This window comes from Sediminicola luteus (genome assembly GCF_002514735.1).
GTDB lineage: Bacteria > Bacteroidota > Bacteroidia > Flavobacteriales > Flavobacteriaceae > HQA918.
Window position 1 is genome coordinate 1 of record NZ_NBWU01000005.1, and the last position, 57,671, is coordinate 57,671.

Consider the following 57,671-nt stretch of genomic DNA (forward strand, 5'->3'; position numbering starts at 1 on the left):
ATGTAGAGCAGGAAGCCTGTCCGATGAACTCCGGTCTAGCGGTATTACCGCGAGATCAAGAGGTAGGTTACCAACCAGGTACGGAAATAGAGGCCTGTATTGGCGACGACTTCCATATTTGGATGTATATGCAGTTGGAGGCCTTGGGCGATCCAAGTGCGGAGGACTACTCACAATGGATGTTTACCTTCACCTTACCGAACGGACAAGAGGTGGTACAGGCTGATCCCGAGAATGTACAGAACAACCTCTACTGTAAGGAGAATATAGACCAGACCGATTTTGGAACCTATAAGATCAGTTGGAAGACCCCTGAGGGTTGTACCGGGGAGAGTTCGGTTACCTTAACCCTTTCTGGCGACTGCGAATCGGGCAAGAACGCCAGTGCCACCGGAGCTACGAGTCTGTATCCGAACCCAGCCAGATCTAACAGTGTGGTGACCTTGAGTTTGAATACCCCATCGAAGGGTAGCCAAACCGGAAAAGGGTTGACATCTGGAGGTGAAAAGGTATGGTTGAGTATCTATAGTATCGAAGGCCGTATGGTAAGTCCGGCCCGATCCTATCAAGTGTACCAAGGCGAGAGCGATGTACAGTTCAACACCCGAAACCTAGCTCCGGGCAAATATATTGTCAGGGTCATAGGCAACGGCTGGATTGACAGTAAGCATTTGATCGTCCGATAAGGGACTATTAGGTTAACACCTAAATAATATTTAGCCGCTCGGAAAGCCATTCCGGGCGGCTTTTTTTATAATTCATTCCTTCTTGATGATTTGTTGTAAAAGTTTTAGGCTTTTTGAAAAGACTATAGATAAGGTAAATATTATGGGCAATGGAAGCTTCATATAAAAGCCATCCTGTATATAAAAAAGAATAAATAAAAGGATGGACGAACTCCCGAATAGGATGTTTCCTAAAAACAAGTAAGCTACTAATAGGTTTTTATAAAGACTTAGTTAAGTATTGACCCCTAAAGTTGTTGCAGTAATGAATTATTCCTTTACTACTACCATATTGGCAATGGCTCCTTCTGAAAGGTTCCACTTATTGGAATAGATAAGTTGCCCTTTATCGTCGTACACATCTATTTGTGCCGTGTTGGGCGAAGAGCTTCCTTCGTTAAGGGCCTCAAAGGTAATATGGTTAAAGCCAGGGTTTAATTCAATATTGACCCCTTTAAAAGCAGCGGTCAACATCATGTTATGGTCAACTACGTGGCCGTTGGCCGAAATTTTCACCCGATCGCCATCTACATACTCGTGATCCCTACAAACTACACCCACGAATTTGCCGCTACTTTTTACTTCTCCTAAATAAGAGTCGCCAAAATATCGGGCTTGCCCCTTAAACTTTTCTTCTACACCCAATCGCGGGTTTATCTTCATATCTTTCCCTGGGTTTACCAATTCTCTTTCAGGTAACATCTTAATGGGATTCTTAAGCATGTCTTCTAAATTAAAGGGAGAATCTACGTTACTATCTTCTGTAGAAAGGGAAAGATTAGTTGAACCTAATGAGGTATTCGGATTATTATCCGGCAAACTTTTATTGGCTTCGATTTTTAAGGGTACCAAGCCACCATCGGTTTGGGCATGGACTCCCATTACCGTGGCCAAAGTTGTAAGACCGAACCAAAATGCCTTCATAATTCGAATGGTTTACGCGATAAAATTAACCAAAAATGATGCCGAGTATTGTCCCTAGGCTGTTAAATTGATGGTAAATATAGATGGGTGTTTGCGGTAAGTGGCAATTTTTCAAAGGGTTAGGAGTGCCGTTTGCTGGTCGAAAGCATGACTTTTGTCATGGTTTTCATGGAGTGTGATCTGTACTTTAATGGTCGGAAATAAAGATAAAAAGCAAACTATTTATTGTCGGTTTACCGGCAAAGCCTTCCGCCTCGCGGAGACCTATAACAAACTATAAATTAAGAGTCATGAAACCTAAAAAGAATCCCAATGTAGATTTGAACAGAAATAGTGGCCTCTATTTCGTAATCGGTTTAACCCTCGTTTTGTTTTTGACTTGGAGGGCCCTAGAACTTAAGACTTATGACAAAGAAATCGTAGTAGAAAATGTACTCGATGCCGAAGATGTCACGATTGAAGAAGTGCCTATTACACAGACCATTAAGACCCCGCCGCCACCGCCGCCGGTCGCTGCCCCTCAAGTCATTGAAATCGTTGAAGATTTAGAGGATATAGAGGAGACGGTCATTGAAAGTACCGAAGCTGATCAAGACGCTGTAGTAAGCGATGTAGTGGTAGATGTAGATGATGTAGAGGTGGGTGAGTCTTTTGAAGAAATAAGCGTGCCTTTTTCCATAATTGAAGATGTTCCCATTTTTCCAGGGTGTGAAAAAGGGGATAACGAAGCCAAAAGAGCTTGTTTCAAAAAGAAAATTCAAGAACATATTGCCAAGAACTTTGAATATCCTGGCATGGCTAAGGAATTAGGGATACAGGGTAGGGTATTCGTACTCTTCACCATAAACTCACAAGGCCATGTTAGTGGTGTTAAAAGTAGAGGGCCAGATAAATTACTGACCAAAGAAGCTGAACGAATTATTGGATTGTTACCTAAAATGAAGCCTGGTAAACAACGTGGAAGACCGGTAAAAGTACCTTATTCCATTCCAATTACCTTTAAACTGAAAAAGGGCAGAATTTAAGCCAACTAAACTAGCCCAGACGGTAATCCTGCAAAGGTTGCGGACCTTCTAAAATGGTTCGAGACACTTGCAGGGTTCCGTCTTTTTTTGTGGTTACATGCCATTTGATCAAAGTTATTTCTCCCGATTCGATTTCAATACCCGTAATACTTCTGGGGTGTACACAACTTCCGTCATTAAAAAACGGAATCTCGCCCGGTTCCGGAAAACGTGGCCTGTGGGTGTGGCCAACAACCGTTAACAACATATTATTGGCCAAGATCCATTTTTTCAATCTTTTCTCTACTTTAATCAATTCCCGGTAGTTTTTAGCCGGAGAAGTGGGGTCTGCAATTCCTACGATTTGCAGGGGTTTCCAAAGTATGCGTACCAAAAAACGTCCCCAGCGCCAAAACTCATAGTTCCACCAATCGGCTTGGTGCCCATGCAAAAGAAAAACTTCTTGTCCATGATCTTCATGTTTCAGCACTAAGGCTTCATGGTAGGTCAAACGTTCCATAAGGGGTTTGTCTTTCCCATCAATGGGTTCAAAAAAGGAAGACAAGTGTTTTTCTACAATCTTGGGGTTTTTATATACCATGTCGTGATTGCCCCAAATCATGTGTAAACGCCCGTTTTGGTGAAACTTACGCAAGAGCATGAACACATTCTTGTGGGCCTCGAAAATGGCCTTGAAATTTAGGTTCTCCCAGAGTTCGTTGCCATCGCCTAATTCGAAATAGGTAAATCCTTGGTCGTAATAATGGCTAAGGGCATGGAAATAAATATTTCTGTTATTCGCAAAATCGTCGGCGAAACTGTTGTCCCCCCTGTGGCAATCGCTAAAGAGAACGATTTTACTCGAATCGTTGAATGCAATACGTTGGGCATGGGTATAGGCATTTGTCAGGCGCTTCCGAGACGACATATTGTTTTTGCCTTAAAGCTACAAAACCCATGCTAATGGAGGGGCAAATGGTCGGATCTTTTCGCCTACTGTAGCCTAAGTCACCTAAACCCTTGGCTTTTTTTGTAATTTTGTCCTTTCGGTTAAGACTATTGATATATGCATAAACTATCGGCACACGAGAGTCCCATGATATGTTCCATAAGTTTTCACAAACTTTTGGAGCAATACGATGTTATGGCCCAAAGCGAGACCCCTGGTTTGGCCGAAAGAGCGAAACGGATTTTAAAGTCCCAAGAACCATATCCCTTTTTTAGGGATGGGTTTACCGATGTTTCCCTTTTGGAAAAACATGAAGATGTTGTAAAATTGATGTTGCAGGATTGTTTTTCCGAAGTCTTGACACATAACGAAATTAAAGCGGCGTCAATTCCGTTCAACGATTTTGTTTTTAACCGTTCAAAACGGTTTGAAAAAATATTGGAGCATGCAGGTTCAGATTTTGAATTGAAGATCAGAAACATGCCCGACCATATGCACTATCTGATAGCGGCCACCGTTATCTTGAAGGCGCATTATGGGGCCAAGGCCGATTTTAAACGACCCTTGTTTTTCGATATACCCGATGCCAATGGGGTTATGCGGCACTATCGGATCATGTACAATGCCGATTTTATGGAGATGATCCCCACCGATAAGGCCAAAGATCTTTCCGAAATCGATATTCAGGAACTGTTGGAGAATTACGACGATCTGGCCTTATGGCAAGAAAAAATTCCGCCCAATAGTTTTATAGCAAAAGGTTTCGTAATCTGTAATATGTTCGATGTTACTGCAGATCATGCCATTTCCGAGATCAAATCAAAATTGATTTCGAATTCAGAAAAGAACAGCAGCGATGATCATGTAGAGGATATGAACCGTGTGTTCCGCTCTTTTTTCGAGTTGCCCGACCTACAAGTGGGTTATATTCTGTATAACTACGAAGAACAGGCGTTCGAAAAAGTGGGCATGGGAAAAAAGAAAAGCATGCAGAGCTTTTTAATGGCTACCGATGAACGCATGGATTGCCAAGATTCCTTTTGCCAACATTCCCGCAAGAAACTTCTTGAGAATGGAGAGTATTTCGTTATCAGTAACTTAGATTTGGTGCCGGACCCCAATCCGTTTCCGATTTATGATAATTTACGGTCTAAAGGGGTAAAAAGTGCCATAATGGCCCCCATAAGCGGTGAAGACGGGCAACTGTTAGGTCTTATGGAATTGGTGTCCAAAGAACCCAATGCCTTAAATTCGGTAAATGCCCAGAAATTGAACGATATTATGCCGTTTATCATCTCAACGGTACAACGTTCTATAATCGAAGAAGAAAATTTAATCGATGCCGTAATCCAACACGAATGTACCTCGGTACACCCCTCAGTGCATTGGAAGTTTAAAAAGGAGGCCAAAAGGTTTATCATGAGCCAACTCGATGGCGATGAACCCCAGTTTTCCGAAATGGTTTTTGAAAATGTTTATCCGCTTTACGGTCAGATAGACATTAAGGATTCATCCAAATTACGAAATGCAGGGATCCAAAAAGATTTGATCATTCAACTTACCGAAATAGGTTCGGTACTCAGAAAGGTGTGGGACGAAACCCAATTGCCTGTGTACGAAGAATTGTTGTATCGGGTCTTTAACCATATCGAAGAAATTAAGGAAGTGCTGTATACCAGTAGTGAACAGACCATTTTCGACTTTATTACCGATGAGGTGAATCCGGTACTTGACTATCTAAAGAAAGATAATTCTAATTTCAGGGATCTAATTGTTGACTATGAGTCGCATATTGATACCACTACAGGTATGTACTATGATCATAGACGTAATTACGACGAAAGTGTAACTATGATCAACATGAAAATGGCCGGCATCATGGACAAACGCCAGGTGGCTGCCCAAGAAATGTTCCCACATTATTTTGAACGCTATAAAACCGATGGGGTAGAACACAATATGTTCATTGGGGCTTCAATTTCGCAATCAAAAGCCTTTAATCCGTTGTTTTTGAACAACCTACGATTATGGCAACTACAGGTAATGTGCGAAATGGAAAATGCCCACTACAACCTGAAGAACCAGTTGGCCGTACCACTAGATGTAGCTTCGTTGATATTGGTCTATAGTACCCCGCTTTCCATTCGATTCCGTATGGATGAAAAACAATTCGATGTAGATGGCACCTATAATGCACGCTACGAGGTAATAAAAAAGCGCATCGATAAATCGTATATAAAGGGTACGAACGAACGCCTGACCCAAAAAGGTAAGCTTTCCATAGTATATTCCCAAAAGAAAGACGAAACCGAATACTTGCGCTACATCCGATTTTTAATGGCCAAAGGCTATTTTACCAACCAGGTAGAGATATTGGAATTAGACGGCTTACAAGGGGTATCGGGTCTTAAGGCCATTCGGGTAGAGATTTTGTACAAGACCGACAAGGATTCTGAAAAAACCTATACATACGAAGACCTTATGAAGGCCTTGGAAGAATAGCGAAGTTTCAATTGGAAATATCCTTTTTTGTCTCTGTCAATATCCTAATCTTGAAATATTGTGTAAACCAATCCATTACCCTACCCGCCAAGGTGGGTTTTTCCTGTTTACGCCCCCATAGAAGAGAATGAGTTTATTGCCGTCGGGATCACGTAATCGTGCTTCGCGCCAAAGCCAACGCCTATCTTCGGGTGCTTCGTCAAAAACGATACCTTTTGCCTTTAATTCGGCCACCATTTCATCTAGACGATCACTTTCAAAATAGACCGAAATGCCCTCCCCTTGGGGTAATTCATCTACCAAATGAATGGAAAAAGTAGCATCGCCCTCGGGCAGTTCAAAGCGGGCGTAATGGGGTGGGGCATCTACGATTAATTTCAGTCCCAGCTGCTTATAAAAAGGCACCGAAACCTTTAGGTCTTTGGAGGGTACCGTAATCTGATTGAGGTTCATAGAAAGTTCTTTGATATGATGGTAAATGCAGGTTTACGGCTGTACAATGGGATTGGCCTCGGGCCCTGCCAGCTGAAAAGCCACGACAAAACTGACCAAGGACAGAATAATGCCGATCATAAAAATGGTATAGGTAACGCGTAGGATCTTGTATTTCCGATCCAAGACCTTGCCCAGAAAATATAGATCCATGGTAAGGGACGAATACACATATTCCTTGTCTTGGGCCAATTCGTTCATGGCCCACTGGTAATCGTCTAAAGGCATTTTATGAAAATTACCGAAAAACAAAAGGTTCACTTTTTTATCGGCTACATCTTTTTTGGTGAACTTACCTTGGGTTACATTGGGCCGGGTGGCAATTATGGAGAGTACCATGGAGACCAAGGCGAACGAAATATAGATTATGGTCGGGGTAATCAAATAAGCGTTGCTGGGGTTGTCCAGTTTCGGCAACATATTGGCCAATACCAAAGAAATGATCAAGGCGTTTACCGAGAGTAGAATATTGGCTTTTGAGTCGGCAATATCACTTAATTTCAAATGGTTGCGCATGGTAACCCGGTACATGGTCTGTACCCCACGATCTGGGCTATCGCTCTTATATTTGGCTTTTAGGGCTTCCTTTTTGGCGATTTCCTTTTCGGCCCTTTGGGCCTTTTCGGTTTTTTCGTGCTCCATGATTCTTATATTGGCCTCCTTTTGGGGTTGCCATACTTGCTGGGCGTAATCTGTATAGAAGGTGTGCTCCTTTAGGGTTTTAATATTGAGGTTGCGCCATTTCTTTTTACTGTAATCGGCCTGACCCAAAACGGCCAATTCCTTCCGCAGTATTTCAGAGGTTTCAAAGAAATTATCCTTGCCAAAATGCGAGGTATCGGCATCTTTGATCAATTCCTCATCAAAATCAACTGGGCTATGGTCCATACGGGTGGCCAAAATCAATTTTTTAACCCTAGCTATAGCGTCAACATCCAAACCTTCAGCGGTTAAATAGGCTTCGGCTATTTCGCAACCTAAGGCTTCATGGTTCTCCTTGCTTTTTAAATAGCCGGTGTCATGGAACCAAGCTGCCAATAAAAATGGGGTTTCCTTATCCTGTAGACCATAGTGGTCAATCAAATCTTTAGTATTTTTAACAACCCTTTGGGTATGGCGGAGGTTGTGATACAGAAAATCGGGATCGAGTTCTTGGGTCAATAATTCCGTAACATGTTGTTTAGCTTTTTCTATAAGTTCCGACATAAGGATAGGTTTAGCCTTGTTATTGACAAAATTATGGTTTATAAATATATAAAATCGGTTAGGAATGTTTTTGGTCTGTTTTCCTGCCTTTTACTTACGGCCTGTGCTACCTATGCCCCGCAATTCGCAGGTGATAATGGGTTGCCCGTGCCCGAAGCGGAAAAAACCGTTTCCCATACCTTTTATCTTATAGGTGATGCCGGTAAATCGCCCATGGGGCAAATGAATCCGGTTTTGAAAGCCTTTAAGCAGCAGTTAAGCGAAGCCGATCCTAAAAAAAGTACGGCCCTTTTTTTGGGCGATAACATCTATCCGGCCGGTTTACCCGGAAAAAGCAAGGAAGGTTATGCCCAGGCCAAACATAATCTCGATGCCCAATTACGGGCCACCGATGGGTATAAGGGCCAAGTGGTTTTTATTCCCGGTAACCACGATTGGTATGCCAAAGGGTTAAAAGGCTTGGAACGGCAACAGAAATATATAGAAGACCATTACGATAGTAAAGATGTTTTTCAACCCCGTAAAGGTTGTCCCATTGAAAAAATCAATATTTCCGACGATGTGGTGGTAATTGCCATAGATACGGAATGGTTCGTTACCGATTGGAACCAACACCCCACCATTAACGACGATTGCGAGATACGTAGTAGGGCCGCTTTTTTTGATGAGATTAAAAGTTTGTTGAAGAAAAATGCTGCCAAAACCACTATTTTGGCCATGCACCACCCCATGAGTTCCTATGGGCCGCATGGCGGACAATTTTCGGCCCGACAGCATTTGTACCCTACAGGGGGCAGCGTACCCTTACCCATTATCGGTTCTTTGATCAATGTGCTGCGCCGTACCACCGGTGCCGCCAGCGTAGATGTAAACCATCCGCGTTATCGGGAGTTGCGCAAACGTATTTATACTTTGGCCCAACAGTCGGAAAAGGTGATTTTGGTTTCGGGCCACGAGCACAGTCTACAATATATCGTTGAGGCGAACATTCCTCAGATCATTAGTGGGGCCGGTGCCAAAAAAAGCGCTACCAAAAAATTGAACGGGGCCCAGTTTACCTATGGCAACCATGGGTATGCCGTATTACAGGTTTTTTCCGATGGATCTAGCCGCGTCGATTTCCATGCGTTGGATAGTGCCGATAAAGATCAACTGGTATATAGCACCGAAGTATACCCACCCAATAAAAAGAACGATGCCGCGGTACATGAGAACTTTCCAGATTATTATATGGCCTCGATCTATAGGCAAGATGAAATCGAAAAATCGGGCACGCATTCCTTTTTATGGGGTGATAGATACCGCGATGTTTATGGTATAAAAGTAAATGCACCTACTGTTCGTTTGGATACCTTATTCGGCGGGTTGACCCCGGTGCGTAAAGGGGGCGGAAACCAATCTAAATCGCTGCGCCTCGAAAACCCAGAAGGGAAACAGTACGTAATGCGTGCGCTTCGAAAGGGGGCCGAGCAATATATACAGGCGGTGGCCTTTAAAGACCAGTATGTGGTGGGCGATTTTCAGGGTACGACTACCGAAGATCTATTGGAAGATTTTTATACAGGATCCCATCCTTACGCGCCGTTTGTAATTGGTCCTTTGGCCGATGCGATTGGGGTATACCACACCAATCCGGTCTTATATTTTATTCCAAAACAGGCCGTTTTGGGGCGTTTCAATCACGATTTTGGCGATGAATTGTATATGATCGAAGAACATGCCGGAGATGACCACGATGACCAAGCCAGTTTTGGGCATTCCAAAAAATTGATCAGTACCGACGATCTTATCGAAGAGCTTCGTAAAGACGACGATATATTGCTCGATAACAAAGCGTATATCCGCGCCCGTTTGTTCGATATGGTGTTGGGCGATTGGGACCGGCATAAAGACCAATGGCGTTGGGCCCGGATAAAGGATAAAAAAGCTGGAAAGGTAATTTATAGGCCGGTACCCCGTGATCGGGACCAAGCCTTTTCGGTCATGGGCGATGGTTTGTTGATGCAGGTCGCTACCCGAATTACCCCGGCCTTAAAATCGATGGAGGGTTTTCAGGAAGAGATACGCAACGTAAAAGGCTTCAATACCGCTGCCTATGCCATGGATATGGTCTTGCTTTCCGAAACCACCGAAGCCCAATGGCAGGCCGAGGCCGAATATATTAAATCGCATTTGACCGTAGCCGCCATAAATGAGGCCTTCGAAAGTTTCCCGGAAGAAGTGCGGGGTGAAACTATTCATCAAATCAAGCGAAAGTTAAGGGCCCGAACCGAATACCTGCCTCAAACGGCTGCAGCCTATTACCATATTTTAAACAAGTATTCGGTAGTGGCAGGAACCGATAAAGACGATTGGTTCGAGATTGAACGTTTGGTAGACGGACATACCAAGGTACAAGTGCACCGTATTAAAAATGGGAAAAAAGGAGAAACCTTCTTTAGTAAGACCTATAACCCGAAACTGACCAAGGAGCTTTGGGTATACGGTCTTGACGATGATGATTATTTTGAGACCAAAGGAGAAAAAACGGGGCGTACCCGAATTCGACTTATCGGTGGGCTCAATAATGATGTTTATGATATCAATGGCCAAAACCGGGTAATCGTTTATGACCATATCAGTAAGGTGAATACCTTTAAGAATATGGATGGCGGCCGTATGCGGCTCACCAACGATTACAATACCAATACCTACCAGCCCCAAAAGTTTAAGAACAGTACTAATTTAGTGGTTCCGGTAATGGGTTTTAATCCCGATGATGGTTTTCTATTAGGCGCCTCTTGGACCAATACCTTTAATGGGTTTCGAAGGAACCCTTTTACCGAACGCCATAAATTTTCGGCGGCCTATGCCTTTGCCACCAATGGTTTTAACTTGGGCTATGAGGGTGAGTTTGCCCATATAATGGAGCGTTGGAACCTGGGCTTCGAGGCCAAGTTTACCAGTCCGTTTTATACCCAGAATTTTTTCGGCTTCGGAAATGAGACAGAGAACCGTGAAGACGATCTTGGGGTTGATTATTACCGTACCCGATTGGAGTCTTTCCGAATGAGTCCTTCCTTGATATACCGTGGGCAATTGGGTTCTAAATTCGCTTTGGGTCTGGCTTATGAAACCATAGAGGTTGAGTTTAACGAGGATCGTATTATCCCGCTCTTTATAAATCCTGCCGACGATATGCGTCGGTCTTTTTTGGGTTTGGAAACCGAATACAATTATAAAAATAAAGACAATCGGGTATTCCCGACCATGGGCATGGAGGCCGAGTTAAAGGCAGGGTACAAAACCAGTGTAGACGATATCGCTGGAAGTTTTGGTTATATAGTGCCGTCTTTGGCCTTCGATTATAGGATCGTTCCCAGTGGTCAATGGGTACTGGCCACCAAGTTCAAGGGCCATTTTAATATCGGTGATGGCTATGAGTTTTACCAAGCTGCTTCCATTGGGGCCAACGATGGGCCTCGTGGCTTTAGAAACCAACGGTTTACCGGGAGGTCTTCTTTCTATCAAAAAACCGATTTGCGCTGGAACCTAAAAAAGGTGCAGACCACCCTGATACCGATTTCCGTGGGCTTTTTCGGCGGATTCGACTATGGAAGGGTATGGCAACCTGGGGAAGACTCCAATAGTTGGCATCAAAGTTATGGCGGCGGGTTCTTTATCAATGGTTCTGAACTGATCGGTGCTCGATTTTCGGTATTCGGCGGGGAAGAAGGCACTAGGGTAGCCTTTGGCCTTGGGTTTAATTTTTAGGGATAGTAGGTTAGTGAGATAGTGGGGCTTGATGAATAGTCTTGGATTTATTGATTAATGGAGGTTATTTCTTGTACCCAATTTTGGTGCGTGGCTTTTTTGGTCTTTCCAGTTTAGAGTTTAATTCGTCGAGATATTCGAAAACGAGTTCTATGTTTTTACTCTGATTACTTAGCTTCTTTTTAATCTGTTCGATCTCAAGCTTTAGGTTGAGGTTATCTGTTAGGACTTTCCTGATTTTAGTGAATACCCTAATGATTTGGATATTTACACGTATCGCTGTCGGACTATTAAGGACACTCGATAGCATAGCAACTCCTTGTTCGGTAAAGACCATTGGAGCGTAGCGAAGCCCCATTTTGTCCGATGCATTGGAGGTGCCAAATTGGCTCCTCCAATTTTCGAGTTCCATTTTATTTAGTTCAAACATAAAATCTGCAGGAAACCTTTCGATATTTCTTCGGACTTGTCTTTTAAGTTGTTTCGTTTCTACTTGATAAAGCTCGGCTAAATCTCTGTCCATCATTACCTTTTGGCCTCTGATAACATATATTTTACCCGTGATGACTTCTTCTGAAATAATAATACCCTTGCCCATATGATTTAAGTAGAGTACTAAATTTAGAGTAAAAAAAAGGAAGTTACAATAATGGTATTCAACTTATAACTAGTGCTTTGTCAATTCTGACTTTCCCTCTCTACCTTTCTAAAGAAAATTTCATCGAAACAGGCTATTCAAGACTATAGGTATACAACTTACGTCCGGTTTTGTGATTTTCCTCATCGGCAATCAATACGGTATTTTCATCTATAAAGACCACAGCTTCGGTCTGGGTAGGGGCCTGTAAGTATTGGATCTTTAGTTGGCCTTGGGTGAAATCGTCCCCATTAAAATCTGAAAAGAGCCAAAGGGTACCCGAACCTAACAAGGCCACTTGCTTGCCCGAAGGTGAAATGTCGGCTCCGGTAATACGACAGCTATGTTGGTCCATACAGGTGATAAAGGAACCGACCAATTGGGCCTTATGATGCCCAGCTTGGGCCGGTACTTTGTATATTAATGCCTTACCCGTAAACGGATCGGCCCGGTTTTTAGTGATGATAAAAAAATGTCCGTCGCGGTAAAAGAAGGCTTCGGCATCGAAGAGGAGGTCTTCTTTTTTCGGTGGGAATTTTCGTTGTTGTGGGTACTCAAAAGTGATTTTTTGAGCTTTCAGTTTATCCTTCTTCCCGTTTGGGGCCGTCAATTTGTAAATGGTGAGGTCTTTCCTTTCGTTATCGTTGTTGCCAAAGTCACCAATGTATAGATTACCCGCTTCGTCCTGGGCCAAGTCTTCCCAATCGTGGTTTTGAGCATGACTAAGTTTATAATCGCTAATCAATTTCCCTTCTCGATCCAATTCGTACAATTTATCGGGATTTCCTTGATCTTGGATTATCCATACCCGTTTTCCATCGGGGGATAAGGCTAATCCTGAGCTCTCTTTTAAGGTCTTGGGCAGCTTGTGTTCCGCTAGGGGTTTTTGGGCATACGGACTGCAATTAAGCAATACAAGGGGAAAGAATAACAGGATACTTTTTAACCAGACCGACATACACTTGAGTTTTGACAAAAATACGTCAAATACCACGGGTTACATACCCGAGAATGCGAAAACGTTTTCGTGTAGACCAACACCCAACCAGGGCTTTTATATGACATAAATTCCCCTATATTTACCTAGTTAACCAATTCGTAAACCTTATGTTCTCCGTATTCTCATTTGTTGGATTTACCCTTTTAGTGGCCGTAATCGCCTATTTGGCCACGCGTAAAACGAATGAAAAAACTTCGGATGGTTACTTTTTGGGCGGGCGAAGCCTTACCGCCGGTGTTATCGCTGGCTCGCTTTTATTGACCAACCTCTCAACGGAGCAGATCGTAGGTCTTAACGGTAGTGCCTACAAAGATGGGTTGTCGGTTATGGCCTGGGAAACCCTAGCGGCCATCGCCATGGTGGTCACGGCTATTTTCTTATTGCCCCGTTACCTTAAAGGCGGATTGACCACCGTGCCCCAATTTTTGGCCGATCGCTTTGATGTGAGTACCAAGACTATTACCTCGGGTCTGTTTTTAACGGGCTATGTGGTGGTATTACTTCCGGTAATTTTATATTCGGGATCAGTGGCCATTAGCGGCATGTTCGATGTGCCTAGTTTGCTTGGGGTTTCTGATAAGACCGCCTTGGTAATCTGTATTTGGGGTATCGGGATCATTGGGTCGATTTATGCTGTTTTTGGCGGACTGAAAGCAGTTGCCGTTTCCGATAGTATAAATGCTATAGGCCTAATGATAGGCGGGGTATTGATTCCCGTATTCGGACTTATGGCCATTGGCGATGGAAGTGTGTTCGGCGGATTGGAGACATTGATGAACGCCCAGCCAGAACGTTTCGATTCAACCGGTAATCACGGACAAGAAGTACCGTTTACTACCATTTTTACAGGGATGATGTTGGTGCAGCTGTTCTATTGGGGTACCAACCAACAGATTATACAACGGGCCTTGGGGGCCAAGAATTTGGCGGAAGGGCAAAAGGGTCTGTTATTGGCTTCATTCTTAAAGATTTTAGGCCCTGTGATTTTGGTATTGCCGGGCATGATCGCCTATTACTATTTTGAAGGCGGCTTGGCCAGTAGCGATTTGGCCTACCCGGAATTGGTAAAGGAGGTACTTCCGCCGGCTTTGGTTGGCTTCTTCGCGGCCGTATTGTTCGGGGCGATATTGAGTTCTTTTAATAGTGTTTTAAACAGTTCGGTTACCCTTTTCGGTATCGATATCTATAAACAACATATAAATCCGGAAGCCTCGGAACCAACTGTGGTTAAGTACGGAAAGGTGTTTGGGGTTTGTCTAGCCTTGGGCGCCATGTTTATTGCTCCAATGATAGCCAATGCCGGAAGTTTGTTCAATTACCTTCAAGAGATTAATGGGATTTATAATATACCCATTTTAACCATTATCGTTGTGGGATATCTTACCAAAAGGGTGCCTGCCATTGCCGCTAAGGTGGCCATTTTCTTGGGTTCGGGCCTTTATATTTTGAGTCAGTTTATCATTAAACCCAATTTAGTGAATAGTGCCTTGGAGGAAGCCAAAGCTGCAGGAATCACGGACGAGGCCGCCCTAAAATTGGTAGAGGCCGATGCCTATCCGCACTTTTTACATGTAATGGCCTTGTTGTTTTTGCTTAATGCAGGAATCATGCTGTTAATCGGAGCCCTAAAACCCCGAGAGACCGATTATGTACAGGCCTATACCGAGCAAGTAGATATTCAACCTTACAAACATGTTAAGGCCGTTGGTATTGCCATTTGCTTGGTGGTGATCGCTATTTATGTGGCTTTTGCGAAGTAGGCCCATACTCTAGATTTTATTAAGCTTGCTGTAAAATTTGTACCTTTAAGTAAGAAATTTTACTGTTATGGACTTGCAGGCTGAGTTGAAATGGATACATGAAGAAATAGACAAAGTAAATGACCCTACCTTAGTTAGGGCTATAAAGGCTATTTTGATGCAGCGTCATAAGGTTCCTGGAAATGATGTACTTCGGGAAACATTGGAAACCTATAATAAGGAAATTGACCGGGCCAATGCCGAAATTGATAAAGGCGAATATCTAACCCATGAACAAGTAAAGAACTTGACCAAAGAATGGTAGGGTATGCGGATTGTTTGGTCTAAACAAGCCGTTCTTCAACTAGAAAAAGCTTATCAAGACATAGCCTTGGATTCCATACAAGCGGCCGCTAAAGTAAAGGATGATTTACAAGAAAAAATTGCCGGTCTTTTAGATTTCCCCGAAAGATATCCTTTGGATAAGTTTCGAAAGAACAACTCCGGTAAGGTCAGGGCTTTTGAAAAACATCGTTATCGAGTGGCTTATCAGGTAGAGAAAGATCACATTCGAATATTACGAATAAGACATACTAGCATGTTACCCCTGGATTATTAACTGTTTGAGTATTTCAGTACGTGTTTAAAAGTATGCCGTTGATAGCTCTAGTAAATCTGGAATATACGGACTAGAGCCCCTCACCCCCAGCCCCTCTCCCAGAGGTAGAGGGGAGTAAAAACGGAGTTGATTAATAAAAAGTAAGCCCGTTATTAGAGCGATACCCTATTAAAATATCCAATATTCAATCGTCAATAATCAATTAAATAGTCACAGGCTTTTTAATTGCACTTCGTGGAATTTATCTGCTTGGGCCTTGAGTAGGGCTTCTGTTTGTTGTTTTTTGTGGCGGTATACAGCTTCCTCTTCCCGTATTTCAGCGTGTATTTTTTGGCTTAAGGCCTGATCGGTGGCCAATACGGCTTGGCGCTCCCCCACACGTTGTTCGGCCCAGACCTTAATGGCACTTTCCTGTTCTTCCAACTTGTAATCATAGGGCCCCTTGGACGATAAGAGCTTGGCGATTATGGGAGCGGTTTCAATAGCCAAAAACAATAAAAAGATGAATAGAGAGGGAAGTAGGGGTAATTTGTTCAAGGCATTGATACGGGCCATTAAACCGTCTACCCCGTCAATGACGGGTTGGGTTTCGGTAACTTTTTGATCGTAGTTTTGGTTAAGATCCGCGATTTTGGCCTCCAGATCGGCAATCTTGGCTGTATTGGTTTCCCGTAGTTCGGCCAAAGCGGCCAATTCGGCATCGTGTTTTTCCCGTTTTTCCTTATACACCGGGCCTTTACCTACGATTTCGGTACCCTTTCTTCCTTCGGCCTCGGCAATATAAGTCTCGTATAGGGCATTGACTTCCGCGGCTTTGGTGGCCGTTTCATTTTTTAAACCTGTGATCTGTTGTTCTAACTGGGTAATGGTAGGGCTAAATTGCTGGGCCAGTTGGGCTTGGTTATCCAAGGTCATTTGGTTCTTTTCTTCCAAAAGCACCTGGTCTATTTCCTTTTCGAAAATTTTCAACTCCAAAGGTTTCGAAATGACTACGGCTATAATGATGGCCAAGATTATTCGTGGGGTGGCCTGGAGCATCTCACTCTTAAAAGAATCTCTTTTTTTGATAGTCGATACAATGAAGCGGTCGAGGTTAAAGATCAATAGGCCCCATACCAAACCGAAGAAAATGGCCGTATAGACATTGTCAAAAACCGTATAGAGGGCATAGGCACTGGCAATAAAGGCCATAACGGCGGTAAAGAATACCGTGGCACCTATACCGGCATATTTGTTGCGTTCGCCGGCCGGACAGTCTTGTAATAGCTCGAGGTCTGCACCAGAGCAGATCAGAAAAAATTTTTGGATCATAATGTTCTTGATTGATGATGATGAATGCGACCCCAAATGCATGGGGTTCCTTATCAAGAACGGCAAATTTTTGCGGAATCGTGCCTGGGTCGACGGAAAAGTAGGGTTTTTAGGGGCATTTTAACATTTTTATGCCGAGGGTTAGTAACTGGGCCATCTATGAGAGCGGTTGAAGGAACAAATGATGTCCTATTTCTTTTTAAACATATACAAGGAATTTAAAACCTACACGGTTATTTATGGTGTTGTTCTTCAATTCATCGGATTTTAGAGGGCTCCGTTTGGACCGATTTAGTACATTCGAATATGGTTAGCACAGAGACGATTTACAATACCCTAACCCATCATTTTGGCTATGATAGGTTCCGGGAGGGACAAGAAGCTATCATTACCCATTTCCTTGCCGGGAAAGATGGTTTGGTGATTATGCCCACAGGGGGTGGTAAATCGATGTGCTATCAGTTGCCGGCTTTATTACAAAAGGGAACGACACTGGTGGTATCGCCACTGATCGCCTTGATGAAAGATCAGGTAGATGCCCTAAAGACCCATGGTATTGCGGCTGCTTTTTTTAATAGTAGCCAGACCGAGATGGAGCAAGCACAAATTTTGGAAGCTGTAAAGGCCCACGAGTTAAAATTGCTTTATGTGGCACCGGAAAGTTTGGCTTGGCTGGAAAGCGTTATGCAACCCGATTATATTTCGGCCATTGCCATAGACGAGGCCCATTGTATTTCGGCCTGGGGTCACGATTTTAGGCCTTCTTACCAGCAATTGGGGTATTTAAAGCAACGCTTGCCCCAAGTACCCATTTTGGCCTTGACCGCTACGGCCGATAAGGCTACCCGTCAAGATATTCTGGACCAATTGGGTATAGGCCAGGCAAAACAATTCGTTTCTTCCTTCGATCGGCCCAATCTGTTTCTGGAGGTCCGGCCCGCCGACAAACGCCTTCAACAGATAACGACTTTTATTCGAAAACAACCCGATAGTAGTGGTATTATCTATTGCCTAAGTAGAAAAACCACCGAGACCTTGGCCGATAAGTTGGTGGGGCAAGGTTTTGATGCGGCCGCCTACCATGCCGGCTTGGAATTTGCCGAAAGGGCCCAAGTACAGGAGGATTTTGTGCATGACCGTACCAAGATTGTTTGTGCCACCATCGCTTTTGGCATGGGTATAGACAAGAGTAATGTACGTTGGGTCATCCACTACAATATGCCCAAGAATATAGAGGGGTATTACCAAGAAATCGGTAGGGCCGGGCGCGACGGACTACCTTCGGAGGCCTTATTATTCCATTCCTATGCCGATGTGATCCAACTACGCAAGTTTATGGAAGGGGCTACCAACGAAGAAGTGCAAGAGGCCAAATTGGACCGAATGAAGCAATTTTCGGAAGCTACCAGTTGCCGGAGGAAAATATTGCTCACCTATTTTGGCGAGGCTCGGGAAGAAGATTGTGGCCATTGCGATGTTTGTTTAGATCCACCCAATTTTTTCGATGCTACCGTTTTGGCACAAAAGGCCCTTTCGGTAGTGGTGCGCACTGGCGAAAAGGAGGCCATGGGTACGGTAATTGATGTGTTGCGGGGTGCGCGTAATGCGAATGTATTGGACAAAGGCTATGATAAGGTGCGTTCGTATGGGGTAGGCAAGGACGTATCATGGCGTGATTGGCAGCATTATTTGATCATGATGATCAACCAAGGTGCCATGGAAGTCGCCTATAACGAACATGGGGCCCTAAAATGTACTGAATTCTCCAAAAGGATTCTTTTTAAGGGCGACCCCATTCAAATAACCCGCCCACAAGAAGGCGTGGAAAGAAAACGATTGGCCTTGGCCAAGAATAGCGTACCGGAATTGGATGCCGTAGGGGCTGGGCTTTTTGAACGCTTAAAGGAATTGAGGGGGCAACTGGCCACAGCCGAAGGGGTACCGGCCTATGTGGTATTTAGTGATGCCAGCCTAAAGGATATGGCCTTACGCAAACCCGGTAACGATGCTGCTTTTTTAGAAGTATCGGGGGTTGGTCAACATAAATTGACGCGTTTTGGGGCCGATTTTTTACAATTGATTCGAGATTTTGCCGAAGCCGAGGGGGTGTCCTTACATCTGGGTGTACCCAAAACGACCAAAACCAAAAAGGCTAGAAAGTCGAACAAACGCCCCACGCATTTGATGAGTTATGATCTTTTCCAAGCAGGGAAATCCGTTGATGAAGTAGCAGAGAACCGGGGTTTTGTGAAGGGGACCATCGTGCAGCATATCATAAAAGCCCAAGCCGAAGGTCTGCCTTTGGATCGAGATCGGTTGGTAGCTAAAGAAACCCTGGACCGGTTACGCGAGGCCAATTCTGAATTGGGTAACCCAATGACCTTAAAAGCCTACTACGATTATTTTGAGCAGCAGATAAGCTATGATGATATCCGTTTGGGTTTATTGGTGTTGGAAACAGAATAAACTATTCTCCTAGGGTAATTTGAATGGGTCTGTAATCAAATTCCGTTTGATCCGATTTGAAGTCAAAGAGCAAAATTTTTGCCCCAGTTGGCGTCCCGTCAATGGCTTTTTGAGCTGCATTCGTCAACTGGTTCCCTGAAATAGTAAAGGTGGATAGTCCCGGTATCTTTAATTTGAAGGACGTAGTTCGACCGGATTCCATTTCCAGTTTTAGGTTCTTGATTTCTTTTTTATTCAGTACTAATGTCTTTTCATTCGATCCATTCAGCCATAACTTTTTTTTAGATGCCCAATCGATTTGCTCCTGGTTGTGGCTAGGTGGTGGGGGTAACAATGTATAGGTCTCAAATTCCCCACCAACATCAAATGAGAGTTTGTCTTGATCCGATAAGGCCTTGTAACGTTTTAAGGTTTTTTCGTATTGTTTTGAAAAGGCACGTTGTTGTACTTGGGATAGCTCTGTATATGAAATAGGATAGGTGTCGTAAAAAGTACCCAATAACTCGATTAAGGAATGACGTGCTTTAAAGTAGGCATTCAGTTTTCTGTTTTTTGGGCTGATGAGAACTACTTCATTAGCCGGTGGCATGGCCATTGGTTCTTTATGGGCATAGTGGGTAATGTTATAGCCTTTTAGGTGATGCGCACTATGGTCATAATCAATGTCAGTAATATCTACCATACGCTGTTGGTGGAAATGGATATCTAGGGTAGTTTGTTTTTTTTTATCTTCCGGAATTTGGGATAAGAGTGCGTTCAGGGTTGTGGTGATCGCATTTTTTTCAACGGCTGTACCGTTTATCTCCACTTTCCCAAGTTGGCTTACATCGACCCGGATGCTAAGTGCCGGTTGTTGGCTTGGAGTACTTTTTAAAGTCTTCTCGTCATTGTTTTGGCTGGCTTGTGTATTAGGGCTACCGGATATTTTGTTTTTTGGAATTTCTACACCTTCTTGGTTTACATAAGCTTCTTGGTTTGGTTTTAGCCCAAATGAAAGATCGATCCAAGCGACACCCTTTCGACCACTAAGGGCAATGCCTTTATCGGTTTCAGCCAGGCTAAACTCGAAATAGGCCAAATCGGGGTCGTTGGCCGACTTGGGCTCTTGGGGGTCTGCCATACCATAGGCATCGATCAACTGATTAGAACGATTGTCTAGGTTGAATGATAAGGTTTTCCAAGCACAGCCTTCAAGGCAGGTCATAGCGATACCTTTTTCGGTTTTTTGCATGAGAATGCGAAAGGTGGTTGTTTCTTTTTCGGTACCGTTTTTTGTTGGTGTCGGCGGCTTGTTTGGCGGGGTTATCCCATGTTTTTCCCTAAGATGTGGAGGAATGGCGTCGTAATCTGAACGCGCCATAAAATAGGCGATCTGTAGTTCGTCGTACAAGCTTGGGTCGGGGTTGGCCCTATACCTACTTAAAAGACCTTCGTACTGTTGTACGGTAGATCGGTATTGGTTTATTGGGGCGTTTGTAAACGTTTGTTCAAAGCCATCTTGGGTATACAGACTTACCTGATGGGGTTGGGGAAAACGTTTGGATCTGGCGTTTTTGTAAACCTTGCTTTGGATATAGTGTGTTATATCTTCTAAGCTATATTGGTCTAAGGATGAATTGGGTATTACCTTACCATTTAACCATAGTGCGTATTCGTTATGATTCTTCCAAGATTCAAATAATTCGGCAGTTGGTGCGGTCGGTTCTAGCATGGATTCCTCATTTATTTGGAATGGGAGCTCCGGTAAGCTTGTGGCCTTGGATTTTTGTTCTGAGGACATTTGACCATAAATAGCCATGGCCTTTTTGTAATCACCTAAGTTTATATTGAGTTTACCCTGGGGCGTACTAAAACCTTTAAGCAGGTTTTCGAAGATATCTAGCAGCTCTTTTGATACCCCATCTTGTGGCACCTTGCTTTCGGTTTGCTGCGCTATGGGCATTGTTGAACTATATTCTATTACGGTTTGGGTGGTAGAGAAACCATAGACCAACAAGACCAGTAAGGGGATGATTAACCCATAGGATACGATGTTTAGGCGGGTGTTTTTCGATTTATTCATTTGAACGAACCTTTTCTTTAATGAGGGATAGTTGATGGTACTACCCAAAACAGGTCTGTGTTGGGCATAGGAGAGCAAAATGTTTTGATAGTTGTCGATATTTCGGTACCGATTCAGCACTTCATTGTCGGCCAAAAATTCGTGATTAAGCTTTACCGTTCTTAAGGCCAGATAAATGAAAGGGTTGAACCATAGCACTAGGGCCAACAGCTCTAACAAGAAAACATCGTAGCTGTGTTTTTGCCGGGCATGTGCTTCTTCATGGGCAATAACCTCTTGGGGTATTTCATTTTTTAAATAAGAGAACCTATCAAAGAATAGCCAATTAAAAAATGAGAATGGGACTTTTAGGTCTATGGGAAGAATATGAAGACTTTTTTCTGTTTTTTGAACCGGATTGGTAGTTTTTAAATGTATAAGTCGGCCACAGTTGAGAGCAAACCTGACCGACATAAAGAGTACACCCAATATATAGATTACCGGAAGGAGGTCAATCAATCGATCCCAGAACGAAACCGCTACCGTTTCTGGCAAGTAGGTGGTTTCTTGGGCTGGGAAGCTTTCTATGGGGTGGGTGTTAATGGGCGGAAGGTTAACAAATTGGGTAAAAGTGATCAGCGGAATGGAGAATGCTATAGGCCACATTAACAGTAAATACCAGCGTTTGATTTGGTGGTTGGGGGTATTTTCCAACAGGGTTTTGAACAATAACCAAAAACCTAGGGCACAGGCCGATACTTTTAGCAGGTAGATTAGAAAAATGATCATTGTTGGTCTAGTTTGTTGTTGATTAGGCTGCGTAACGATTCCAACTCTTTTTTGCTGAGGTTGGAAGTGTTGGTGAAAAAAGATACGAACTGGCTCGGGCTATTGTTGAAGAAATTTTGAACTAGTCCGTTCAGTTGCTTTGAAAAATAGGCTTCCTTGGTCACCAAGGGATAATATTGGCGTGAGTTCCCGAAAAGGGTATACCCCACGAACTGCTTTTTCGCCATTCGCTTTAACATGGTGGCCAAAGTGGTGGTGGCAGGCTTGGGTTCGGGATAAGCTTCTAAAAGATCTTTCATAAAAGCTTTTTCCAATTGCCATAAATGGTTCATTAGTTCTTCTTCCGAGGCCGATAATCCTTTTTTCATTTCTACAAGATTAGAGTATGCTCTACAAATATAGAAATAAAAACAAGCTCTACAAGTGTAGAGGTTAAAAATGTAGAAACACAAGCAAGCTGTATATTACCGTGTTAGCGATTGAACGGCATGTTTGAGCTCTTGTGCCCTATCACCAACTAGTGAACCCCATGGTTCGATTTTGGTGGATTTTTAGGCTGGTATGGTGGCCTATGCACAAAGCGAGTAGTGAAAGCGCGACCCCCAGCCATGCTGGGGGTAACACCTAAATAATTGAACTCATTCAGATTTTTTCAATTTGCTAAAAAATTGCTGTTTTTAGCTCTGTTTTTGTCTTTTTTTCCTCGTGTAGCGCTGCTATGCAACTCAAAAAAGCCTTCATCAGAGCTAAAAACTTCTAATTTTCGCTTAAATCCAAAAAGTCTAAATGAGTTCATTGTTATGCCTGACTTAACTCGGCAAAATACTTGTGGAAATACGGAATGGTCTCAATGCCTTTAAAATAGTTCCAGACCCCGAAATGTTCGTTGGGCGAGTGAATGGCGTCGCTGTCTAGCCCAAAGCCCATTAGAATGGTTTTGCTTTGCAACTCTTCTTCGAAAAGGGCCACGATCGGAATACTGCCCCCGCTGCGCTGCGGAATGGGGGTTTTGCCAAAAGTAGTCTCGTAGGCCTTGGAAGCGGCCTGGTAACCCACCGTATCTATAGGGGTCACATAGCCTTGGCCGCCATGGTGAGGGGTAACCTGTACGGTGACACCGGCCGGGGCGATACTTTCGAAATGGTTTTTGAAAAGCGTGGTGATCTCTTCCCAATCTTGATGGGGCACCAAACGCATGGAGATCTTGGCGTAGGCCTTGGAGGCGATTACCGTTTTGGCCCCTTCACCAATATAACCGCCCCAAATGCCGTTCACATCGAGGGTTGGGCGGATGGAGTTGCGTTCGTTGGTAGTGTAGCCGGCTTCGCCATGTACATCGGCAATGTCCAGAGCGGCTTTATAGGCTTCCTTGTCAAAAGGCGCCTTGGCCATTTCGGCCCGTTCTTCGGTGCTGAGTTCTTCTACCTTATCGTAAAAACCCGGGATGGTGATATGGTTGTTTTCGTCGTGAAGCGATGCAATCATTTGGGCCAAGATGTTGATGGGGTTGGCCACGGCACCCCCATAAAGACCGGAGTGCAGATCACGGTTGGGCCCGGTAACTTCGACCTCTACATAACTGAGTCCGCGTAGGCCAGTGGTTATGGAGGGAATATCGTTGGCGATCATACCGGTATCGGAGATCAAGATAATGTCGTTTTGCAACAACTCACGATGGCCTTTGACAAAAGTGGCCAGGTTGGCACTACCTACCTCTTCTTCCCCTTCGATCATAAACTTGATGTTGCAAGGTACTTGTCCGGTCTGGGTCATAAACTCCAAGGCCTTTACATGCATGTACATTTGACCTTTGTCGTCACAGGCCCCACGGGCAAAAATGGCCCCGTCGGGATGTTTTTCCGTTTTTTTGATTACGGGTTCGTAAGGCGGACTGTCCCATAACTCCAAAGGATCGGCGGGTTGTACATCGTAATGGCCATAGACCAATACGGTTGGCGCATTGGGGTCTACCTTTTTTTCGGCATAAACAATAGGGTAACCATCGGTTTCATATACAGTGGCGGTGTCACAACCTGCCTCTAAAAGGCGGGTTTTGATGACTTCGGCCGTATCGATCACATCTTGTGAAAAAGCGGGGTCGGCACTAACCGAAGGTATTTTAAGAAGCTCTATAAGTTCGTTGAGAAAGCGGTCTTTGTGTTGGGCCAGATAGCCTTGTATGTCTTGCATATTTGATAAAGAATAGACTATAAAAATACAAAAACCCCTAGAGGGGGTCTATTATTTTTTTAAATGTTTAGCTCCCGCTCCCATAGCTAGCGGGTTGGGGTGATGGCGATGGTAGGCCCAAACCAACAAGGGGCGGCCTTTATAGGGTTGGAACTACTATTGGACCATAAAGATCATAGGACAAGGTATGAATATCTGAAAGTTAGATATTAGACCGCTTCGCTGTCCCCGCCATGCCCCTTGGCATGGGTAGAATTTAGAAAATAGACTTGCTGATATTCAGAGTTTTACGTATTGGATTTCTATAGGAACAATCAACCAAATCAAAAAAGATAAAATCCATGGATTCGTTTTTTTGGGGAGCCACTAAAATGTAATCGTTTGGCATGCAGCCGTCTTTTTTCTTTGTTCTTTGCTCTTTATGTCTGAAGCCATCAAGTTTCGGATGGCTATGAGGACAAGGCAAGAAAAATTGAACAGACTGGGAATAAAAAGCTGGTCATTCCATTTTTTCGTTTATATTTGCATCCGCAATCACGGAATTACATTCTGTAATTGTACTGCCAGACGCGGATGTGGTGGAACTGGTAGACACGCTAGACTTAGGATCTAGTGCCGCAAGGCGTGGGGGTTCGATTCCCTTCATCCGCACAAACAAAACCCTCTGAGAATCAGAGGGTTTTTTGTTTCGCAACCTATTTGCGTTTCATCCTAAAAAATAATACACTTCATTTGTCCAAATAACAGGTAATACTATTTTATTCAGAGCATACAACGTTATGAAGAATAACATATATATCCCCTTCTAGTTCTTCTTGGATGGTGTATTGCCCTGGGGCAACGGTAGGTCTGCCATTTTTAGCGGTAGGGAACATGTCATAACCGGCATAAATATGGGTTTCATTAATTTTCACACCCTCAACTAATTCATAATCTACTTCCACCGTACCATCGGCGTAAGTGACATGAGCGGTTCCAACATAAGTGCCTTTGGAAGTATCACATTGTCCTGCACCGGCAAAAACCTGATAGGAATAACTTCCTTCCGAAATAGGACCTATTGTCCAGCCCCATCGATTAAATCCATTTCCAATAAAACAGGTGTTTCCATTTGCACCTCTGGCGAAAGCCGTTTCACAGCCACTTAATGTAGTATTGCCACAATCTAGGAGAAAGTTGAAATCTAGGACAGAAATACGCTCTTTGGTTTCGAGGTCAAATACCCAACCCCAGCCGGCAACACCGTCTGAGCCTTCGCGGGTATCCCATAGTGCTGCTCCCGGGCCAACTAAGAACCCAAAGTTGGGTGAGTTCGGGTCATCTGGGTCTGGTCTTTGTTCCACGCCAAAGGTTCCCTCGGCGAGGCAGTCACTACCACTTGCCGTAATTGTACTTCTTGAATTATCGACAACATAAAAATGTAATAAGGTTGGATCTATTTCATAACAACCTTCTTTCTTTAGTTTCCCACCATCTGCCGTCCATTGATCCCAATCTTTTCTTTGATGTAACCAAACATCAATTTCGACCACACAATCTCCCTTTTTAGTAGATCCTACAATATTAGCGCTACCATCTTCATACTCGATAAAAGAGAGTTTATGTCCATCTATTGATCCAAATAGGCCATCAGCTGGTAGGTTAGGACTGCCAGGCCACCAAAAGTTTGAAACAGGTTTCCCACTTTCACAACCTCTATCCGCATCAATAACCATACAATTCCTTAAAACACTACCCTTAGTAGTCTTTGAGGTATTTTGCCTCAATTCAATACCATCGGCAGAGTCTTGGTCCAGTAAACTTTCAATGGGGGTTGATTCGCAGGATACAAACCATAAAATCATAACAAACCCTGAAATAACTGCATAGAACTTTTTCATCATAATTAAGGTTTTATGTTCGTTATAAGATACTGAAATTTAAAAGCACATCATTAATATTCTGATATAGGGTCAATAAAAGCGGTGAACTTCGGATTAACCCACTGGAATAAAATTGTTTGGCTTAGTAAAAGATGAGTACATAAATGAGTATGTTTTGCCCAATTTTGCTACTTTTGAAATTCTGATATAATCTGATTTTCAGTATGTTAAATATACAGTATATACCCCAACAGAACTTAGGATCTAGTGCCGCAAGGCGTGGGGGTTCGATTCCCTTCATCCGCACAAACAAAACCCTCTGAAAATCAGAGGGTTTTTTGCTTTTATATCCTTAGGTTTACATGTGGTTTTACGAGTCTAGTGCCACCTTTAAAATGAGTATGTTTTTGAGTATGTTGTGGGCTTTGAAAATACTGAAATGACTTTTGTTTTTAAAAATTAATAATGGGATGTTGTCTTTTTTAAAAACAAGGACATTTTAGTGATTGACATTATAAAAGTGTCTTCAAAATATCTTGGTAACGTTGGACTAATCTTATCGTAGAATTGATCAGAATGCGCCTAAAACTAGTTTTTTCATAGTGTTAAATTGAAAGGTTAAAAATCAATCCATTATAAAAGTTATGAAATTAGTGTCCACATCAAAAAGTTACCGTTGGTCGAAAAGTCCTAAGAAATAGATGAAATACGCTATTTGTCGATAAGTGGATAAATTATAAGATTGTATTAAGAATGTTGCAAGCGTTTTTGAAACTAATGCTTGCTCCATCTTGAACATGAAATTAATTCCATAGCAGATTCGAAATTGATATTACCAAGCTTTAGTGGAATACTAACATAAATCATACCCTTTAAAACGTCAAGAGTTACTACGCCAAAATTTTTTCTAAAATCGGCCAAATCTGAACTGCTAATTTTATCAATCTTATCAATCTCTATTTCTGAAAAAACGTTCTGGTTCAAGCTCAAAGTAGTCCATACTTAATAATTACAGCTTTGCATATAGGTTTCAGGTATTGTAATGCGAAGCTCTCCATGATGCTTGGAAATTGTTATTTTCCTTTTAGGAATAATCAACTTAAAATTTAACAAATATTGTTTTTTCATTTACGAAATAATCTGAAGAACAAATTCCCTAGCTTTTTCTAACTCAGGATCGGTTGCTAAATCTTTCTTTAAGACTTCATTTACCCATTTTGGGCCATGTCCACCTTCACTCCTACAAAAACCTTCCAATTCACCAACTTCTACTATGTATAAACCAATTGATTTAAAATTTTGTTGAATTTGATTGAAAAAAGTGGTGGCCTCCCCAGGAGGGATAAAGGAACTACCGATATGCTTGGCATGAGACCATGAAGATGATTTCTTTAGAACGTCCTTAATTGCTGTAGCATTTCTTTTTGGGAAAACCCTGTCCGTCGTATTATCTAATATAAAACTTATCTGGCTCTTAACTTCTGTAGTTTTTAATTCGGGACCCTTTTCATCAATTGCTTTCTTTACACTCAACCATTTTGAATTAAATGAATCCCAATTTCCACCTAAATTTTCGACAATTTTACGTAGTGGATGAATATTATTGATAACATCAAAATCACTAATCACTGAGACATCAACATTTAATCTTTTAAGGGCCATAACAATTTGAGGAATTCTATGTTTTCCTCCACAGTTTACAAACATTATATCAGGAGAACTCAATTCTTGTTTTTCCACCAAAGATTCGATAATTGCAGAGTAAAAGCGACAATCCGAATCGCTTTCACAGATGACTACTCTTTTATGGAAAATGCCATCTAAAATATTTGAATGTCGTAAAATTGGGTCAGACCAGATTTGATTAATTTTATCTGGGGATAATTCACAGAATTTATTGTTGTTGCCGTTTCGGTCGATTCTAACTACTCGTATTTTTTTTGATTCTGAATCTAAAAGCCCTCGCAAGAAATCACCGCTATGCGTTGCTAAGAATAATTGACGGTCAGTTGGTAAATCTTTACCGATCATTTTTCCTAATAACCTTGCCTGTGGTGGATGTAGGAATGCCTCTGGTTCATCAATTAAAACAATCGTGTATTGGGATATGAATGAGTTTAGAAGAACTCCAACAAAACTTTTCATTCCGTCTCCTTGTTCGTGTAGTTTAGGAAGATTTTCAACCTTCTTCACATAATTTAATGAGATTCTATCCTCTCCTTCATCAGGTTCTGGTCTCTTTCCAATATGCATGGGAACCAAATTACCGGCATTTCTATGAACCACCAAGTCTGTTCCGAATGCTCTATTAAAAAAATTGCTGAACTTTAACTCAATCTTATCATCTCTTTCCAAAATATGTATAGGATGAGAAGGAGGTTGATTTGCTAATGAAATAGATTGAGGAGGGTTAACTGATTTAAGTCTATCGATTGTTGTTAAATAGTTTGAAAAATAACCAGCAAAACTCTCTAAACCTTCTTCAGAATTATTCCATTGATGTCTCAACGTCATTTCATGCTGATTCAACTTATAACTTCTGATAAGCTGTTTATTCTTGTCTGCGTCGGATATCGTAGATGATTTATACAAGTAATCAATAAGTTCATCAACATTTACATTTTTAGAAAGTTCAATGCTTAATATGGTTTTAGCATTATGACTTTTTCTTAAAATCTTATTTGAAAGGTCAGCAAGTGTCACACTTTTACCAACATTGTTAGGTCCAACAAAGACTAAAATTTCATCTTTCTCAATTTCGATTTTGGAGCCATCATTAAAATTTATGTTATTAATCCAAACTCTGGGTGTCATTTGTTTTGGTGTTAGTTAGGTTTTTAATTTAAATTTCTAAAATTAAGAAATGATAATTAAGATATCTAACAATTACTAGCCTGTTGAAAACGAGTACGCAAATGAGTATGTTTTGCCCAATTTTGCTATTTTTGGCATTCTATTATCATTTGAAATTCAGCATGTTAAATATTCAGTATATACCCCAACAGAACTTAGGATCTAGTGCCGCAAGGCGTGGGGGTTCGATTCCCTTCATCCGCACTTAAGCCCTCGAGAAATCGGGGGTTTTTTTATGGTCAGTCCCAATAAAAGGAATACAACGGATTCAATTTTTAAAAATTCTGGGGTTTGCGCAAAGGTAATGTTGTAAGCAACCGTAATTTATCCGGCAGATTTCTGGTCGATTAGTTTTAAATGTCCATCGACAATCGTAAAAGTATACCAAGTAGCGTGTTCTTCTATTGATTCATAACTACTGCCAAAGCTGAATACAGTTTCGTCACTCATTAATTCTGAATGTGTGGAGTCATTATAATATAACGTTACTTTATCGCCTACAATTGAAACTGAAGTTTCATTTATGATATACCCATTATCGGTCGTCACCTTGTAAAGTCCAGTCTCGTTGTACCAATGGATGCTTTTTAAATCGATTTTATTTAAGATCATTTTCAGTTCAAATATAATTGCATCCCTATACGCACTACTTTGAATATGTAAGGGCTCGAATATGTCATCTATTTTGGGATCGTTTAACTCATTTATCGTTTTTTTTAAGCCCATTAACTCAACCATAATGGTCTTTTTAAGCGTTTCTTTTTGTGCTTCATGTTTCTTGAATAAGGCTATATTTTCTTTTTCGTTAGAGTTGAGTTGGATACGTGTACTATTCTGGATATTGGGTTTGTACCATTCATATTTTTCAAGGAAATAGGCACTTAACCTGTCATTTTCAAAAACATACTGATGTCTAGCGAATATTTCATTTCGTAGTAGCTTAAGTTCTAATAAAGTCAAACCCTTTATGTCTTTATCAGTGTAGATTTTTGAACTACATTCAGCGCAATCTTGAATTTGAGCAAAAAGATTTTGGGTTATAAAAACCAAAAAAAGTAAAGCGATCTTTTTTGTCATAATGGTTGGTTACAGGTTGTTTGGCAACTAATTTAAAGCTTTACATAGTAAAATCGGGGGCTGTTTTGTGTTCTTTTGTGCTTAGTCGATATAATTACCGACCTTTTTTGTAAGATATGTTTGCTGAATTTTTCAAAGCTTTCCAATTCTTTTGATACCTCCCGATTCTTGTTATAATTTAGTGTTGTAAAAATTTATGTTTTAGGGATTTACCCTAGAATGAGGGATTTCTTGTGCCACGGTACCTTGTGTCTGGAATAAGAATAAATTACACTGAAAAACATTGACCGAACCAATTAATCACATCACTTTTATGAAACTGTTACTCCGCTCTTTTCTAGTCACGATGCTTGTGGTATCTGGATGTCGAGACAAAAAATCGAATCAGCAATCCTCCGAAGGTAAGGCATCTTCCAATGAGCAAACTAAGTTTAATACCGCAGAAGAGGAACAGGCCTATAAGGTTGCCTTTGAAGCCACCCTTTGGGCCATGCCGGCTATTGGGATCAATTCGCTACGAAGAGGATTTTTGGAAATGGATGGAAGTGGCGACAATACCATCAATTCTTATTCAAAAACATTGATTTCGCGGCATAAGGCGATAACTTCCAACAATGCTACGCCCTATATTACCGCGTTTTCAGACATTCAAGATGGACCGGTAGTCTTGGTGTTACCGGCCGAAACCGATAAGGGAACCCTTTATGGTCAAGTGATGGATGCCTGGCAACATACCATTGCCGATGTAGGCCCGGCAGGGATGGACGGTGGTAAAGGGGGTAAGTACCTAATCTTGCCTCCGGGTTATGATCGATCCCAAGCTCCGGATTCGGGTTATTTCATCATTCCTTCGACGTCAAACCGAATTTCATTGGTGTTTAGGTCGGTCAGGAAAAATGGGGCCACCGAAGAAGATGCCTATAACTATTCGCAACTGTTGGAAATGTATCCGTATACCGAAGAAGGTGACAACCCGGTGACCAATCGTTTTGATCCCTTCCCGGTTCCATTACGATCCCTACCCGTATATGATCTTACCTTGTTGGAAGATATTAGCGATATCGTAAACAATGAACCTGTAAAGGAAAGGGACCAAGAAATGATGGCCAAGTTGGAAACCATCGGTTTAAAGAAAGGTCAAGCGTTTAAAGCACCTGAACATCTAAAGAAGGCATTGATCCAAGGGGTACAGGATGCCAATGCCCATATGCATGACCTAGTTTGGAAACTACACAATGACAATTTATACTGGCCTGATCGCAATTGGTGCATGGTCATGATTCCGGACCGTGAAGGCGGTTTCGATTTTGTGACCGATGGTAAGGTGGACATTGAAAAGCGTGCGGCAGCTTGGAACTTCTTTACCATCTACCCTAATAAATTGACGGAAAACCCGGGTACGGTCTATTTGGCCCCTGTGGCGGATAAGGATGGAAATGCCCTTGAAGCCGGTAAGACCTACAAAGTAAACGTTCCGACAAATATGCCGGCAAAGCAATTTTGGTCTATTACTGTATATGATGAAGCCACTTGGGCATTTAACGACAATCCGGAGAATGTAAATGGGTTAGGGACTTTCCAGTTGGATAAAATGGTCAAGAACGACGATGGTAGCGTTACTATTTATATCGGCCCCAAAGCCCCTGAAGGTCTTTCAAACAATTGGATTCCGACCTTTAATACACGCCCCTATATCTGGTTAAGACTATACGGGCCAACGGAGGCCTTTTTGAACAAAAGTTTCGTTATGCCCGACTTTGAATTGGTTGAATAAGGTGAGCTGAGGCGTAGTTAAACCTTTGAGTATCGCAATTAGTTTCCTATATAGACACAAAAAAACCGCTTGGATTGCCAAGCGGTTTTTTCGTTTATGTATGCTGTTTTTAAATAACTCCCAACAAAGACAAAATCAAGGCAACCACTACGGAAACCAGGATAACAACGAGGGAGATTACGGTTATACCTAAAAAGAAATTGAGCAGCTTGGTGCCAGGACTTAGTTGTTCTTTCATGATCATAAGATAGTGTATTTCTATGAAATGTACCAAAACCAATTGATTCATAATCAATCAATAAGGTTGTGGATTATTTCATTTATGGTGTTAAAAATAACGGTTGTTCTCAAATGAAAGATAAAGGATTGTTGGTTTCGGACACTTTGAAATCAGTGAAATTCGACCAATGGTCTACTAATAGGCCTTTGCCAACGTTAGCCGGTAAAAATCATCGATAAAGGGAAAGGGATGGGTTGCATGGCGGAAACCATCCATTCGATATAAGGTCATGAAAAACGGATGAAAACATGCTATGAACCAGCAAGTTTCTTTTCCAAGTCTTCTAAACTAACCCCTTTGGTTTCGGGCATCATAAATAGGGTGAAAAGTAACTGCAGTATCATCATGACCATAAAGAATACGAAAATAGGCCATGGGTTGTCTTTAAAAATACCATTGTCGGCATCCAAGAAAATGGGGGTCACCAGGGTTATGATGGCCGCGAATACCCAATGGGTGCCCGTACCCCACGATTGTCCAAAGGCCCGTACCTTGGTGGGGAAAATTTCGGAGATGAACACCCAGATCACGGCTCCTTGCCCAATGGCATGTGAGGCTACGAATAATAAGATAAAGGTTAATAAGAGCGCAGAGCTAGCACCTGTGTAAAAACAGAAGGCAACCATGCCGAGGCTTACGATATAGCCTATAGATCCGATTTTCATGAGGGTACGCCTGCCGAGCTTGTCAATCAATCGGACCCCGACAAGTGTAAACACTAAATTGATGATTCCTATGGAAATGGAACTGAACAAGGACTCTTTGGCCGCTAAGCCTGAGCGCTCCAAAATCTCCGGTGCATAGTACAATACGAAATTGATTCCGGAAAGCTGGTTGAAAAAAGCGATCAAAAAGGCAAGCAATAAGTGTTTTTTGAATTTTCCGGAAAAGAGTTGGGCATCTTTGGAAACATGGGTGTCACTTGCGGTAATGGCCTTTAGCCTTGCTTGGGCATCTTCTTCGTCCGTAATACTTCGCAATACGGCCAAGGCCCCATCGTGGTCGTGTTTTTTCAGGGCCAGCCAACGTGGGCTACTCGGTACCCGGATTACCAAAATACTGTACAAGAGTGCCGGTATGGCCTCCACGGCCAACATCCAGCGCCAATCGTTGGCACCATCAAATCCTTGTAACAGATAATTCGAGATAAAGGCGATGAATATACCCAGTACCAAATTGAATTGGTAGAGTGAGCCCAATTTGCCACGGTCTTTGGCTGAAGCTATTTCTGAAATGTAGATAGGAGCGGCCACCGAAGACGCCCCAACACCAACCCCGCCGATGAAACGGAAAAAAGAAAAAGTATAGGGATCCGGTGCTAGGCCGGAACCTACGGCAGAGACAAAATAGAGTGCCCCGATCCAAAACAAGGTTTTTTTACGCCCGAGGCGTTCACAGGGTATTCCTCCGAACAACGAACCCAAAACCGTACCCCAAAGGGCCATGGACATGATAAAAAAGCCATGGAATACAGGAGATGTGTTCCATAATTCCTTGATAGGTAAATTAGCGCCACTGATTACTACGGTGTCAAATCCAAATAAGAAACCCGCTAAAGCTACGATTAACGAGGTTTGGAAAATTTTGTTTTTCATTTGTCGGCATTTTCATTTTTGGATATTTCCTCATGTAAAATGCCTAGAAAAACTAAGTCCTGCTTTTCTTGGCTACCCAATACCCATAGCCTGCAATATAAGCAAAACAGAGTAAGGGAAGTATGAAGGAGAAATTCACCTCGGGTACCCCTGCGATCAAGGTGTCGGAAACCCCGGTACCTCCTATGTCTATTATGGCTCCTTGAACCATGGGCATCAATGCCCCACCAACGATACCCATAATCAATCCGGCAGAACCCACTTTGGCTTGCTCTTCAGTCAAGTCGCCCAAAGCAATTCCGTATATCGTAGGAAACATTAAGGAGATGCATAGCGAAATGCCAACCAAACTATATAGGCCGTACATACCTTCTATAAAAATGGCCCCGGCAACGAAGGCAACCGCCATTAAGGAGGCGATCATCAGCAGCTTGCCAGCGCTTAAGATTCGCAATAATGCCGTTCCAATGGCCCTACCGATTGTGAAAAGGATAAATGCGGCCAATTGATAGGAGAAGACATCGATTTTTTCGTACCCTGGAGTGTTAACGTTGGCTAGGTCTATGGCTTCAGAATATTGATAAATATAGGTCCAGGTCATGATCATACCGCCTACATTTAATATTTGGGCCAATACCCCGAAAGTGTATTTTTTGTTTTGGAACAAGGTGCCAAAGGTTTGACCCAAACTTGGTAAACCGCCTTCTTCTTTCGATTGGGGCATCTTTCGTACCAAGAAAACGATAAAGACACCGAGAATTACTAGGCCTAGAATTACATAAGGATCTCTGATTACGGCCAAATCGGCAATTCTGATGGCGGTACGCTCAGCTTCATCCAAAGCACTGAAATCAGAAATATCATCCGATTGTAGTTTGTCGTATACATAATATTTGGCAACCAATAGGCCTGCGATCAATCCGACCGGGTTAACCGCCTGTGCCAAATTCAAGCGTTGGGTGGCGGTTTCCTTGGCACCCATGGCCAAGATATAAGGGTTGGCGGCGGTTTCTAAAAATGCGAGTCCGAAAGTGAGTATATACAGGCCCAAACAGAAAAACCAAAATTGTTCGGTTATGGCTGCGGGATAAAACAAAAGGGCCCCTCCGGCATATAGGGCCAAACCTATGAGAACGCCCACTTTATAGGAGTATTTACGCATGAACAGGGCAGCGGGTAAAGCCATGCAAAAGTAGCCGCCGTAAAAGGCCATCTGTACCCAAGAGGCCTGTGTGTTGCTAAGCTCCAAAACCTTCTTAAAGGCGTTTACCATAGGGTCAGTTACAGCATTGGCAAATCCCCAAAGGGCAAACAAAGAGGTCACTAATAGAAAGGGCACCAAAACTTTTTTGGAAACAACGGCTGTTTTACTCATAATTCAGAATAGGTTATTAGGCGGTATATACCGGCCTTACAAAGTAGTTGAAAATATTGGCTATGGGGTAAAAATTATCCGTTCGACCTTCGGGGATCTATTAACGCATTTTGGCAGCGGTTTAACGGAAAAAGTTTGGTCCCAATTGTTGGTCTATAGACTCTAATATTTGTTGTGCGGCACCTTTATTGGATAGTATATATTCTTGGGCGATTTGGCCCGCTTGCTTACGTTTTTCGGTATTGGATATTAGTAGATTGGCATTTTCGTTGAATTCAGCCCCGTTCGCCACGCTAATAACACCACCTAGGCCTACTAAGTCTTCGGCTTCCTTGAATTTAACGTATACCGGGCCAATGAGTACGGGAATGCCAAAGACCGCAGGTTCGAGAACATTGTGCAAACCGGTGGCAAAACCACCCCCAACATAAGCCAAATGCGCATAACTGTACACCTTGGTCAATATGCCAATGGTGTCTAAAATGAGCACTTCATATAAAGCAGGATCTAGCTGTTGCCGCTCAGAATACAACATAACCGGTTTTTGTAGCTGCCCTTTTATTTTATCTATGGCCTCGGGTTTTATGTTGTGGGGAGCGATAACAAATTTCCAGCCTTGTTGATGTTCGTTTATCCAAGGGAGCAAAACATTTTCGTCTTCGGGCCAAGTGCTTCCGGCTATAAATATGCTTTTGTCTTGGCAAAAACGATCCATAAAATCGAGTTGGTTGTCTTGTTCCAAAATTTGGGAAACACGGTCTAATCGCGTATCACCCGAAATGTTGACATTGGTTTTTCCGATACTTTCCAATAGTTTCTTCGACTGCTCATCTTGTACATAGAAATATTGGAAACTATCCAAAGCCTTTCGCATCAAACCCCCATAGCCTTTAAAATAAATCTGTTCGGGCTTGAAAATAGCCGATATCAAGAAGGTGGGTATTTGTTTTTCCTTTAGGATTTTCAAATAATTTGGCCAGATTTCGTATTTGATAAACAGGGCCATCTTTGGGTTTACTTCTCGTATAAATCGCTGGCTAAATGAAGCGGTATCCATGGGTAGGTAACAAACCGTATCGGCTACCGAATTCTTTTTCTTGACTTCATATCCCGAAGGGGAAAAAAAGGTGAGCAATATCGGTATGTCCGGGTAGTTTTTTTTAAGTCCCTCTATAATCGGCACACCCTGTTCATATTCCCCTAAAGAGGCGGCATGTACCCAAATAGGGCGGGCGCCTTTTGGTAGCTGTTCGCAAAGAATGTCCCAGCTGTTTTTTCGGCCGTGTACGAACAGCTTGATCTTTGGGCTGAACCAAGCTACCACATGGAGTGCCGCCCAGCTTACTCGGATAACAATGTTATATAGAAAATGCAAAATGCTAAACTTTGCGCTAAAATAAGGTAGTTTGGTCTGCGATTGGGTCGGTATGCGTAAATTTGTAGTTCAAATCAATTGCCCATGCGAAAAATCCAGATGGTTGACTTGGTAAGTCAAATGAGTCCTATTAGGGAGCAAATCGAAAAATCATTCTCGAACATCCTAGATTCCGCGGCCTTTATCAACGGGCCCGAAGTCCATGCTTTTCAGAAAGAGTTGGAAGATTATTTAGGGGTGAAGCACGTAATACCCTGTGCCAATGGTACCGATGCCCTTCAAATTGCCATGATGGGTTTAGGATTGAAACCAGGTGATGAGGTGATTACGGCCGATTTTACCTTTGCTGCTACGGTTGAGGTAATCGGTTTGTTGCAGTTGACACCGGTACTGGTAGATGTAGATTCAGTGACCTTTAATATCGATATAGAGGCCGTTGAAAAGGCCATAACACCAAGAACCAAGGCGATTGTACCTGTACATTTATTCGGTATGGCCGCCAATATGGATGCGGTAATGGCCTTGGCCAAAAAACACGATCTTTTCGTAGTCGAAGATAATGCCCAGGGTATAGGTGCCGATTATACGAGCGCAGATGGAACGGTAACCAAAACGGGTGCCATTGGCCATGTTGGGGCTACTTCCTTCTTCCCCTCCAAAAATTTAGGTTGTTATGGGGATGGCGGAGCCATTTTTACTAACGACGACGATTTGGCCCATACGCTTCGGGGCATGGTAAACCATGGTATGTATGTGCGCTACCATCACGATGTGATCGGGGTCAACTCGAGGCTGGATTCGCTTCAGGCCGCCGTGCTCCGGGCCAAGTTACCGCATTTAGATACCTATAATCAAAAACGTCGTGAGGCCGCGGCTAAATATACGGCTGCTTTGTCGGGTAATGCGAAGATCGTTACCCCGTCGGCCCATAATGGATTGGATGTGTATTCGGGCAACCATCATGTATTCCATCAGTATACGCTAAGGGTGTTAGGTACCGATCGTGATGCTTTGGTAAAACATTTACAAGAAAACGATATTCCTTGTGGGGTGTATTATCCTATTCCTTTACATGCCCAAAAGGCCTATGTAGATGAGCGTTATAATGAGGCTGATTTTACGGTAACCAATCAATTGGTCAAGGAGGTGATATCATTACCTATGCATACCGAACTGGACGACGAACAAATTGGTTTTATAACCCAAACCATTCTTGACTTTGTTGGTAAATAGTCATTTTTGACGAACCTTAACCCATTGCATACATGAAAATACTTGTAACTGGCGGACTCGGTTTTATCGGTTCGCATACCGTAGTCGAACTTCAGGCCAAAGGCCATGAGGTATTGATCGTCGATAACCTTTCTAATTCCTCTGAAAAGGTCTTGGATGGCATTGTGGCCATTTCGGGAATAAAACCGGAATTCGAGAAAATGGACCTTCGCGATAAACCTGCGGTACAAGATTTATTCAAGCGCCATACCGATATTAGTGGAATTATCCATTTCGCAGCCTCCAAGGCCGTGGGCGAGAGTGTAGAAAAGCCTTTGCTGTATTACGAGAACAACTTGGGTACTTTAGTGTATCTGCTGCAGGAAATGTCGGCCAAAGAAAAGGCACATTTTATATTCAGTTCTTCGTGTACCGTTTACGGTCAGGCCGATGTTATGCCAATTACGGAAGACGCACCTGTGAAAAAGGCAGAGTCACCCTATGGAAACACCAAACAGATTGGGGAAGAGATTATTTCCGATACTTGTGCGGTTACCGAAAACCTGAATGCAATCGCCTTACGCTATTTTAATCCTATGGGAGCGCATCCGAGTGCCGAAATAGGGGAGTTGCCCATTGGGGTACCCCAAAACCTAGTGCCCTTTGTAACCCAGACTGGTGCGGGCCTTCGTGAAGAATTGTCTGTTTTCGGAGACGATTACCCTACCGACGATGGTACGTGTATTCGTGATTACATCCATGTGGTGGATTTGGCCAAAGCCCATGTGGTGGCTATGGAACGCTTGTTAGAAGGTAAGAACGAATCTAATTATGAGGTGTTCAATGTGGGTACCGGTACGGGTAGTTCGGTCTTAGAGGTTATCCATAGTTTTGAGCGTGTCTCAGGTAAAAAATTGCCTTATAAAATGGTGGGGCGTAGGGTAGGTGATGTTATCGAGGCTTTTGCCAACACCCAAAAAGCCAACGAGGTGTTGGGTTGGAAGGCCGAATCAACCTTGGATCAGGCCATGCAGTCGGCTTGGGATTGGGAACGGAAAATTAGAAATGTATAGATATGCGAAACAAGGGTTAATGTAATCTGTTGAAAATCTGATTCAATTTCTCCGTGTAACCCTGTGTCTTCTCGGCGTGCCTCTGTGTTACTTGAGCTTTTTGTATTGTTGCGCAGAGCTTCACGGAGTAGCACAGAGGGTCACAGAGAGTTCAACTCTTGATTCACGTTAGATAAAATAAATAGTATTAAGAGCGGCTTTGGCCGCTTTTTTCATTTTGGCAGTTCACTTACTTTCTTTTTTGAGATTGATTCCGCATAAGACGATTGGGCAACACATTTGCATAAAATTCCCTACATTCACCAGTCAACCAAATAATTCAAGATTATGAGAATGCTAATGTCGCTCGTTATGGGATTGTGTTTCTTTTCCCTTTCGGCCCAAGACACTTATTTACAGTGCGGTACCCTGGTCGATGTGGCCAGCGGAAAAACCATGAAGGAAAAAACCATTGTAGTTTCGGGTAACGCCATAAAATCGATTAAGAACGGTTATGTATCCGGCAATGATGGGGATACGGTAATCGATCTTAAAAATATGACGGTTATGCCCGGCTTTATCGATATGCACGTACATATAGAAAGTGAGTTCGATGCCCGTGCCTATTTAAGCCGTTTTCAAGATAACGAGGCCGATGTGGCTTTTAAATCTACCGTATTTGCCAAGCGCACTTTAATGGCGGGCTTTACCGGGGCCCGTGATCTTGGGGGTACGGGTGTGAATATTGCCTTAAAAAAAGCCATTGCCCGTGGTATAGTAGATGGTCCTAGGATTTATACGGCCGGTAAAGCTATCGGAACCACTGGCGGCCATGCCGATCCTACCAATGGTATGCGTAAATCGCTCATGGGAGATCCGGGCCCAAGGGATGGTGTGATAAACTCACCGGAAGAAGCCCGAAAAGCGGTTCGCCAACGTTATAAAGATGGTGCCGATGTCATTAAGATTACGGCCACTGGTGGGGTATTGAGTGTGGCTAAAAACGGTCAGAACCCTCAGTTTACCATTGAAGAGATCAAGGCTATTACCGAAACCGCCAAAGACTATGGTATGTTAACAGCGGCCCATGCCCATGGCGATGAAGGGATGCAACGAGCCATTAAGGGGGGTATAAACACCATTGAACATGGTACCTTAATGAGTGAGCAGACGATGGGATTGATGAAAGAATATGGTACTTATTTGGTGCCTACCATTACCGCGGGGAAACAGGTGGAAGAGAAGGCCAAAGTAAAAGGGTTCTTTCCGGAAGTAGTGGCAAAAAAAGCGGCGGCCATAGGTCCGCTGATCCAAGATATGTTCGCTAAAGCCTATAAAAAGGGTGTGCCGATTGCTTTTGGTACCGATGCTGGGGTGTTTCCGCACGGATTGAATGCCAAGGAGTTCGGTTATATGGTAGAAGCCGGTATGCCGGAGATGGAGGCTATTCAATCGGCCACGATTACCAATGCCAAATTGTTGGGGGTCGATAACAATCTGGGGCAATTAAAAGAAGGCTTTTTGGCCGATATAGTTGCCGTAGAGGGCAATCCACTTCAAAATATCAAACTACTCGAGAACATGGCCTTTGTAATGAAGGATGGTAAGGTGTATAAGCAGTAAGATATTTATTATTTAAACAAAAATGCCGGAGTCAATGCTCCGGCTTTTTCATTTTTAGTGGCAATGTTTTTTAAAAATACACCCGAACAAAAGGCAGCCAAGCATCGTAATAGATACTATCGCTATCGTGCAACAAATCGTATTTGACCCCAACGGTTACGTTACGGGTTCTAAAGCCTAGCCCTAAGAAGAGTGCCTGGGTATCGTAATTATCCGAAATATCAGGTAGGTTAAAGCGTTCCAGCTCCCGATTCACCCAGAGTTGTTCAAATTCTACGGAAGCCTGTAAAAACTCTACCGGATTAAAATAGGACAATAAACTTCCTCCGTAAATCCAAGCCGTTTGACGGTTAAAGTCAGAATAGCCCAGATTAAGTCCAGTACCTAAGCTAACATATTCATTGAGATCATAAATGGCGGCAGGGGAAATGAAACCATTAAAATAGCCGCTTCCAAAACTAAGACCTATACCGCCTCCAAAACGTACATTATCCCAAAAATCGGAGGTGGAATGCGATGGGGTATTTCGATTGTAAACGGCAGGCCCTTGAGCAAATACGCCCCAAGAAAGTGCAAAAAAAGCGAGGGTAAACAGATATTTTTTTGTGTTGGTATAATGCATAGGATTCTTATTCGTTAATTTTTTACATTATTCTCGGGCAAGTTAAGCTTTCTCTACGTAATGTTGTATTTTTGACCCAAATTTTGTTCTTATACAGAACCTTTTTTTTATGGATAAATATTCCTTCTTAAACGCTGCCCATACCTCCTTTTTTGCAGAGATGTATGACAAATATCTAAGGAGTCCGGATAGTGTAGAACCCAGTTGGCGTGCCTTCTTTCAAGGTTTTGATTTTGGTGTGGAGAGCCAATTGGATGGTGGTTTTGATTTTGATGCTGCAGATGCCGCCACGGCCCAAGTTCCCGAGGCATTGCAAAAGGAATTTAAGGTCGTAAAACTTATAGATGCCTACCGTAGTAGGGGGCATTTGTTTACACGTACCAATCCGGTTCGTGAACGAAGAAAATATGAGCCTTCCCTGGCCTTGGAAAATTTCGGTTTAAACCAGTCCGATTTGGCCACTGTTTTTACCGCCGGGGAGATATTGGGCATGGGGCCTAGTCCGCTAAGTGAGATTTTACGCCATCTAGAAAAGATTTATTGCGAATCTATAGGGGTAGAGTATATGTATATTCGAAACCCAGAGCGTATAGAATGGATCCAAAATTGGCTCAATGTCAATGAGAACCATCCGACTTTTTCCGCTTCCCAGAAAAAACATATCCTAAATAAGCTTACCCAAGCCGTATCTTTCGAGACCTTTTTGCATACCAAATATGTAGGTCAAAAGCGTTTTTCTTTAGAAGGTAACGAATCTTTGATTCCGGCTGTAGATGCTTTGGTAGAAAGGGCAGCTGCCCTTGGGGTGAAAGAGTTCGTAATGGGTATGGCCCATAGGGGACGTTTGAACGTATTGACCAATATTTTCGGAAAATCGCCCAAAGATATCTTTAGTGAGTTCGACGGTAAGGATTACGAACAAGTAGTTTTTGATGGCGATGTAAAATATCACCTTGGCTGGACCTCCGACCGGATGTCGGATAATGGCAACCAGATTTCGATGAGTATCGCGCCCAACCCGTCGCACCTAGAAACGGTAGGGGCCGTTGTTGAGGGAATCTCGAGGGCCAAGCAAGATGCTTCCTATCAAGACGATTTTTCAAAAGTGTTGCCCATCGTGGTTCATGGCGATGCGGCCATAGCCGGACAGGGTCTGGTATACGAAGTCGTTCAAATGGCCACCCTAGATGGTTATAAGACCCATGGTACCATTCATATTGTGGTAAACAATCAGATTGGGTTTACCACCAATTACCTAGATGCGCGTTCTTCTACCTATTGTACCGATGTAGGTAAAGTAACCTTGAGCCCGGTACTACACGTAAATGCCGATGATGTAGAAGCGGTAGTTCACGCGTCACTTTTTGCCTTGGAGTATCGTATGCGATTCAAAAAGGATGTCTTCATCGATTTGTTGGGCTATCGTAAATACGGACATAACGAAGGTGACGAACCTCGTTTTACCCAACCTAAATTGTACAAGGCGATCGCCAAACACCAGAACCCAAGGGATATCTATGCGGCCAAATTAATGGCCGAAGGCACGGTTACCCAAGATGAAGTAAAAGCGTTGGAGGCTGCCTATAAGGCGGATCTCGAAGAAGATTTAGAGGATTCTAGAAAAGAAGAAAAAACTGTCATTACGCCCTTTATGGCCGAGACTTGGAAAGATTTCAAGGTCGTACAGGAAGCTGGGATGATGGAAAAGATAGATACCACCGTAGCTACCGATAAATTGACCGATGTAGCCAAAGCCCTTACCGAATTACCAGACGATAAAAAGTTCTTACGTAAGGTAGATAAGTTGGTTCGGGATCGTAAAAAGATGTTCTTCGAGGCCGATAAACTCGATTGGGCCATGGGCGAACTTTTGGCCTATGGTACCTTGATGCAAGAGGGTTATAGTGTACGTATCTCAGGTCAGGATGTAGAGCGGGGAACCTTCTCGCACCGTCATGCCGTAATGAAGGTTGAAGACAGTGAGGAAGAAGTGGTTTTGTTGGATCGTATGGCCCATAAAGATGGCCAGTTCCAAATCTATAACTCCCTACTTTCAGAATATGGGGTGGTTGGTTTTGATTATGGTTATGCCATGGCCAGCCCCAATACATTAACTATTTGGGAAGCCCAGTTTGGTGATTTCAGTAACGGGGCCCAGATTATGATCGACCAGTATATTTCTGCGGCCGAAGATAAATGGAAGTTGCAGAACGGTTTGGTCATTCTATTACCCCATGGGTATGAAGGTCAAGGTGCCGAGCACTCTTCGGCCCGCATGGAGCGCTACCTACAGCTATGTGCCAAAGACAATATGTTCGTGGCCGATTGTAGTACTCCGGCCAGTATGTTCCATTTGTTGCGAAGACAAATGAAAGCCGAATATAGAAAGCCCTTGATCGTATTTACGCCCAAGAGCTTGTTGCGACATCCGCAAGCTGTGTCTAGTGTGGCCGAGTTTGCCGAAGGAAGTTTTCAAGAGGTTATCGGAGATGGTCAAATGAAGGCCGAGACCGTGAAGACCGTGGTATTCTGTACCGGTAAATTCTATTATGACCTCTTGGCCGAGCGTGATACTTTGGGCCGTGACGATGTGGCCTTGGTTCGTGTAGAACAATTGTTCCCCTTGCCGGCAGATCAGATGAAGGCGGTAATCGCCCAATACCCGAACGCCGATGATATCGTTTGGGCACAAGAAGAACCCAGGAATATGGGGGCATGGAGTCATATGCTCATGCATTTCGACCAGGCCCATATCATGCGTGTGGCCTCGAGAAGGTTTTATGCCTCGCCAGCGGCTGGATCTGCGGTGCGATCCAAACGTAGGCACCAAGAGATTATCGATTATGTATTCGATAAAACCAAGGACAATATGGTACGTCCGATTAAAAAATAAGAATAGCAAAGTAAATAGATCGTATAATGATACTAGAAATGAAAGTTCCCTCTCCGGGAGAATCCATTACCGAAGTTGAGATTGCGGAATGGTTGGTTCAGGATGGCGATTATGTCGAAAAAGACCAAGCCATAGCTGAGGTCGATTCAGATAAAGCGACCTTGGAACTTCCTGCCGAACAGAGTGGAATAATCACTTTGAAAGCCGAAGAAGGTGATGCCGTTGCCGTGGGCCAGGTGGTTTGTCTTATAGATACCAGTGCGGCCAAACCCGAAGGTGGTGCCAGTAATACGGAGACTGAAGCAGCTCCTGTAAAAGAGGAGGCACCGGCCCCAAAAGTAGATGCGCCAAAGGCGGAAGCCACTTATGCTACCGGTACGGCCTCTCCAGCAGCTAAAAAGATTTTAGCGGAAAAAGGTATCGAAGCTTCAGCTGTCCAAGGAACAGGTAAAGACGGTAGGGTAACCAAAGAAGATGCCGTTAAGGCCGTGCCTTCTATGGGAACACCAACCGGAGGGAGCCGAGGAGAGACCCGTTCCAAACTTTCTATGTTGCGTAGAAAGGTGGCCGAAAGATTGGTGGCCGCCAAAAACGAAACGGCTATGCTTACCACTTTCAACGAGGTGGATATGAGTCCGATTTTCGATTTGCGCAAACAATACAAAGAGGAGTTTAAAGAAAAGCATGGCGTGGGCTTAGGCTTTATGTCTTTCTTTACCAAAGCGGTAATTCGAGCGCTTCAGATGTACCCGGCCGTAAATTCTATGATCGACGGAAAAGAGATGATTTCTTATGATTTCTGCGATATCAGTATAGCAGTTTCCGGGCCAAAAGGACTTATGGTTCCTGTGGTGCGCAATGCCGAGAACCTTACCTTTAGGGGGATTGAGGCCGAAATCAAACGTTTGGCCATCCGTGCCCGTGACGGACAGATTACGGTAGACGAAATGACCGGGGGTACCTTTACCATTTCCAATGGTGGGGTATTCGGTTCTATGTTGTCAACGCCTATTATCAATCCGCCCCAGAGTGGAATCTTAGGTATGCATAATATTATCGAGCGCCCAATTGCCCGTGACGGTCAGATCGTAATTGCCCCAATGATGTACGTAGCGCTGTCTTATGACCACCGAATTATCGATGGAAAAGAATCTGTTGGTTTCTTGGTAGCCGTTAAGGAAGCCTTGGAAAACCCGGCCGAATTCTTGATGGATAACGATATCAAAAAAGCTTTGGAGCTGTAAGGCAAAAGCTTGTTGTTGTAAACTATCTTTGGTACAAGTACACTAGGCATCCGAAGGAAATAGGGTTTTTATTTCGAGACAAACCACGAGGTAATAAACCCTTTTGGCGGTGCCAAATAAAATGAAAGGGGCGTCCACTACAACGCCCCTTTCTCATTTAAAGAACACTGGTTCAAGTTGGGCTGGGAACCCATGATTTTCCAGTTTTAAGCACCAATTCAGTAGGTTAAATTGGTATTAGTCACATCCCATGTCCTCTCGGGATTGACTATCGGCATTCGGGAAACAATTTCCCGAGGGAAGCGAAACAGGAACGTAACGCTTCAGATTTGGGTCGTTTAAGGCTTTGCTGACGAAGTCGTCCAGTAGGTCTATTTCCAATTTGGTTAACAATAGGGGTCGGAATTGAGGCGATAATGCCGATTCAGGAACGGATTCGTTTTGAGGTATGGCGTTGTTTTTATATTGGATTACATCCCTGATGCTGTTAAAACTGGAACCGTGGCCATAGAATTTCGCCTCGGTTAAGTTGTAGAGTTGTGGCGTTTTAAAGGTGTAGTCGTCTTTTGGGTTTTGGGTAAAACCACCTCTTCCTTTTCTAGTGGCATCGTCCATTTTTGCATGTACACCGGCTCCTTCCATATCTTTAAAGCCTAAGGCATGAAAATCCATGGTGTTTAAGGCAGGGCCGTTATGACACTCATAACATTTGCCCTTGCCAAAAAATAAGATAGCTCCATTCTTTTGGTCATCTGTCATGGCATCGGTATTGCCTTTAAGCCAAAGTTGGAAAGGGGCTTGGTTCGCTATTATGGTACGCTCGTAAGAAGCAATGGCCAAGGCGGCATATTCTACGGTATAGCGTTCGGTTTTCGGAATATTTGGAAAGGCCTGGTTGAACAAGGTACGATATCCCAATTCGTTAACGATCTGTTCGTTTACCAGCATACGGTGCATGTCCATGCCGGCTATGCCTTGAATCTCTACCCCTTCGTAACCTAAATGATTGTTTTTGGCTCCGTTGTCGGCATCCCAAAGGTCTTCTGTTCCCACATTGGGTCCGGTAGCGCCCAGTTTGCCGTTCCATAATACTACTTTTTGATAGCCCAGGTTTACGGTTGGGGGTTGTTTAAGGGGTTGGCGGTCGGCCATGTCGGCAGCGTATTCCGGGTGTAGTACACGAGCTTCGCCATTAATGCCAAATCCGATACCTCCGTCTGCCATGCCTTGTCTTAATCCGCTTTGGAAACCAGCACCAAAATGATGGCAACTGGCACAGGAATAGGTGTCCATGCCCAAAGGGTTGATCGGGTTTTTGGCTAATCCGGTTTCATGGAATAACAATTGTCCCAACTTCACTTTTTCAGAAGAAATCGGGTTTAAGGGGTCTTGGGGAATGTTGGAGTAATCGTCTGAATCTGGCAGTATAAGGCTGTTTTTATCAATGTTCAATGCGGTAAAGGCATCGTTCAGTTCAGCATCTAGGCCTGTTTCTGAATACGGTATGGTGTCCGGGTCGTCTGCGCATCCTGCCAAGCAAATAATAGCTAATACGGACAAGACCGCTTTGGGCAACGGTTGGCGTACTTTCATAGTAAATGGTTAAGTGTTCGGAGTAAACGTACGCAACAACAACCATGTACGTAAGAAAAAACTTTAAAATGCCAATATTTTAGAGGAAGGGTAGTAAAAGCAACACGCTTTGTTTATTAGTCGCAGCCCATGTCGGCCTTGGAGGCGGGGTCGGCGTTTGGAAAACAATTGCCAGAGGGTAGACTAATTGGAGTGTAGCGTTTTAGATTGGTGTCGTTTAGGGCTTCAGAAACAAAAGTGGTCAACAAATCTAGTTCCGTATCCGTTAAAAGTAAAGGTTTGAAATGGGGTGAAAGTGCCGATTCAGGAACATTTGAATTCTCGGATATCCCATTGTTCTTATAAGCAATAATTTCCCGAATAGAAGAAAAACTGGCTCCGTGACCATAGAATCGGGCTTCCTTTAAATTATATAGTTGAGGTGTCTTGAACTTGTAATCGTCATTTCTGTTTCCGGTAAATCCGCCGCGACCTTTTTTTGTGGCATCGTCTACTTCGCCGTGAATGTCTGTCCCGATAAGATCCTTTACTCCTAAGGCATGAAATTCCATGTCGTTTAATGCTGGGCCTTGGTGGCAGGTGTAGCATTCGCCTTTGCCAAAAAATAAGAGAGCACCTAACTTTTGTTCGTTGGTCATGGCATTGGTGTAGCCCCGCAACCATTGTTGAAAAGGGGCTTCATTGGCCAAAAGGGTGCGCTCGTAGGCAGCTATGGCCAAACCTGCTTTTTCAGGGGTATAACGAGCTTCGCTAGGCGTATCCGGAAAAGCTTGATCGAATAGTTGGGTATACCCCTGGGTATCCAGGAAATTCTTATCAACTACCAATCGGTGAACATCGAGCCCTGCAATAGCTTGTGTCTCTACACCTTCGAAACCTAGATTGTTGGTTTCCTTAGGGGTGCCTGGCGTCCATTGGGCTTCTGTAACGGCGTTTGGACCAGTGGCCCCGAACTGGCCATTCCATAACATTAGCTTCTGGTAGGCTGCGTTTAATGCCGCAGGACTTTTAATAGGTTGCTTGTCTATGTCTTCAGGGGTATAGTCCAAAGCCATGGCGCGTAATTCGCCTGCCAAGCCAAAACCCGAACCGCCATCGCCTATGCCTTGTCTTAGACCGCTTTGAAAGCCAGCACCGGCATGGTGGCAGCTGGCACATGAATAGGTGTTCATGCCTTTCTCTTTGTTAGGGTTAAGCCCCAAGCCGGTTTCGTGGAATAAGAAACTGCCTAAGCGGATTTTCGCTGGAGTCAATGGGTTTTTTGGGTCTTGTGGAATACTGGCTAAAAGATCTATAGTGCCCAGATGGAGACTTTCGAGTTCAATTCCTGAAGTTTCTATGGTGTGGGTAAGCTGTAGGTCCAATCCCTTAGGGTCAAATCCAATAGTTTCGGTGTCTTCTGAACAACTTGTAAAGAGTGCAAGGGTCAGAATTCCCATTAGGTAGGTGCTGCGCATGCTAGTTGGTTTGGGCTAAAACTAAGTATCGCTCGCCTAATCTAATAGTTTTGACTTTCAAATGCGGTTTTTATAGAGGAACGGCTATTTTTTTAGGTAGAGTACTTGCTTGTTATAGTCTATAATGCCCTTGCCTTTTTTTAAGATATCGGCGCCTATGATTCCGTCTACGGGGGCTACACTATGGGCCTCGAGGGCTTGGTTAACATGTACCATACTGAATAAGACAATTGCCGTTTTCTTCTTTTTCCATTGCCCAATGGTTAATTGGTTGTTTTTCGAAACCTCGGTTTCAAGGCCAACGCCACCAGCCCCCGCGGCCTTGGTTTCCGAAACTTCCGATTCTAATTGAAAGTGTATGGATCGGTTAAGGTCTATACAGGTGTTCGAAGCCCCTGTGTCAACTATAAAACGACCTGCTATGCCATTAACTTCGGCTTCTACCTCAAAATGATTGGTAGGGCTAAGGTTTAGTGGGATTCGTATATAGGCTTTATCTTTTAGGAAACGTTTTAAGCTGGCCATTCCTTATTTTTTTGGGCAAGGTATGAATTCTTCCAATTCCGTATAGTCTTGTTTTTTGTTGTAATTGTATCTTTGACCCATGATTTTAACCGATACCCATGCCCATTTGTATAGTGAGGCTTTCGACGACGATCGTGAGACCATGATGCAACGTGCTTTTGACAATGGCGTAGAACGCTTTTTTATTCCTGCCATAGATTCGACCTATACCGAATCTATGTTCGATTTGGAAAAGACTTATCCGGATAAGGTGTTTCTTATGACCGGGTTGCATCCTACCCATTTAAAGGAAAATGTAGATGAAGAGCTGGCCCATGTGGCCCAACAATTGGAGCAAAGGAAATATTATGCCGTGGGAGAGATTGGGGTAGACCTCTATTGGGACAAAACCTTTCTGGAAGCCCAGAAAATGGCCTTTAAGACCCAAATCCAATGGGCAAAACAATACGATTTACCCATTGCCATACATTGTCGAGATGCCTTTGATGAAGTATTTGAAGTACTCGAAAGTGAGGCCGATGAACAACTTAGAGGTATATTCCATTGCTTTACCGGAAATTTAGAACAGGCCCAATTGGCTTTATCTTACGGAATGAAACTAGGGATTGGCGGCGTAGTTACTTTTAAGAACGGAAAGATAGACACTTTTTTGGATCAGATTCCGTTGTCAGAAATCGTTTTGGAGACCGATGCACCTTACTTAGCCCCGGTACCTTATCGGGGTAAGCGTAACGAAAGTGCTTATTTGGTTGAGGTGGCGGAAAAAATCTCCAAAATATACGGAATCACTTTAGATGAAGTGGCCCGTGTGACCACCGCGAACTCAAAACAGGTTTTTAATATATAGGTCTGCCGTCATGGGCTTTCCATCATTGATGGTATCTTTGAATTCGAGATATTTATAAATAGGTTATGGCCAACGAAACTAAAATACTGCTGATTTATACTGGGGGTACCATTGGTATGGTCAAAGACTATGAAAGTGGTGCCTTAAAGGCTTTTGATTTTGATGATCTGGCCAAACATATTCCCGAGCTGCATCAGTTGGGTTGTGAAATCGATAGTATTTCGTTCGATGATCCAATCGATAGTTCGAATATGGATGTGGCCCATTGGGTGAAAATTGTCAGCTTGATCGATGCCCATTATAATGATTATGATGGTTTTGTGGTTTTGCACGGTAGCGATACCATGAGTTATACAGCATCTGCTGTTTCCTTTATGTTGGAGAACCTCGGGAAGCCTGTCATTTTTACAGGCTCCCAATTACCTATTGGAGATCTGCGTACCGACGCTAAAGAAAACCTTATTACTTCAGTACAGATTGCAGCATTAAAAAATAGGGGTCGTCCCGTTGTGCAGGAGGTGGGTCTTTATTTTGAATATAAGCTATTGCGGGCCAATCGTACCTCTAAATTGAATGCCGAGCATTTTGAGGCTTTTTCCTCTATGAACCATCCGGCCCTCATTACCTCTGGCGTTCATTTACGTGTGCATAGCGAAGCCTTACTGACGGTTAATCGTAGGCGTAAATTTAAGGCCCATGTTAAAATGGATGCCCATGTGGCCGTATTAAAACTCTTTCCGGGAATTGGCGAAAGCATTGTTAATGGTGTTTTAGGTATCCCTGGTTTAAAAGCCGTGGTCATGGAAACCTACGGGGCCGGAAATGCCCCAACCGCCGAATGGATGGTAGGTGCCCTAAAAAAAGCCCAAGCCCAGGGTATATTTATTGCTAATGTTACCCAATGCGTGGGGGGTAGTGTAATAATGGGGCAATATGAGACCAGTTCGCATCTCAAAAAGCTTCAACTGCTTAATGGAAAGGATATTACAGCTGAGGCTGCTTTGGCTAAATTAATGTATCTGTTAGGGCAGGGGGTTTCACCCGAAATGATGAAGTCGGTGTTCGAAACTCCACTAAGGGGCGAAATGCAATAAATTAACCATTATAATTTCGCCAAATAATATTTTTTTCGTTATTTGGGCGCCCTAAACAAGAACTAGAGAGGTGGCCGAGTGGTCGAAGGCGCACGCCTGGAAAGTGTGTATACACCAAAAGTGTATCGAGGGTTCGAATCCCTTCCTCTCTGCTAATTAGAGTAATATTGCAATTGCAATTTTTTTTTATCTTTAACCCTATTAACTAACTAATTTTAAGTTTGAAGAAAATGAAAAAATCATCCTCTATCCTAGCCATGGCTGGATTATTCATTCTAGGTACCAATCAGATAAGTGCGGCCGTGTTCCAAGATGGAGCTGCTGCTGAGGTAAAACGTGGATTTACGCAAGTCCTTAAAGAGCAGTTCATCCAAGGGGGTGCCGCTTTCATGGGAATCGTACTTCTATGTTTGATTCTAGGATTGGCCGTAGCCATCGAAAGGATTATCTATTTGAACATGGCAACTACCAACTCCGGTAAATTGAAGCAAAAAGTAGAAGACGCTTTGGCTTCTGGTGGTGTTGAGGCCGCTAAAGAAGTATGTAGAAATACCAAAGGGCCTGTTGCCTCTATTTTCTACCAAGGATTGGATAGGGCCGATGAGAGCATCGAGTCTGCCGAAAAAGCTGTTGTTTCTTACGGAGGTGTTCAAATGGGACAGTTGGAGAAAAACGTTTCTTGGTTATCCCTGTTTATCGCCATTGCCCCTATGCTTGGGTTCATGGGTACGGTAATCGGTATGATCCAGGCCTTCCAAAAGATTGCTGCAGTAGGTAACTTGAGTGCCTCTTTGATCGCTGGTGATATCCAGGTAGCACTTTTGACTACTGTATTTGGTCTTATTACCGCTATTATCCTTCAGATTTTCTATAACTACATTATCGCTAAAATCGACAGTATCGTTAACGATATGGAAGATTCTTCGATCTCTTTGATTGATATGTTGGTAGACCACAAGAAATAAGTCGCACCCTTAATAATAAAGTATCATGCATAAAATTGTAAAGATAGCATTGATCGTATTGGGTGTAATTGGGGCTATTCTGTGGACCCAGTTGCCTGATGGCGATGCACCGGCCTCCGAGGCCGTTAATAACTCGGCAATGAACTTTATGTTCGTTATTACCTACCTTTTGTTAGGTATTGCCGTTTTGGCGAGTCTTTTGTTCGCCTTGAAAAATCTATTCTCTTCACCGGCAAAGTTGAAAAAAGCTTTGTTCTCTATCGGAGGATTTGCTGTTGTGGCCCTTGCTTCCTATTTCGTTGCTTCTGGCACGGATGTTGATTTAGCTGAAATGGAAAGACTAGGGAACCCTACAACGGAAGGAACCGTTAAAATGATCGGTGGCGGACTTAACCTGTTTTTCGCATTGGTTGCCATCGCCGTGATCTTAATGGTCATTCCGGGTATCAAGAGAGTATTCAACAAATAAAACGAAACGATTATGGCTAGAAGAGGAGGAGCTCCAGAAGTAAACGCTGGATCCATGGCCGATATCGCGTTCCTACTGTTAATCTTTTTCTTGGTAACCACTACCATTGAAACTGATGCAGGTCTGGATCGTATGTTGCCGCCAGATGAGCCACCAACAGATGAACCCGTAATTCTTAAACAAAAGAACATCTTTACGGTAAATATTAACCAAAACGGACAGCTTTTGGTTGAAGACGAACTTACCGATCTTAAAGATTTAAGAGCAAAAGCAATTGCATTCCTTGACAATGGGGGTGCTGCTGCCGGTTCGGATCTGTATTGTGATTATTGTAAAGGTGAACGTGATGAGGCTTCATCGGATAACCCTGATAAGGCGATTATTTCACTCAAAAACGACCGTAAAACGAATTATGCCGTTTATATTACCGTTCAAAATGAATTGGTAGGGGCATACAACGACTTACGTAACCGAGAGTGTCAACGTCTTTACAAAAGGAATTTTACCGATATGGAAGCGGAATACCTAAACCCGGAAACGCCACAGCGTACACGTGACGCTCTGAAAGAACGGGTTTTAAAGATTCAAGGTTTGTTTCCGTTGAAATTGTCAGAGGCTGAAACATCAACTAATTAAAACAAGGGATTATGTCTAAGTTTAAAAAGAAAAAGGACGGGGAATTACCACCGGTATCTACCGCCTCACTTCCGGATATTGTATTCATGCTCTTGTTCTTCTTTATGACGGTTACCGTTATGAAAGATAGTTCCCTTTTGGTTGAGAACGAGTTGCCAAACGCAACCGAAATCAAGAAATTGGAAAAGAAGGATCGTGTTATCTATGTATTTATTGGTAAACCAAGTAAAGATTACCAGAAAGTATACGGTACCGAAGCTAAAGTACAGTTGAACGATAAGTTTGCCGATGTTTCTGCTGTAGGGGATTACATTTTGGAAGAAAGAGCTAAGAAAGCCCAAGAACTTCAGAATGTATTGACCACTGCCCTAAAAGTCGATAAAAAGGCCAATATGGGTATCGTAATGGATGTGAAACAAGCATTGAGAAAGGTAAATGCCCTTAAAGTGAATTATACCACTTACGAAGGAGATGCCTTTAAGAACCTGCAATAGTTAGTTCTATAGTAATAGAAGCCCCAAGCCTAGGTTTGGGGCTTTTTTTTGTTTTATATTTACCTATGTTTCGCAACTATTTTTTTGGCTGTTTGGCCGTTTTGGTTTTTAGTGAAAGTTACGCCCAAACTGCTACGGATAGTATTGTGGTAGATGATAGATATAGGGACGATCAGTTTTACCTAGGGGTGGTATATAATTATTTGATCGAAGGACCCACCGGTACAAATCAATCTAATTTTTCTTATGGGCTTATGGGTGGCTTTGTTCGGGATATGCCTATTAATAAACGAAGAAACGTATCCTTTGGGTTGGGCTTTGGATATGCTATAGATCAGCAATTTAGTAATATTAGGGCCCAAGAGACCAAAAGCGGTGTCAGTTACGATGTTATACCGTCTAATGAAGATTTTAACAGAAATAAACTACGCTTACATAGAATTGAATTCCCATTAGAATTCCGTTGGCGGACATCCACAGCAACCGATTATAGTTTTTGGCGTATTTATGCGGGATTTAAGTTCGGTTATATCGTAGATGCCAAAAGTACCTTTGAGAATAATGACGTACAATTGAACTTCAAAAACGAGGATTTACGAAAATGGCAATACGGCCTTAGTCTGAGTATGGGATACGATAGTTTTAACCTGTATTTCTATTATCCCCTGACCCAGCTTTATAAAGATGGTGTCCAATTGGATGATGGTCAGGAAATAGGCTTAAAAGACGTGCGTATCGGACTTCTATTCCATATATTATAACCAAAACTTAAACGTTAGCATCTGGGCCGTGACACCTAGTAAAAAGCCAAGTAGAAGTTCAATGGGGCTATGTGCTTTCAAGTAATAGCGTACGGTGATTAAAATTCCGGTAGAGGCTACCAAAAATGCCAGTAGTACGGTAAGATTAATGTGAAAATGAAGGCTTAAAGCCAAGGTAAAGACCAGAATACTACTTATGGCCATTACGTGCATACTTACCTTAAAGCGCATCAGTAATAATACCAATGCGGAGAAAAATGCCGCTATAACCGCTAGAAAAAAGTAATATAGTTCGGGAAGCCCACGGTTAGGTAAAAGTTTATATACGATAAAGAGAAGTATGCACAATTGAATCATATAGGGGTACTTCCGCTCTTTAAGGCCAAAAAGGAAAACCGATTTGACCACCCCGAATTTCTTCAGGATATAAAAGCATAAAATAGGTACCAGAATCGTAAGTATAAAAATGGGGAACAAAATAGCCTTTACCTCTTCAGCGCTGTTGTACCTTGGACTTACCATAAAATAGGTGATACAGCCTATCAAAGGCATAAAAAGCGGGTGATAGAGGTACGAGATAAGTCGGGCCAGTTGGTTCATTAGATCTGTTTTCTAAGTCTGGCGACGGGTATACCTAACTGTTCCCTGTATTTAGCAACGGTCCTACGGGCTATAGGATAGCCTTTTTCTTTTAGAAGGGCGGCCAGCTTGTCATCTGTAAGGGGTTTTTTCTTTTCCTCTGCGCTGATTACGGTTTTCAGAATGTTCTTGATCTCGCGCGTAGAAACATCTTCCCCTTGTTCGTTTTTCATCGATTCGGAGAAATATTCCTTGATCAATTTGGTGCCGTAAGGGGTATCTACATATTTACTGTTCGCTACCCGCGATACTGTGGAAACATCCATTTGTATCTCATCGGCAATGTCCTTTAGGATCATAGGTTTGAGTTTTTGCTCATCACCCGTTAAAAAATATTCCCGCTGATGTTCCATGATGGCCTTCATGGTAATGTATAAGGTCTGCTGCCGTTGCCGTATGGCATCGATAAACCATTTGGCGGCATCTAATTTTTGCTTAATAAAAAGCACGGTGTCTTTTTGTGCCTTGGTTTTTTGCTTGGTGTCCTTATAACCGGCCAGCATATTGTTGTACTCCCTAGATACGTGAAGTTCGGGGGCGTTTCTCCCGTTTAGGGTCAGTTCCAGTTCCCCTTCTACGATCCTAATGGAAAAGTCAGGGACCACATGCTCTATGTTTCGGCTGTTTCCGGCATAGGAACCCCCAGGCTTCGGATTCAAGCGTTCAATCTCACCAATGGCATCTTTTAGGGCCTCTTCATTTACATGGTGGCGTTGCAATAATTTGGCATAATGCTTTTTGGAAAAGGCTTCAAAAGAACGTTCTATAATGTCCAAAGCCAATTGTACCGAAGGGGTTTGTTCCTTTCGTTTAAGTTGAATGGCCAAACATTCTTCCAGCGATCGTGCACCCACCCCGGCCGGATCTAAGCTTTGTACTACTTCCAAAACAGCCTCCAAGGTCTCCATTTCGGTATAAATGTTCTGGGTAAAGGCCAAGTCGTCCAAGATATCGGTAAGCGGTCTTCTTATGTAGCCGCTATCGTCTATACTACCCACCAAAAATTCGGCGATTACCCATTCGTCATCACCCAAAGCGATTGTATTCAACTGACCCATTAAATATTGGGTGAACGAAGTGCCGGAAGCATAAGGCATGCTCTTTTCATCTTCATCGGCCGAATAATTGCTGGTATGGGTACGATAATCTGGAATTTCGTCGTCGCTAAGGTATTCATCTATATTGATGTCCTCGGCTTCGATCACTTCACCTTCCCGTTCCTCGGGACCTTCGCCATACAACTCGTCGACCTCGGTTTCCGACTTACCGCTCTCCAAGGCCGGGTTCTCTTCTAGTTCCTGTTTTAATCGCTGTTCAAAAGCTTGTGTAGGCAGCTGGATCAACTTCATAAGTTGGATCTGCTGGGGCGAAAGCTTCTGCGATAATTTGAACTGAAGATGTTGCTTTAACATGCGAAGACTGGGCTTTGGTCAGAACTATAAAATTACGGATTCTCTCTTAAAATTCCGCATTTTGGGGCGTTCTCGGAAAAGGGATTACATCGCGTATGTTCCCCATGCCGGTAGCAAACAAAACCAGCCTTTCGAAACCGAGTCCGAAACCACTATGTACCGCCGTACCGAACTTTCGTAAGTCTAAATACCACCAAAGTTCCTTTTCGTCAATATCGAGGGCCTTGATTTTTTCCTTAAGTACATCCAAACGTTCCTCACGTTGCGATCCCCCAACGATTTCACCGATACCCGGGAATAGGATGTCCATGGCCCTTACCGTTTTTCCGTCTTCGTTCAAACGCATATAAAACGCTTTAATATTGGCTGGGTAATCAAACAAGATCACAGGGCATTTAAAGTGCTTTTCTACCAAATAGCGTTCGTGCTCGCTCTGTAGGTCGGCACCCCATTCGTCTATGGGGAATTGGAACTTTTTCTTCTTATTGGGTTTAGAGTTACGTAGTATGTCGATGGCTTCGGTATAGGATACCCTTTTAAAGTTGTTTTCCGAAACGAACTTTAACTTTTCAATTAATGCCATTGGACTGCGTTCGGCCTGAGGTTTGTTCTTTTCCTCATCCAAAAGCCTTTTGTCCAAAAACTCCAGATCTTCTTGGCAGTGCTCCAAAATATAGCCGATGACACTTTTTATGAAATCCTCGGCCAAATCCATGTTGTCATCGAGGTTGTAAAAAGCCATTTCGGGTTCAATCATCCAAAACTCGGCCAAGTGGCGCGAGGTGTTCGAATTCTCGGCCCTAAAAGTGGGGCCAAAGGTATATACCTTACCCAAAGCCATGGCGTAGGTCTCCGCCTCTAACTGGCCCGATACGGTAAGGTTGGTCTCCTTGCCAAAGAAATCTTGTTTATAGTCTATGTCACCTGTCTCCGTTTTTGGTGGGGCTATGGCGTCCAAGGTGCTTACACGGAACATTTCCCCGGCACCTTCGGCATCGGAACCTGTAATGATAGGCGTATGTACGTAGTTGAAACCGTTTTCCCTAAAGTACTGGTGTACGGCAAAGGAAAGGGCTGAACGTACCCGCATGATCGCACTAAAGGTGTTGGTGCGGATTCGTAAATGGGCGTTTTCGCGCAAGAACTCCATAGAGTGCTTTTTAGGCTGTATAGGGTAGGTGTCGGGATCGGCACTACCATGCACGAAAATATCGGTGACTTGAACCTCGAATTTTTGTCCACGACCTTGGCTTTCGATCAAAGTACCGGTTATTCGGAGGGCCGAGCCCACGGTTACTTGCTTAAGCAAGGCCTCTTCAAAATTCTCGAAATCAACAACACATTGTATGTTATTCAGGGTAGAGCCATCGTTTAGGGCAATAAACCTATTGCTCCTAAAACTTCTTACCCATCCGTTTACTGTGACCTCCGTTAGGGGAGGGGTGTTGGTCAAAACCGCTTTGATACTGCTGTGTTGCATGATTTAATTTACAATTGTTCTCTAATCGAGATTGGTGTACCCATTTTTAGGTTCACCGGAATACTATTAATTTATGAAAGCCCATACCGGCCTTAGGCTAGTATTGACAAGCCCC

45 protein-coding genes and 2 tRNA genes are annotated in these 57,671 nt (G+C 43.2%); 23 read left to right on the forward strand and 24 right to left on the reverse strand.

Going from position 1 to position 57,671, the window contains the following annotated elements; genetic code table 11:
* Positions 1–686, forward strand: a 686-nt coding sequence (locus tag B7P33_RS15310) for a T9SS type A sorting domain-containing protein (RefSeq protein ID WP_141402498.1), incomplete at its 5' end; no start/stop codon positions are given.
* Positions 687–995: 309 nt separating this feature from the next.
* Here the strand turns inward: B7P33_RS15310 and B7P33_RS15315 are convergent.
* Positions 996–1,649, reverse strand: coding sequence for a hypothetical protein (locus tag B7P33_RS15315; RefSeq protein WP_097443054.1), 654 nt, complete (start codon positions 1,647–1,649; stop codon positions 996–998).
* 290 nt (positions 1,650–1,939) lie between these two features.
* Here B7P33_RS15315 and B7P33_RS15320 point away from each other — a divergent pair, with 290 nt between their 5' ends.
* The gene (locus B7P33_RS15320) at positions 1,940–2,674 is read left to right on the forward strand and encodes an energy transducer TonB (RefSeq protein ID WP_097443055.1); all 735 of its coding nucleotides are present in this window, start codon (positions 1,940–1,942) and stop codon (positions 2,672–2,674) included.
* 10 nt (positions 2,675–2,684) lie between these two features.
* Here the strand turns inward: B7P33_RS15320 and B7P33_RS15325 are convergent, their stop codons facing one another.
* On the reverse strand, positions 2,685–3,581 hold the full coding sequence (locus B7P33_RS15325; protein ID WP_097443057.1) for a metallophosphoesterase family protein: 897 nt from the start codon (positions 3,579–3,581) through the stop codon (positions 2,685–2,687).
* Between the two features lie 138 nt (positions 3,582–3,719).
* Here B7P33_RS15325 and B7P33_RS15330 point away from each other — a divergent pair, with 138 nt between their 5' ends.
* Positions 3,720–6,104 carry a GAF domain-containing protein gene (locus B7P33_RS15330; RefSeq protein WP_097443059.1) on the forward strand — a complete coding sequence of 795 codons (2,385 nt, stop codon included), beginning with the start codon at positions 3,720–3,722 and terminating at the stop codon, positions 6,102–6,104.
* Positions 6,105–6,179: 75 nt separating this feature from the next.
* Here B7P33_RS15330 and B7P33_RS15335 read toward each other — a convergent pair whose 3' ends face one another.
* Entirely contained in the window at positions 6,180–6,557 is a 378-nt protein-coding gene (locus B7P33_RS15335; RefSeq protein WP_097443061.1) for a VOC family protein, read from the reverse strand.
* 33 nt (positions 6,558–6,590) lie between these two features.
* Positions 6,591–7,802, reverse strand: coding sequence for a Pycsar system effector family protein (locus tag B7P33_RS15340; RefSeq protein ID WP_097443063.1), 1,212 nt, complete (start codon positions 7,800–7,802; stop codon positions 6,591–6,593).
* Positions 7,803–7,835: 33 nt separating this feature from the next.
* Here B7P33_RS15340 and B7P33_RS15345 point away from each other — a divergent pair, with 33 nt between their 5' ends.
* Positions 7,836–11,555, forward strand: a complete 3,720-nt coding sequence (locus tag B7P33_RS15345) for a metallophosphoesterase (RefSeq protein WP_097443540.1) — start codon at positions 7,836–7,838, stop codon at positions 11,553–11,555.
* 64 nt (positions 11,556–11,619) lie between these two features.
* Here B7P33_RS15345 and B7P33_RS15350 read toward each other — a convergent pair whose 3' ends face one another.
* Together B7P33_RS15350 and B7P33_RS15355 are read right to left on the reverse strand one after the other, a co-directional pair.
* Positions 11,620–12,153 (reverse strand): ORF6N domain-containing protein, encoded by a 534-nt coding sequence (locus B7P33_RS15350; RefSeq protein WP_097443065.1) that lies wholly within the window; start codon positions 12,151–12,153, stop codon positions 11,620–11,622.
* 133 nt (positions 12,154–12,286) lie between these two features.
* Positions 12,287–13,150, reverse strand: a complete 864-nt coding sequence (locus B7P33_RS15355) for an SdiA-regulated domain-containing protein (RefSeq protein WP_097443067.1) — start codon at positions 13,148–13,150, stop codon at positions 12,287–12,289.
* A gap of 149 nt (positions 13,151–13,299) precedes the next feature.
* Here B7P33_RS15355 and B7P33_RS15360 point away from each other — a divergent pair, with 149 nt between their 5' ends.
* From B7P33_RS15360 to B7P33_RS15370, 3 genes are all read left to right on the forward strand, one after another.
* A complete protein-coding gene (locus tag B7P33_RS15360; protein WP_097443069.1) occupies positions 13,300–14,952 on the forward strand; it encodes a solute:sodium symporter family transporter in 1,653 nt (550 codons plus the stop codon).
* A gap of 67 nt (positions 14,953–15,019) precedes the next feature.
* A complete protein-coding gene (locus tag B7P33_RS15365) occupies positions 15,020–15,256 on the forward strand; it encodes a hypothetical protein (protein WP_097443071.1) in 237 nt (78 codons plus the stop codon).
* 3 nt (positions 15,257–15,259) lie between these two features.
* Positions 15,260–15,550 carry a type II toxin-antitoxin system RelE/ParE family toxin gene (locus B7P33_RS15370; protein WP_097443073.1) on the forward strand — a complete coding sequence of 97 codons (291 nt, stop codon included), beginning with the start codon at positions 15,260–15,262 and terminating at the stop codon, positions 15,548–15,550.
* A gap of 210 nt (positions 15,551–15,760) precedes the next feature.
* Here B7P33_RS15370 and B7P33_RS15375 read toward each other — a convergent pair whose 3' ends face one another.
* A complete protein-coding gene (locus tag B7P33_RS15375; RefSeq protein ID WP_097443075.1) occupies positions 15,761–16,861 on the reverse strand; it encodes a DUF4407 domain-containing protein in 1,101 nt (366 codons plus the stop codon).
* Positions 16,862–17,167: 306 nt separating this feature from the next.
* On the opposite strand from B7P33_RS15375, the gene recQ reads away from it, so the two are divergent.
* The gene (gene recQ / locus B7P33_RS15380; protein ID WP_097443077.1) at positions 17,168–19,327 is read left to right on the forward strand and encodes a DNA helicase RecQ; all 2,160 of its coding nucleotides are present in this window, start codon (positions 17,168–17,170) and stop codon (positions 19,325–19,327) included.
* A gap of 1 nt (position 19,328) precedes the next feature.
* Here the strand turns inward: recQ and B7P33_RS15385 are convergent, their stop codons facing one another.
* The 3 genes from B7P33_RS15385 to B7P33_RS15395 all read right to left on the reverse strand — a co-directional run bounded on the left by B7P33_RS15385 (position 19,329) and on the right by B7P33_RS15395 (position 24,347).
* Positions 19,329–22,157 carry a M56 family metallopeptidase gene (locus tag B7P33_RS15385; protein ID WP_097443079.1) on the reverse strand — a complete coding sequence of 943 codons (2,829 nt, stop codon included), beginning with the start codon at positions 22,155–22,157 and terminating at the stop codon, positions 19,329–19,331.
* Positions 22,154–22,525 carry a BlaI/MecI/CopY family transcriptional regulator gene (locus tag B7P33_RS15390; protein ID WP_097443081.1) on the reverse strand — a complete coding sequence of 124 codons (372 nt, stop codon included), beginning with the start codon at positions 22,523–22,525 and terminating at the stop codon, positions 22,154–22,156. The genes B7P33_RS15385 and B7P33_RS15390 overlap by 4 nt, the downstream gene beginning before the upstream one ends.
* Before the next feature lie 430 nt (positions 22,526–22,955).
* Positions 22,956–24,347: a dipeptidase gene (locus tag B7P33_RS15395; protein ID WP_097443083.1), complete on the reverse strand. Its 1,392-nt coding sequence runs from the start codon at positions 24,345–24,347 to the stop codon at positions 22,956–22,958.
* Between the two features lie 569 nt (positions 24,348–24,916).
* Here B7P33_RS15395 and B7P33_RS15400 point away from each other — a divergent pair.
* Positions 24,917–24,998: transfer RNA gene (locus B7P33_RS15400), tRNA-Leu, on the forward strand.
* Between the two features lie 107 nt (positions 24,999–25,105).
* Here B7P33_RS15400 and B7P33_RS15405 read toward each other — a convergent pair.
* The 3 genes from B7P33_RS15405 to B7P33_RS15420 all read right to left on the reverse strand — a co-directional run bounded on the left by B7P33_RS15405 (position 25,106) and on the right by B7P33_RS15420 (position 30,139).
* Positions 25,106–26,230, reverse strand: coding sequence for a hypothetical protein (locus B7P33_RS15405; protein ID WP_141402499.1), 1,125 nt, complete (start codon positions 26,228–26,230; stop codon positions 25,106–25,108).
* 1,107 nt (positions 26,231–27,337) lie between these two features.
* Entirely contained in the window at positions 27,338–29,023 is a 1,686-nt protein-coding gene (locus B7P33_RS15415) for an ATP-dependent nuclease (protein WP_097443088.1), read from the reverse strand.
* Positions 29,024–29,386: 363 nt separating this feature from the next.
* Entirely contained in the window at positions 29,387–30,139 is a 753-nt protein-coding gene (locus B7P33_RS15420) for a YARHG domain-containing protein (RefSeq protein WP_097443090.1), read from the reverse strand.
* A 313-nt stretch (positions 30,140–30,452) separates the two neighbouring features.
* On the opposite strand from B7P33_RS15420, the gene B7P33_RS15425 reads away from it, so the two are divergent.
* Positions 30,453–31,913, forward strand: coding sequence for a DUF1254 domain-containing protein (locus B7P33_RS15425; protein WP_097443092.1), 1,461 nt, complete (start codon positions 30,453–30,455; stop codon positions 31,911–31,913).
* Positions 31,914–32,022: 109 nt separating this feature from the next.
* Here the strand turns inward: B7P33_RS15425 and B7P33_RS19600 are convergent, their stop codons facing one another.
* From B7P33_RS19600 to B7P33_RS15445, 4 genes are all read right to left on the reverse strand, one after another.
* Positions 32,023–32,202 carry a hypothetical protein gene (locus B7P33_RS19600; RefSeq protein WP_097443094.1) on the reverse strand — a complete coding sequence of 60 codons (180 nt, stop codon included), beginning with the start codon at positions 32,200–32,202 and terminating at the stop codon, positions 32,023–32,025.
* Positions 32,203–32,444: 242 nt separating this feature from the next.
* Positions 32,445–33,788 carry a sugar porter family MFS transporter gene (locus B7P33_RS15435; RefSeq protein ID WP_097443096.1) on the reverse strand — a complete coding sequence of 448 codons (1,344 nt, stop codon included), beginning with the start codon at positions 33,786–33,788 and terminating at the stop codon, positions 32,445–32,447.
* Positions 33,789–33,840: 52 nt separating this feature from the next.
* Positions 33,841–35,163, reverse strand: coding sequence for an L-fucose:H+ symporter permease (gene fucP / locus B7P33_RS15440; RefSeq protein ID WP_097443098.1), 1,323 nt, complete (start codon positions 35,161–35,163; stop codon positions 33,841–33,843).
* Between the two features lie 121 nt (positions 35,164–35,284).
* A complete protein-coding gene (locus B7P33_RS15445; RefSeq protein WP_097443100.1) occupies positions 35,285–36,538 on the reverse strand; it encodes a 3-deoxy-D-manno-octulosonic acid transferase in 1,254 nt (417 codons plus the stop codon).
* An 84-nt stretch (positions 36,539–36,622) separates the two neighbouring features.
* Between B7P33_RS15445 and B7P33_RS15450 the strand changes: the two genes are divergently transcribed.
* The 3 genes from B7P33_RS15450 to B7P33_RS15460 all read left to right on the forward strand — a co-directional run bounded on the left by B7P33_RS15450 (position 36,623) and on the right by B7P33_RS15460 (position 40,425).
* Complete coding sequence (locus B7P33_RS15450) at positions 36,623–37,771, forward strand: DegT/DnrJ/EryC1/StrS family aminotransferase (RefSeq protein ID WP_097443102.1); 1,149 nt, start codon at positions 36,623–36,625, stop codon at positions 37,769–37,771.
* Between the two features lie 32 nt (positions 37,772–37,803).
* Positions 37,804–38,823 (forward strand): UDP-glucose 4-epimerase GalE, encoded by a 1,020-nt coding sequence (gene galE, locus B7P33_RS15455; protein WP_097443104.1) that lies wholly within the window; start codon positions 37,804–37,806, stop codon positions 38,821–38,823.
* Positions 38,824–39,150: 327 nt separating this feature from the next.
* The gene (locus B7P33_RS15460) at positions 39,151–40,425 is read left to right on the forward strand and encodes a metal-dependent hydrolase family protein (RefSeq protein ID WP_097443106.1); all 1,275 of its coding nucleotides are present in this window, start codon (positions 39,151–39,153) and stop codon (positions 40,423–40,425) included.
* A 70-nt stretch (positions 40,426–40,495) separates the two neighbouring features.
* Here B7P33_RS15460 and B7P33_RS15465 read toward each other — a convergent pair whose 3' ends face one another.
* Positions 40,496–41,047: an alpha-ketoglutarate decarboxylase gene (locus B7P33_RS15465; protein ID WP_097443108.1), complete on the reverse strand. Its 552-nt coding sequence runs from the start codon at positions 41,045–41,047 to the stop codon at positions 40,496–40,498.
* Between the two features lie 109 nt (positions 41,048–41,156).
* Between B7P33_RS15465 and B7P33_RS15470 the strand changes: the two genes are divergently transcribed.
* On the forward strand, positions 41,157–43,940 hold the full coding sequence (locus tag B7P33_RS15470) for a 2-oxoglutarate dehydrogenase E1 component (protein ID WP_097443110.1): 2,784 nt from the start codon (positions 41,157–41,159) through the stop codon (positions 43,938–43,940).
* A gap of 26 nt (positions 43,941–43,966) precedes the next feature.
* A complete protein-coding gene (odhB, locus tag B7P33_RS15475) occupies positions 43,967–45,184 on the forward strand; it encodes a 2-oxoglutarate dehydrogenase complex dihydrolipoyllysine-residue succinyltransferase (protein WP_097443111.1) in 1,218 nt (405 codons plus the stop codon).
* Positions 45,185–45,421: 237 nt separating this feature from the next.
* Here the strand turns inward: odhB and B7P33_RS15480 are convergent, their stop codons facing one another.
* From B7P33_RS15480 to B7P33_RS15490, 3 genes are all read right to left on the reverse strand, one after another.
* Positions 45,422–46,777 carry a cytochrome-c peroxidase gene (locus tag B7P33_RS15480; RefSeq protein ID WP_097443113.1) on the reverse strand — a complete coding sequence of 452 codons (1,356 nt, stop codon included), beginning with the start codon at positions 46,775–46,777 and terminating at the stop codon, positions 45,422–45,424.
* 116 nt (positions 46,778–46,893) lie between these two features.
* Positions 46,894–48,234, reverse strand: a complete 1,341-nt coding sequence (locus B7P33_RS15485; protein WP_097443115.1) for a cytochrome-c peroxidase — start codon at positions 48,232–48,234, stop codon at positions 46,894–46,896.
* A gap of 84 nt (positions 48,235–48,318) precedes the next feature.
* On the reverse strand, positions 48,319–48,759 hold the full coding sequence (locus tag B7P33_RS15490) for a retropepsin-like aspartic protease (protein WP_097443117.1): 441 nt from the start codon (positions 48,757–48,759) through the stop codon (positions 48,319–48,321).
* Positions 48,760–48,838: 79 nt separating this feature from the next.
* Between B7P33_RS15490 and B7P33_RS15495 the strand changes: the two genes are divergently transcribed.
* From B7P33_RS15495 to B7P33_RS15530, 8 genes are all read left to right on the forward strand, one after another.
* On the forward strand, positions 48,839–49,606 hold the full coding sequence (locus tag B7P33_RS15495) for a TatD family hydrolase (protein ID WP_097443119.1): 768 nt from the start codon (positions 48,839–48,841) through the stop codon (positions 49,604–49,606).
* Positions 49,607–49,671: 65 nt separating this feature from the next.
* Positions 49,672–50,700, forward strand: coding sequence for an asparaginase (locus tag B7P33_RS15500; protein WP_097443120.1), 1,029 nt, complete (start codon positions 49,672–49,674; stop codon positions 50,698–50,700).
* Positions 50,701–50,764: 64 nt separating this feature from the next.
* A tRNA-Ser gene (locus tag B7P33_RS15505) sits at positions 50,765–50,852 on the forward strand.
* Positions 50,853–50,930: 78 nt separating this feature from the next.
* Positions 50,931–51,665 carry a MotA/TolQ/ExbB proton channel family protein gene (locus tag B7P33_RS15510; protein WP_097443122.1) on the forward strand — a complete coding sequence of 245 codons (735 nt, stop codon included), beginning with the start codon at positions 50,931–50,933 and terminating at the stop codon, positions 51,663–51,665.
* A 25-nt stretch (positions 51,666–51,690) separates the two neighbouring features.
* Positions 51,691–52,134: a hypothetical protein gene (locus B7P33_RS15515; protein ID WP_097443124.1), complete on the forward strand. Its 444-nt coding sequence runs from the start codon at positions 51,691–51,693 to the stop codon at positions 52,132–52,134.
* Between the two features lie 12 nt (positions 52,135–52,146).
* Positions 52,147–52,770 (forward strand): ExbD/TolR family protein, encoded by a 624-nt coding sequence (locus B7P33_RS15520; protein WP_097443126.1) that lies wholly within the window; start codon positions 52,147–52,149, stop codon positions 52,768–52,770.
* Between the two features lie 11 nt (positions 52,771–52,781).
* Positions 52,782–53,264 (forward strand): ExbD/TolR family protein, encoded by a 483-nt coding sequence (locus tag B7P33_RS15525; protein WP_097443128.1) that lies wholly within the window; start codon positions 52,782–52,784, stop codon positions 53,262–53,264.
* Between the two features lie 65 nt (positions 53,265–53,329).
* Positions 53,330–54,025: a porin family protein gene (locus B7P33_RS15530; RefSeq protein WP_097443130.1), complete on the forward strand. Its 696-nt coding sequence runs from the start codon at positions 53,330–53,332 to the stop codon at positions 54,023–54,025.
* Here B7P33_RS15530 and B7P33_RS15535 read toward each other — a convergent pair.
* From B7P33_RS15535 to asnS, 3 genes are read right to left on the reverse strand one after another with little or no spacing between them, the layout of a single operon-like run.
* Positions 54,020–54,625, reverse strand: coding sequence for a hypothetical protein (locus B7P33_RS15535; protein WP_097443132.1), 606 nt, complete (start codon positions 54,623–54,625; stop codon positions 54,020–54,022). The genes B7P33_RS15530 and B7P33_RS15535 overlap by 6 nt on opposite strands.
* Positions 54,625–56,076, reverse strand: coding sequence for an RNA polymerase factor sigma-54 (rpoN, locus tag B7P33_RS15540; protein WP_097443135.1), 1,452 nt, complete (start codon positions 56,074–56,076; stop codon positions 54,625–54,627). The genes B7P33_RS15535 and rpoN overlap by 1 nt, the downstream gene beginning before the upstream one ends.
* A 46-nt stretch (positions 56,077–56,122) precedes the next feature.
* On the reverse strand, positions 56,123–57,556 hold the full coding sequence (asnS, locus tag B7P33_RS15545) for an asparagine--tRNA ligase (RefSeq protein WP_097443137.1): 1,434 nt from the start codon (positions 57,554–57,556) through the stop codon (positions 56,123–56,125).
* Between the last annotated feature and the right edge of the window lie 115 nt (positions 57,557–57,671).

What these genes read in the sequence shown, in the direction of transcription:
- B7P33_RS15340 (WP_097443063.1), bottom strand. Translation starts at nt 7,802, where the DNA reads ATGTCGGAACTTATAGAAAAAGCTAAACAACATGTTACGGAATTATTG.
- B7P33_RS15405 (WP_141402499.1), bottom strand. Translation starts at nt 26,230, where the DNA reads ATGATGAAAAAGTTCTATGCAGTTATTTCAGGGTTTGTTATGATTTTA.
- galE (WP_097443104.1), top strand. Translation starts at nt 37,804, where the DNA reads ATGAAAATACTTGTAACTGGCGGACTCGGTTTTATCGGTTCGCATACC.
- B7P33_RS15470 (WP_097443110.1), top strand. Translation starts at nt 41,157, where the DNA reads ATGGATAAATATTCCTTCTTAAACGCTGCCCATACCTCCTTTTTTGCA.
- B7P33_RS15335 (WP_097443061.1), bottom strand. Translation starts at nt 6,557, where the DNA reads ATGAACCTCAATCAGATTACGGTACCCTCCAAAGACCTAAAGGTTTCG.
- B7P33_RS15530 (WP_097443130.1), top strand. Translation starts at nt 53,330, where the DNA reads ATGTTTCGCAACTATTTTTTTGGCTGTTTGGCCGTTTTGGTTTTTAGT.
- B7P33_RS15325 (WP_097443057.1), bottom strand. Translation starts at nt 3,581, where the DNA reads ATGTCGTCTCGGAAGCGCCTGACAAATGCCTATACCCATGCCCAACGT.
- B7P33_RS15315 (WP_097443054.1), bottom strand. Translation starts at nt 1,649, where the DNA reads ATGAAGGCATTTTGGTTCGGTCTTACAACTTTGGCCACGGTAATGGGA.
- B7P33_RS15390 (WP_097443081.1), bottom strand. Translation starts at nt 22,525, where the DNA reads ATGAAAAAAGGATTATCGGCCTCGGAAGAAGAACTAATGAACCATTTA.
- B7P33_RS15370 (WP_097443073.1), top strand. Translation starts at nt 15,260, where the DNA reads ATGCGGATTGTTTGGTCTAAACAAGCCGTTCTTCAACTAGAAAAAGCT.
- fucP (WP_097443098.1), bottom strand. Translation starts at nt 35,163, where the DNA reads ATGAGTAAAACAGCCGTTGTTTCCAAAAAAGTTTTGGTGCCCTTTCTA.
- B7P33_RS15345 (WP_097443540.1), top strand. Translation starts at nt 7,836, where the DNA reads ATGGTTTATAAATATATAAAATCGGTTAGGAATGTTTTTGGTCTGTTT.
- B7P33_RS15330 (WP_097443059.1), top strand. Translation starts at nt 3,720, where the DNA reads ATGCATAAACTATCGGCACACGAGAGTCCCATGATATGTTCCATAAGT.
- B7P33_RS15365 (WP_097443071.1), top strand. Translation starts at nt 15,020, where the DNA reads ATGGACTTGCAGGCTGAGTTGAAATGGATACATGAAGAAATAGACAAA.
- B7P33_RS15485 (WP_097443115.1), bottom strand. Translation starts at nt 48,234, where the DNA reads ATGCGCAGCACCTACCTAATGGGAATTCTGACCCTTGCACTCTTTACA.
- B7P33_RS15385 (WP_097443079.1), bottom strand. Translation starts at nt 22,157, where the DNA reads ATGATCATTTTTCTAATCTACCTGCTAAAAGTATCGGCCTGTGCCCTA.
- B7P33_RS15360 (WP_097443069.1), top strand. Translation starts at nt 13,300, where the DNA reads ATGTTCTCCGTATTCTCATTTGTTGGATTTACCCTTTTAGTGGCCGTA.
- rpoN (WP_097443135.1), bottom strand. Translation starts at nt 56,076, where the DNA reads ATGTTAAAGCAACATCTTCAGTTCAAATTATCGCAGAAGCTTTCGCCC.
- B7P33_RS15435 (WP_097443096.1), bottom strand. Translation starts at nt 33,788, where the DNA reads ATGAAAAACAAAATTTTCCAAACCTCGTTAATCGTAGCTTTAGCGGGT.
- B7P33_RS15425 (WP_097443092.1), top strand. Translation starts at nt 30,453, where the DNA reads ATGAAACTGTTACTCCGCTCTTTTCTAGTCACGATGCTTGTGGTATCT.
- B7P33_RS15350 (WP_097443065.1), bottom strand. Translation starts at nt 12,153, where the DNA reads ATGGGCAAGGGTATTATTATTTCAGAAGAAGTCATCACGGGTAAAATA.
- recQ (WP_097443077.1), top strand. Translation starts at nt 17,168, where the DNA reads ATGGTTAGCACAGAGACGATTTACAATACCCTAACCCATCATTTTGGC.
- B7P33_RS15515 (WP_097443124.1), top strand. Translation starts at nt 51,691, where the DNA reads ATGCATAAAATTGTAAAGATAGCATTGATCGTATTGGGTGTAATTGGG.
- B7P33_RS15460 (WP_097443106.1), top strand. Translation starts at nt 39,151, where the DNA reads ATGAGAATGCTAATGTCGCTCGTTATGGGATTGTGTTTCTTTTCCCTT.
- B7P33_RS15450 (WP_097443102.1), top strand. Translation starts at nt 36,623, where the DNA reads ATGCGAAAAATCCAGATGGTTGACTTGGTAAGTCAAATGAGTCCTATT.
- B7P33_RS19600 (WP_097443094.1), bottom strand. Translation starts at nt 32,202, where the DNA reads ATGAATCAATTGGTTTTGGTACATTTCATAGAAATACACTATCTTATG.
- odhB (WP_097443111.1), top strand. Translation starts at nt 43,967, where the DNA reads ATGATACTAGAAATGAAAGTTCCCTCTCCGGGAGAATCCATTACCGAA.
- B7P33_RS15395 (WP_097443083.1), bottom strand. Translation starts at nt 24,347, where the DNA reads ATGCAAGACATACAAGGCTATCTGGCCCAACACAAAGACCGCTTTCTC.
- B7P33_RS15415 (WP_097443088.1), bottom strand. Translation starts at nt 29,023, where the DNA reads ATGACACCCAGAGTTTGGATTAATAACATAAATTTTAATGATGGCTCC.
- B7P33_RS15480 (WP_097443113.1), bottom strand. Translation starts at nt 46,777, where the DNA reads ATGAAAGTACGCCAACCGTTGCCCAAAGCGGTCTTGTCCGTATTAGCT.
- B7P33_RS15525 (WP_097443128.1), top strand. Translation starts at nt 52,782, where the DNA reads ATGTCTAAGTTTAAAAAGAAAAAGGACGGGGAATTACCACCGGTATCT.
- B7P33_RS15465 (WP_097443108.1), bottom strand. Translation starts at nt 41,047, where the DNA reads ATGCATTATACCAACACAAAAAAATATCTGTTTACCCTCGCTTTTTTT.
- B7P33_RS15535 (WP_097443132.1), bottom strand. Translation starts at nt 54,625, where the DNA reads ATGAACCAACTGGCCCGACTTATCTCGTACCTCTATCACCCGCTTTTT.
- B7P33_RS15520 (WP_097443126.1), top strand. Translation starts at nt 52,147, where the DNA reads ATGGCTAGAAGAGGAGGAGCTCCAGAAGTAAACGCTGGATCCATGGCC.
- B7P33_RS15510 (WP_097443122.1), top strand. Translation starts at nt 50,931, where the DNA reads ATGAAAAAATCATCCTCTATCCTAGCCATGGCTGGATTATTCATTCTA.
- B7P33_RS15490 (WP_097443117.1), bottom strand. Translation starts at nt 48,759, where the DNA reads ATGGCCAGCTTAAAACGTTTCCTAAAAGATAAAGCCTATATACGAATC.
- B7P33_RS15355 (WP_097443067.1), bottom strand. Translation starts at nt 13,150, where the DNA reads ATGTCGGTCTGGTTAAAAAGTATCCTGTTATTCTTTCCCCTTGTATTG.
- B7P33_RS15420 (WP_097443090.1), bottom strand. Translation starts at nt 30,139, where the DNA reads ATGACAAAAAAGATCGCTTTACTTTTTTTGGTTTTTATAACCCAAAAT.
- B7P33_RS15375 (WP_097443075.1), bottom strand. Translation starts at nt 16,861, where the DNA reads ATGATCCAAAAATTTTTTCTGATCTGCTCTGGTGCAGACCTCGAGCTA.
- B7P33_RS15495 (WP_097443119.1), top strand. Translation starts at nt 48,839, where the DNA reads ATGATTTTAACCGATACCCATGCCCATTTGTATAGTGAGGCTTTCGAC.
- asnS (WP_097443137.1), bottom strand. Translation starts at nt 57,556, where the DNA reads ATGCAACACAGCAGTATCAAAGCGGTTTTGACCAACACCCCTCCCCTA.
- B7P33_RS15320 (WP_097443055.1), top strand. Translation starts at nt 1,940, where the DNA reads ATGAAACCTAAAAAGAATCCCAATGTAGATTTGAACAGAAATAGTGGC.
- B7P33_RS15500 (WP_097443120.1), top strand. Translation starts at nt 49,672, where the DNA reads ATGGCCAACGAAACTAAAATACTGCTGATTTATACTGGGGGTACCATT.